Below are 57671 nucleotides of genomic sequence, written 5' to 3' on the forward strand. Positions count from 1 at the left end.
TTCCGCCTGAACGTTCGGGTGGCGGCCCATAGCGCGCAAAGGCGGGACACGTACGGCAGTTTCGAGCAAGGGTGCGGGATTGGCACCGGCACGCGCGAGTTCCTTCAAGACCTTGTCTCTATCGGCTTTCAGCGTATTGACCCGCAGATCGACCGGCGGGCGGTCGCTGAGGGCTGCCGCTTCCTCGACCCATCTGTCGCCGAAGATTGCCTGGAAATGTGGAATGCACCATTCCGGAACATCGGCGCGAATATGATCTGGCGCGGAGCCGAAATCGCGTTCACCCCAGACCGCCATGCGTTCGGCTTCCAGCGGTTCTGGCGCGAATTTATCGCCTTCGAGGGCGGTATTGATATCCTCGATGTCGAGTTCCGCATCGGAAAGCAGAACACCAAAGGCGATATGACGCGCTGCATCGCTATCCATGCGCCAGGCAAGCGACAGTTTCCGCCTGAGGGCGTCATAGACTATATTGCCGATGACCGCGCGATCGCCCGCACCGGCAAAGCGATGCGATAATCCCCAATCCTTCAAGGCGTCGGAAGCCGGCCGCTTGCGATTTTCAATATCGTCCAGAACTTCGATTGCCGCCTGCAGGCGTCCACCAAGTCGCATATGCATTCCTTCACTCAATCAAGAGTGTCGCATACATGGGCCCGGCAAGAAAAGAAAGCCGGAGCGTGAACTCCGGCTTTCTGATTTGCCATGAAGATGGTCGAGCGGCGATTACTCGGCAGCGACGCCTTTTTCTTCCTGCGAAATAGCGCTAGCCTCGTAGCCATGCGCTTCCTTCAATGCCGCGCGCACGCCAGCCTCATAGGCAGGATGAACACGCTGGAAATGCACAAGCTGCCGTTCGATGATCTCGCCCGGCACGCCATCCATCGCCGCAGCGATGTTGGAGAACAGGCGCGAGCGCTGACCGGCGTCGAACAGGTTGAACAGCGCCGTGACCTGGCCGTAGTCGTCATTGCCTAGGCGATGATTGTAGCGGTCCGCATCACCCAAAAGCTTCAGCGGCGGCTCCTTCGCCGATGGCTGTTCTGCAGCACCGGAGAAGCTGTTCGGCTCGTAGTAAGCGTCGACATTGCCGGTCTTCTGGCCGAAGAAATTCATCTGGCCGTCCTTGTGGTAATGATGGACCGGGCATTTCGGCTGGTTGACGGGGAGCGCTTCGTAATGCGTGCCGAGGCGATAGCGATGGGCGTCCGCATAGGAGAAGACGCGGGCCTGCAGCATCTTGTCCGGCGAGTGGCCGATGCCGGGGACGACATTGGAAGGCGAGAACGCGGCCTGCTCGATCTCGGCGAAGTAGTTGTCGGCATTGCGGTTGAGTTCCATGACACCGATTTCGAGTGGCGGGAATTCACCGTGCGGCCAGACCTTGGTCAGGTCGAACGGATTGTATGACGTCTGGTCTGCTTGCGCCTCGGTCATGATCTGGACCTGAACGGTCCATTTCGGGAACTCGCCGCGCTCGATGCCGCCGAACAGCTCTTCCTGATACGTTTCGCGCGACTTGCCAATGAGGGCTTCTGCCTCGGCATTGGTGTAGAACTTATGGCCCTGCTGGGTCTTGAAGTGGAACTTCACCCAGAAACGCTCGCTGGCATCGTTCCAGAACGAATAGGTGTGCGAACCGTAGCCGTTCATGTACATCGGGGCGACAGGCAGGCCGCGGTCCGACATGAGGATCGTGACCTGATGCAGGCTTTCCGGCGACAGCGACCAGAAATCCCACATGGCTGTGGTGGAACGCATATTGGTGCGCGGATGACGCTTCTGCGTGTGGATGAAATCGGGGAACTTCAGCGGATCGCGGACGAAGAAGACCGGCGTGTTGTTACCGACGAGATCCCAGTTGCCTTCGCTGGTGTAGAACTTCAGCGCAAAGCCGCGTACGTCACGCTCGGCATCGGCAGCACCAAGTTCACCAGCCACTGTGGAGAAACGCAGAAGCAGCGGCGTCTCGGTGCCGGGCTGCAAAGCCTTCGCCTTGGTGTATCTGGAAATGTCGCCAGTGATTTTTAGTATGCCGAACGCACCCCAGCCCTTGGCGTGAACGACACGCTCAGGGATGCGCTCGCGATTCTGATGCGCGAGCTTTTCCAGGAGCTGATAATCGTCCATCAGAACAGGACCGCGCTCGCCGGCGGTTCTGGAGTTCTGGTTGTCGGATACCGGTGCACCGGCGGTTGTCGTCAATGTTGGACGGTCAGCCATTGGCTTTCTCCTTGAATCTCGCGTTTTGTCAATGGGAACCGCAGGCGCGTGCTCGCAGCCGCGTTCTCAACCAAACCATAGAACCTTTCTAATCATAGTTTCCAATTGATTTTAGAATGATTATTGATAGGATTTACTTATCATGTTTTCAGTTCGCCAAATGCGCTATTTCGACATTCTCGCCAACACACTGCATTTCCGCAAAGCGGCGGAGATGGCACGCATATCCCAGCCTGCCCTCTCGGCGCAGATCGCAGAAATGGAGTTGCTCCTGGGAGCCACGCTGTTCGAGCGGACGCGGCGGACGGTCGTGCTTACGGAGATGGGCAGGCGTCTGCTGCCGCGCATACGCGGCATTCTCGATGAAATTCGCTCGCTTGAGGAACTTGCGGGACAGAGGCGTGGCACCTTGAGAGGACGGCTGCGGCTTGGCATTATTCCGACGATTGCGCCCTATCTGCTGCCGCTGCTGATCCCGGATCTCCGTGGAGCCTATCCCGAACTTACGATCGAGCTGCGTGAAGCAGTTACCTCGAAGCTGGTCGAGGATCTGCGCCTTGGCGATCTGGACGCTATTATTGCGGCCCTGCCGATCGAAGGCGAAGGGACGGTCGCCAAACCGCTATTTCGCGACCGCTTCCTGATCGCAACATCGAACAATGATATCGACATCCTCACCTCACCCATGACACAGGAAGACGTGGCGCTTGAGCGGTTGCTTCTGCTTGAGGAGGGTCATTGCCTGCGCGATCAGGCGCTTGCCGTGTGCAGCAATGTGAAGCAGCGCCAATTGGTCAACTACGGCGCGACCAGCATGGCGACGCTATTGCAGATGGTCAGTCATGGCATGGGACTGACGCTGATCCCCGAGATTGCCGTACGCACCGAAGCCAGCCGCAATAACGTACGCATCGTTGCTTTTGCCGATCCTGAACCATCACGCGAAATCGGCTTGATCTGGCGCAGGCAGAGCGAGCGGCGCGAGGACTTCGAAGCCTTGGCAGCGGCAATCGTCGATTGCAGCCGCCGGTTGATGATTTCGGCGGATGAACTGAATGATCTCGCCGCCTAGACGACGGGTGGGACGGCGAGGTGCAATGTCAGCATGACCCACAACGCCCCATTGAGGATAAAGCCGAGGACGAAGATCGGCTGGCGAAAGGCAAGCCGGTTGGACGTTATGTGCACATAGGTGTGGACCACACGCATGGCCACAAAACACCAGGCGATGACTACGGCAAGCAACGTGGCGCCGTTGACGGCATAGAGCGCCAGGCAGACGACATAAAACAGCATCGGCAATTCGTAAAGATTGATCAAATTGCGAACCGTCGCAACGCTGGCCTCTGGCTCTTTCAACGGCAGCTTGAAATCCCTTGCACTGGCCTGGCCGCTGAGAACGGCTTGCCGACGGCGAAGCATAAGGACAGCATAGACACAATAAATAAGAAAAGTCAGCGCGATCATCGGCCAGAAAATTGCGGTTTGTGACATGGTCCCTCCTGTTATTCGTTTATACGTTCTTTTCAGGGATGCGATTTATGCGCAAGCCCGGTATTGCCTGCAGACTGGTTGCCAGATGATCGATGAAGGCACGAACCTTGCGCGGCATGAAGCGAGCAGTCGCATAGACCACGTGCACATCCATCGGCGCATAGGCATAGTCCGGAAGAATCCGTACGAGCTTATCCGAGATCAAGCAGTGATTGGGCGAGCGGCACTTGCACCCCGCCAATGCCGAGACCAGCGCACAGTGCTTCATTCAGGACAAAGGCATTGTTGGCGAGGAACGTAGAGCGGATTGGCGCTACGAGAGCGCCACCAGGGCCGATCAGGGGAATCGATTCGCCCTGTGGTGACCATGAGAACCGGATGTAGCGATGCTGGATAAGGTTGTCCGGTGTCTTGGGATTGCCGTGCGCAGCGATATAATCCGGCGAAGCCACGAGAATGCGTTCGAATGTGGCGAGTTTTCTGGCGATCAATTCAGAGGACTTCAGGTCGCCAAGGCGGATCGCGACGTCGACGCCTTCCGCGATCAGATCGGTAAAGCGGTCATCTAGGACGAGTTCAATGGTGAGGTCCGGATGCAGGCGCTGAAATTCTATGATTATGGCTGAAAGATGCATCTGGCCAAACCCGACAGGACCATGAACGCGAAGGTTTCCGCGCAGCGTCGTGGATAGTTCGCCAGCGTTCTCTTCCGCCTCGTCGACCGCTTGCAGGATTTGCCTTGCATGCTGGTAGTAGGTTTCGCCACCGTCGGTAAGCGCCAGCTGGCGCGTTGACCTGTGAAACAGACGCACGTCCAGATGCCGCTCCAAAGCTGCCACCTGCTGGCTGATTGCCGGCTGGGTCAGGCCAAGTTCGCGCGCCGCTGCAGACAAAGTACCAAGCTCCGCTACACGGACAAACGTCTTCATCGCAGCGAATCTATCCATGACCACCTCAAAGAATTGCTTATGAATGTTATCATTTTTTGACTACTACGCACAGCTGTATGAATGAATCATATCTGTTTCAGAATCTGAAACGGAGATTTTGAAATGACTAAAAAAGCAGTTGTTGTTGGTGCCAATGGCATCATCGGTAGCAATCTGATTTCGCATCTTGTCGAACTGGGCGACTGGGAAATTATCGGCCTGTCGCGCCGCGGCGGAGTGGCAAGCGGCAAACTCAGACATATCGCTGTCGATCTTCTCGATGCGACAGACGCCAGCGATAAGCTCGCCCATCTCACCGACGTGACGCATATATTCTATGCGGCCTATCAGGACCGGCCGACTTGGGCCGAGCTTGTGCCGCCAAACCTCGCCATGCTGGTGAATGCCGTGAACGCAATCGAGCCGATCGCGGCCCGTCTCGAACACATCAGTCTGATGCAAGGTTATAAGGTCTATGGCGCACATCTCGGGCCGTTCAAGACACCGGCGCGCGAGACCGATGCCAATCACATGCCGCCGGAATTCAACATCGATCAGCAGGATTTTTTGGAGGCATTGCAGAAGGGCAAGAGCTGGACCTGGTCGGCACTACGGCCGTCCGTCGTCGTAGGCTTTGCGCTCGGCAATCCCATGAACCTTGCTTCGGTGATCGCCGTCTATGCCTCGATGTCGAAAGAACTCGGCATTCCGCTACGCTTTCCCGGTAAACCGGGCGCCTATGACAGTCTACTGGAAATGACGGATGCCGGGCTCTTGGCGCGGGCAACGGTGTTTATCGCAACAAACCCGCACTGCGGCAATCAGGCGTTCAACATCAACAACGGCGATCTTTTCCGCTGGAGCGAGATGTGGCCGAAGATCGCGCGGTTTTTCGATCTGGAGGTCGCGCCGCCACTGCCGATGTCGCTGAACGTCGTCATGGCGGACAAGGAGGATTTATGGAACCGCATGATCGAGAAGCACGGTCTTGCAAAGACACCCTACAGGGATGTGTCATCCTGGGCATTCGGCGATGCGGTCTTCAGTTGGAACTACGACTTCTTTGCCGACGGCTCCCGCCTGCGGCGGGCCGGGTTCCATGAATATGTCGATACAGAGGAGATGTTCATGCGTGTGTTCAGTGATTTGCGCGGACGCAGGATCATTCCTTAATGCCGCGCTGATTACGATGCCTATTCGTAGAGACTGTCGCGGAAAGCCTTGTCAGCAGGCAGACCCGGTTCGGTGTTAGGCTCGCCCTGGCGACGCGGTTTGTCGTAGTTCAGAAAGAACTCGTCGAGTTGCGGCGGCGGAACATTGGTACCTGCCAGCATGGCATGCGCCTGCCCCCGGTGATGGATCTGGTGCACAAAAAGGTGCGATAGCAAGAGGTAGATCGGTTCTTGCGAGGTGTCGCCAGTCCCCCATGTGATCGATACGATCTTGTCGAGTTCTTCGGGCTCCATATCGTCGCAGAAGCCGATGAGGCTGCTATCGAACTCTGTCTGTGCCTGCTTCAGGTCCGAAGCCTTGGGATAGGGTATGTCGCCCACCAGACCAATGTTCTTGCGCCCTTTTCCGATCATGTCTGCCATGTAAAGGTGATCGACGATAAGGTTGTGGTTCAACGTCAACTGAATGGATGGAAAGAAGCTGGTACGCTCTTGAGCAAACTCTTCGTCGGTGAGTTGCCCACACGCGCTGAGCAGCCGGAAATTCGACCAGGCGCTGTTGCGCGCCATGGCCGAGAAATGATTGCGAAGGGCGATATCAGACATCGCCTTTCCCCTTTGGATTAATTGCCGCCCGGGTAATTCGGGCTTTCGCGAGTGATCGTAACATCATGGGTGTGGCTTTCGCGCAGACCTGCATTGGTGATGCGGACGAATGTAGCCTTTTCGCGGAATTCTTCCAGATTTTTTGCACCGACATAGCCCATGGATGCCCTGAGACCGCCGGCAAGCTGATGCAAAACGCCTGAAACCGGACCCTTGTAGGCGACCTGGCCTTCGATACCTTCCGGCACGAGCTTCAGTTCGTCGCGCACTTCCGCCTGGAAGTAGCGATCAGCCGATCCCCGTGCCATAGCACCAACTGAGCCCATGCCGCGATAGGCCTTGAACGAGCGGCCCTGGTAAAGATAGACCTCACCCGGGCTTTCTTCCGTGCCCGCAAGTGCCGAACCTGCCATGGCAGCGGACGCACCTGCGGCCAGTGCCTTGGCGAAATCGCCGGAATATTTGATGCCGCCATCGGCGATGACTGGCACATTCGATTTGTGTGCTGCTTCAACCGCAGACATGATTGCGGAAAGCTGCGGCACACCGACACCGGCGACGATCCGCGTCGTGCAGATCGAGCCCGGTCCAATACCGACTTTGACCGCATCGGCGCCCGCATCGATCAGCGCCTGTGTTCCCGCGGCAGTGGCGACATTTCCGGCAATGATACGTACGGCATTCGACATCTTCTTGGCGCGGGTAACAGCATCGAGAACGCGCTGCGAATGGCCGTGAGCAGTATCGATGACGAGAACGTCCACGCCGGCAGCAATAAGCCGCTCGGCCCGTTCGAAACCATCCTCGCCAACGCTCGATGCGGCGGCGACACGAAGCCGGCCTTGCGCGTCCTTGGCGGCGTTCGGGTTGAGCTGCGACTTTTCCATGTCCTTGACTGTGATCAGCCCAACGCAATAGCCCTTGTCATCCACAACAAGCAGCTTTTCGATGCGGTGCTGATGCAAAAGCCGCTTGGCCTCTTCGTGCTGAACGTTGTTTTCACGCACGGTGATCAGGTTCTCGCGCGTCATCAGTTCGTAGATCTTCTGGGCAGGATCGGAGGCGAACCGTACGTCGCGGTTGGTGAGGATGCCGACGAGACGGCCCGGCTTGCGGCTGCCCTCGCCGGAGTTCTCGACCACAGGAATGCCGGAAATGCCGTGGGCGCGCATCAATGCCTGCGCATCGGCAAGGGTCGCGTCCGGCCCGATGGTAACGGGATTGACGACCATGCCGGATTCGAACTTCTTGACCTGGCGGACTTCCTCGGCCTGCAGTTCAGGCGTGAGATTGCGATGAATGACGCCCATGCCCCCCGCCTGCGCCATGGCGATGGCGAGACGCGATTCGGTGACTGTGTCCATCGCCGCTGATAGCAATGGCAGGTTGAGCTCGATATCGGGAGCGATACGGGTGCGAATATCGGTCTGGCCGGGCATAACCTCGGAATGACCTGGCTGGAGCAGGACATCATCAAATGTCAGTGCGAGCGCGCCTGTCGCGGATTCAACGATTTTTGCCATGACCAATTTCCTTGCAATACGGGTAATACGACTAAAGGGCGCACCACAGTGGTGGAGCGCCGATCAAGTTCTGTTCAAGTGAATTGGCACGGGCTGGTAACATGGATATGTCGGTTTGAAAAGATCAAAACGCAATTACTGCCATTCCAACCATCACCCAGCCCACAATATTGTAGCAATATCCGGCGCAAAAGCGCCGGAACTGCACCCATAGGTCAATTCGATCAAACGTCGAATTGATAGGTAGCCGGCACGAACCGATAGCCCGTTTCCTGCTTTTCGACAAAACCCACGCCAGGGAATGGCATATGGTAGCCAATGAATGGGACCTTGTCGGCCGCAATCATGTCGAACACCTTCTTGCGTGTTGCCGCGCCCATGGCTTTGTCGGTGTCGAATGCGACTTCCCAATCGGGACGCTGCAACGAGGCGACGTAATGATTGGCTGTGTCAGCGGTCAAGACGAGATGCTTGCCAGCCGATTCGATGTGGAAAATCATGTGGCCGGGCGTGTGGCCATAGGCCGCTTCGCTGGTGATGCCAGGGACTACCGCATCGCCCGCCTTGATGAAGGTGAACTTTTCGGCAAGCGGCTTGACCTTGGCATTGACAGCTTTGGCATTGGTTTCGGCCGGAGTGCCTGTACGTGCAGCGTCGGTCCAGAAGTCATATTCGATCTGCCCGCCGACATAGCGCGCATTGGCAAAGCCGGGTGTTTCGCCATTCATCAGGCCGCCGATATGGTCGCCGTGCATGTGGGTGATGACAACAAGCGTCACCTGATCAGGCGTATAGCCCGCGCCTTTCATATTTGCCTCAAGTTGACCAAGACCATTTTCGCGACCGCCTGCGCCAAAGCCTGTGTCGATGAGCACCAGTTCAGATCCGGTATTGATCAGAACCGGTGTGAAACCGTTGACCATTTTTGTTTCTGGCAGGAAATTGGCACGCATCAATTCGGCGATTGCCTCCTGGCTCTGATTGGCACCGAAGGTTGGAAATGGACCATCACCCGGGCGAAGCCCGTCGAGCAAGGTGGTGATTTCGAAATCGCCCAGCTTGAAGCGTTTGAAGCCCGGAGACTTGATGTCCGATGGTGGAACAGCTGCCTCGGCGATTTCAGAAATCATCTGCGACATTGCAAATCCACCGGCCATGGCGCTTGACGCGAGAAAGAGGTTGCGGCGGGAAATCTCGAATGCAGACATAGGACTATCTCCTTCAGGCAACGATATGCGCGGCAACATCGCGCTGCCGCTCCGTTCCTGCTGAATAGACCAAAAATCGTCGCATCTGGATCACTTCTGATTGATCGCCGCTTGAGCCTCGGCAACCCGAGTGCTATCGGAACTCGCAAGGCCCACCGAGTCTCATAAAACGAGATTCACTGCCTGCTTTCTCACCTCATGAGAACTGGAATTCAACTTGAACCGTATTGTTCCGCTTGTCCTGGCCGTCGCCCTTTTCATGGAGAACATGGACTCCACCGTCATCGCGACGTCACTGCCGGCGATCGCTGCTGATATCGGCACCAGTCCGATCGCGCTGAAACTTGCCCTGACGGCCTACCTCGTCTCGCTCGCGGTTTTCATTCCGGTCAGCGGCTGGATGGCCGACAGGTTTGGCGCAAAGAATGTTTTTCGCGCCGCGATCATCGTATTCGTCGTCGGATCCATTGCTTGCGCAGTCTCGGGGTCACTGCTGGAATTCGTCGTATCGCGCTTTCTACAAGGCGTAGGCGGCGCAATGATGACGCCTGTCGGCCGTCTCGTCCTCGTGCGTTCGACGCCGCGCAATGAACTCGTCAGCGCTATGGCATGGCTGACAATGCCGGCGCTCATCGGCCCTCTGATCGGGCCACCCGTTGGCGGTTTCCTGACGACCTATTTCAGCTGGCACTGGATTTTCCTGATCAACGTTCCGATCGGCATCCTTGGAATCATCATCGCCACGCGTTATTTGCCGTCGATCGAAACTCTGGTGCAGCGGCCACTCGATGTTCCCGGTTTCTTTTTAAGCGGTATCGCCGCCTCGGGCATCGTCTTCGGCCTGTCGGTGGTCAGTCTTCCAGCTCTTCCGACATGGGTGGGTATGGCGACGCTCCTGACCGGCATCGTTTCCGCTGTTCTTTATCTTGTCCATGCACGCCGAACGGCGGAGCCGTTGCTTTCTCTCAATCTTCTGGACAATCAGATTTTCAGAGCGGCGATCGTCGGCGGCAGTCTGTTCCGCATCGGCGTCGGGGCAATCCCGTTTCTCCTGCCGTTGATGTTTCAGATCGGCTTCGGCCTGACGCCATTCCAATCCGGAATGATCACCTTCGTATCCGCACTCGGCGCCATGAGCATGAAGCTTGTAACAAAATGGTTCTACCGGAAAACCGGCTTCCGCAATTCGCTGATGTATGGATCATTCGTCGCTGCGATATTCGTCGCAGTCAACGGGTTCTTCACACCGGAAACGCCCTATTGGCTGATGATCCTGCTGCTTCTCGTGGGCGGATTTTTCCGTTCGCTGTTCTTTACCGGGACGAACGCTCTCGCCTATGCAGATATCCCCAACGAGCAGACGAGCCAGGCGACGCCGATCAGTTCGGTTGCCCAGCAAATTTCGATCGCGCTTGGTGTGGCAGTTGCCGGCGGCATTCTCGAGATTACGACCAAGATACACGGTGGCCCGCTGCAGCTCTCCGATTTCCACATCGCCTTCTTTGTCGTGGCGGCAATTTCGGGCTTGGCATGCCTTTCGTTCAGGGGTCTGCAGCCTGACGCGGGTTCGGAGGTTTCAGGTCACCGGCCGCTGATCAAGGTGGCAGCACCAGCGGAATAGTGGGCAGTCGCAATCAGAAAGAGTTAGTCAATCGAATCCCGGTCGTCGGGCAATCCCTTGAAGTCCCTCGCCAGCAAATAAAGCTCGACGGATTCCGCACGTGATGCAGGTGGCTTCACATGGTGGACGGACTTGAAATGCTTCTTCAGCAATGTGAGCACTTCATTTTCGGTCCCGCCCTGAAATGTCTTGGTGAGAAAATGTCCGCCCGGACGCAGAACGGAAACGGCAAAATCCGCGGCGACTTCGCAAAGGTGGGTTGTGCGTATGTGGTCAGTACGGCGGTGGCCGGTCGTCGGCGCAGCCATGTCCGACAGGACGATATCCGGTTGGCCGCCCAGTGCTTCCATGAGCCTGTCCGGCGCGGCATCATCGAGAAAATCCATCTCGAGCAAGGTGACGCCCGGCAATGGATCGATATGCAGGTAGTCAATGCCAACGACAGTTGGGACGTCTTCCGGGGAGCCGACGATCGAAGCCGCGATCTGACTCCAGCCACCCGGAGCAGCGCCAAGATCGATAATGCGCTGACCTTTTTTGAGGATTTTGTAGCGGTCATTGATCTCGATCAGTTTATAGGCGGCGCGCGAACGATAACCGTCTGCCTTGGAGCGCTGCACATACGGATCGTTGATATGACGCTCAAGCCAGCGACGCGACGATTCCTTGATCGTGCCGGCCTTCTTCTTGATCTTGGTGTGCAGACCGCGCGTGCCTGTGCCGCCGCGTCCTCCTGTCGTCGTCTTAGCCATAAGGGCCCCTATTCCTGGATCATGTGGTTGCACGCAACCAGCGATTGCGCCACGCGCCATCACGCGACATGAGTTCAGTCAAAATACCTTCGCGCAGCCCGCGATCGGCCACGCGCAATTTCTGGCTGGGCCAAACGTTGCGGATCGCATCGAGTATGGCACAGCCGGCAAGAACGAGATCCGCGCGATCAGCCCCAATGCACGGATTGGCAACCCGTTCATCGAAGCTCCACGACAGGAGCTTGCTGGTCATTTCCGTGACATCGTCGTTCTGCATCCAGATACCATCGATACGGCGGCGATCATAACGCTCGAGACCGAGATGAATACCGGCGAGCGTCGTGACCGTGCCGGACGTGCCGAGCAGATGAAAGTTCTGGCTTTTGACGAGATCACCGAGCTTGTGACGCTCGGAGAAATCGTTGATCAATTCGGCAACATGATCGACCATGACTGCGAAGTTATCGGTGGTCACATCACGCCCGCCAAAGCGCTCGGCGAGTGTGACCACTCCGACGGGAAGCGATGTCCAGGCAATGATATGTTCGGCAAGCCGCGGCGAGCGACGCTCCGAAACATCGATCAGCGCGATCTCCGAGGAACCGCCGCCAATATCGAACAGCACGACTGCGTCGGTTTCACGCTCGACCAGCGTGCCACAGCCGGATACCGCAAGACGAGCTTCGGTCTGGCGATTGATGATCTCGAGATCGAGGCCGGTTTCGCGTTTTACCCTGGCCAAGAACTCCTCGCCGTTCGACGCCTGACGGCAGGCTTCGGTGGCGATAAGGCGGGCGCGGCGCACATCGTGGCTCTCAAGCTTGTCGCGACAGATCTTCAGCGCCTCGATAGCGCGATCCATAGCGTTGTCGTTCAGGCGCCCCGTCGCGCCGAGGCCTTCACCGAGGCGGACGATACGGGAAAAGGCATCGACGACGCGAAACTGGCCGGGGCGGGTGGGCGACGCCACAAGAAGCCGGCAATTGTTGGTGCCAAGATCGAGTGCGGCATAGAGCGGTCCTCCGAAATGCCTGGATGGGAGCCGCTGCGCGGCTTGAACCGGAGCTGCCGACGGCTTTGCTGTCGCAACAACTGGCGGTGCCGTTTCGACAGGTTTGATCCCGGCGCGGCCCCGACGACGAAAGCGATTGGGCCGCCGCTTCTTGGCGGCTTTGGCCGGAGTATTGGCAGGGGGAGGCGAAACGCTCGAAACAACAGCTGTCTCGGTCGAAGTAGGCGCCTGTTTCGACGTGCCGCGTTTTCTGCGGCGCGCACGTTTCTTGTGGTTCTTGTCGAAGCGTCCTTCCAGGGAATCGGATTGGCTTTCCTGCCTGTGATGTGCAGGATCCCCATGCGGTCCGGGCCCATTCTTGGTGGGACCTTGAGTGCCATTCAGCACCATGCCACCACCAGACGCCCCTCCATTCGGCGCAACTGGTGCGCCTCTCTCGGGGTCTTTCAAAGTCTTATCCTTCGAGCGCCGCGCGAACCCATAAAGGACGCAAGCAGGACGCTTTTCAATTAACGTTGGATACAATGTAACATCATTTGCCGAATATCCAAGAGACCATTTGATATCCCTATCGCGACGAGCTTGGCGCGCTCATGGGCTGCTAGAGCCTTGTGCGCCAGGGCGCCTAAGGGTCAGGATAGTTCCGCAATGTGCCCCGCAGGATTGTCGACAGCCTTCCACCCAGTCGATTGGAGCTTGGCCGAACTCGCAATCAAGTCACCGTTCAGCGTTTTCCAGCGATCGCCCTGGCCCGTTATTTGTGCGGCAATGTTTAATATCCACGGTGGGCATGAAAACAACCCAGGATTGCGACCGCGCCGGCGGCGCATGGCGGCGAGTATCTGCGGTACCGTTACTGGATTTCTGTCGGACACAATGAACGTGCCACGATCGGTTTTCGGCTCGTTCAAACTATGGATGATGGCGCGGCAGAGAGCGGCGCGATCGAGCAAGGATCGTCGGCCGGCCAAGGACTTAAGTGGCAATGGGACGGGCAATACCGCAAGTTTCATGAGCATCGACATATTACCCTTCACACCCGCTCCGTAAACGAGCACAGGACGCAGGATCGTATAGTTTCCACGGATCATTGTTAAGGCGATTTCAGCCTCGGCTGCAAGCTTGGCCCGACCGTAATCATCAGTTGGTCGCGGCAGATCACTTTCCACCGCAACCCCTTCGTGAACGCTGGCACATTGTGCACGTATGGAGGAAACAAAAACAAACTTGCCCGAGATGGTTGTATGTGCGGCCCGGGCAAGCTTTGCCGCCAGCACGCAGTTAACTGCATGATAGGTATCGGTGGCGTTGACCAGCTGCGTGTGCGCGATAGCCGCCAGATGCACGACATGATCGACATTTCCGAGGATGCGCTCGAATGCTTCGACAGGCTCGTCCGGTGCGGGCAGCTGCGCGCTTTCCGTGTTGGAGCCATAGGCGTTTCGCGTAGCACCGATCACGCGATAGCCGGATGCTTCGAGTTGCTTGACCAATTCCACACCGATGAAACCTGAGGCTCCCGTCACGAGGACAACGCCCGTTACCATATGATTGAATCCCTCCAACAGTTGTCACTCATAGCAACAGAGAAGTTTCGACATAAATGCGGCTCAGGGACTAAATCGAAAGGACTAATCGGGAGCAATAGGGCTCGGTGGCATGCCTATGATAAGCGTTGGAACAGGGACCGCAATCATTATCGTGATGGAGTAGCGCCTGTGCGTCAGCCCGATTTCCAACCTCTCGAGACAAAAGACTTCCTCATCCCAGCCGCGATCATGGTGGCCATTCTTTGGGGATGTTGGGCGGCCGGAACGATGTTGGTCAGGTCAAGCAATCCAAGTAGTCAAAATGCTCACTAGTCGAGCACAATCCCGGATCACGTGAACGCTGATCGTGGCCCATCCATGTCCGGATCGTTGGTCGCAGAACCGGTTTCATCCACAAGTTTCGGATCTTTTGATCCTCCACATTTACACATGTTCCCGTTGAAAGTTCTCGTATAAGTTGTATTAAGGCCGCAAGTACAATTTTGAGATGTCCACCATGTCTGAGAACGATCATCAGCCGGTGAAGTTGACCGGCGTCTTACTGCTCGCTGCTATTGCGTTGGTATTTCTTGTCGTCATCTGGTTGATAGGAACCGCATTCGCGCGAACAGGAATTGTCTACGTGGGGAGTGCAACGGAACGAATGACCTATGGCAGCGTTGTATTACGCTGACCCTATTTCCGTCAGCGGAGGCTTGGCGCCGACTTAGCCTATTATGCCCTCCCCGGGGCGGTGCCAAGCCTCACCTGCCGTGACCCATAACACGCGGCTTGATAGCCACGCCGAAGAAAACCAGTCATTCCACAAGCCGGGCCGCACTGCCTTCGCTGAATTGGAAAAAACACCTTCTGGACGAGGATCGCCAGAGACAAGATGCGTGGGGTGGCCCCATCAGCAATTCAGGGGCATGGCTTCGCTGAACGGAATCGTCATGCGCGCGCAACGGGTATCGGAGCGTTCTGCAGGGATGTCTTGGATCAGGCGACATGACAGTGCCGGTGCTCATCAGAAACCGCATCGGCTTGACAGTGCGCAATCAGATGAGCCGATTGTGCTCGACGAGCTGCCGCAAGCGGCGCAGCTTTCCGTCGCTGTCGGGGTTTACCCGGCGGGGTTTCTTGGCGGCCGGTTTTGCGGGCACGACAGTGTCAGGCGATGCGGGAATAGGGGTTTTCAGCCTTTTCAGGAAGGTAATCGTGCGATTCAACATGGTGGATATCCTCCAAAACGCCCATAAAGCCGCAGTGGACCAGGAATCCAGCGGAAAAACTTCGACTTTTGAGGCAACTGAACGAATTTTAGCACCGTTCGAACGGGTGCGCCAGAACTATCAGGAGCCGCAATTAAGCCGCAAATGACGACCTACAATTGCAGAATCGTCTTTTGGCCAAAGCTTGGCTATTCGCGGCGTCAGAGGTTCTCGACCCGCCAATCTCATTCCAAATGACCGATTCTGTACGCACTCGATTTTGGTTGTTGTTATGCAAGCGGCCCGTAATCGAAAAAGCCTCGTCCAGCAGTCCAGTTTGTAACTTTGTAGGAGAGCCGCCATGGCCAAAGGACAACAGAAAAGCAATCGCGAAGTGCGCAAACCCAAGAAAGAGAAGGTTGCGCCGAAGGCCGACGTTCCTTTCAGCTCCATGATCAAAAAAGCCGAAAGCTCAGCGCCGAAGGCAAAGTCAAAGGGCTGACCAAGCCAGCCCCGCGACAGTCGGGGCTTCATCTTAGAGCCCGTCTTGAAAATCTACTGCGGCGGCCATCTGGCGCGATTTTCTGTGCTTCCGGTGCTCACGTACTTAAGTACACTCCGCTCCGGTTCTCGAAAAATCACGTCATACATTTCGCCGCGGCGATTTTCCAAACGGACTCTCACAGGATCTGATAACGCAAGTGGGTGACCAGCGGCGACTGGATAGTTCTTGTGTTTCTCAGCTCGATCGTTTCATCAATCTCGTCGAACAGGCGTGTCCCCCGCCCGAGCAAAACCGGCGCGAGTTGGAGAACGATTTCATCCACCAGCCTCGTTTGCAACAGCTGTTGGGCGACATTTGCTCCCATAACAACGATGTCCTTTTCACCTGCCGCTGCTTTCGCCTGCTGTATAGCGCTTTCGACGCCGTTGTTGACGAAAGTGAATGCCGCGCTCTTCATCTTTAGCGGCTCACGTTTTTCGTGGGTGAGGACAAAGCTCGGGGCGGGAAACGGCGTATCCTCCCAATGCGGCAGTCCAAGATCGAAAGTTCGCTTCCCGAGGATCACCGAACCTATGTTGGCAGGCATCTCCCGTGCCATGTCGCGGTCGACTTCAGAGCTTCCGTCAAACAACCATTCATGCAACCGTTCGCCGCCCTCACCCATGGCGTCTTCGGGGCTGATATTAGGGCCGGCGATGAAGCCATCGAGTGACATTGTAAACGAGACAATTACTTTTCCCATGCCGCCTATCCCTCTCTGATGGTCCGAATTCTAATTTCGCTAAATGTCTTTCACAACCGTTTTCGGGTTGATTGTGTGTCTTCCAAAATGTGAACAAAACAGGAACAAATTCCTTTTCATACATGCGCGGTTGTGGCAATCTTTCTGAAAAGGAGATTCTGATGAACGCCATATCCAAACAACCGGAAGACGAAATCGAAGAGGCCCTTGCGTATCATCAAGGCGATGCACGGGCGACAATCGCTGCCCTTCTGGCGGAGCGGGAATTCCTTTTGCGGGAAATCGAGTATGCTTCTCTCGCCATGTCCTATGGTTTTGCCCGGGGCTGGAAACCCGGAATAGGTTCGACGCGTCAAACGACAGCACGATAGACTTGGAAGGTTTCGCGTGCGATGGTTGTATATCCAATAATGCGAGATGCAATGAAACACAGTCCAAAACAGATGCCTGAAGTTGGCGTCCACCCGAAACGGGTGCTGAGCCCTTCGGAACAGAAAAGTCTGGCAACCACCGCTGCCGCTTCTGCAATCATCAATGATGAAACACATAAGTGGGAAAGCAAGACGGCACGTCTCAAGGCTTTACGGCTTGCAAAGGAAGCTGAAGAGCAGGCGGAAATCGCTGCCCGACCGCCGGCTGCTCCAAAAGCAAAGAAGACCAGCCGGACAGCTGCCAAAGCCAAGTAGTGGCTACTACAGGAGCCCGAGGTGACTCGATTGCGCACGATGACGAATCGATTGCCGCTTCTTTTTTCCATGTCATGCCGGACGACGAAAATATTTCTAAATAGAAAAACCCCGAAAAGACTAGGGTATAGACTTTAGTCGAGCTATTCGAGATTATTTCTCAGGCATAGGCATTGACGAAACAAGCGCTTAGCCCTATGTATCGCCTATCGGTATTTGGTAGTTTGTAATTAGTTTTATTGCGCCATAGGCGCTCTGAAAGATCCTTCTTCAAAAATCGAGCTAAAAACTGCATGGCGCGTCGTGCCCTGTATTAAAATATTTCCATTGAAAGGGTTCATCATGAGCACTGGAACAGTAAAGTGGTTTAATTCCACAAAAGGCTTCGGCTTCATTCAACCAGATGATGGTTCAGCAGACGTATTCGTACACATCTCTGCCGTTGAGCGCGCTGGTATGCGCAGCCTCAATGACGGTCAGAAGATCAACTTCGAATTGGTCCGTGACAACAAGTCGGGCAAGATGACTGCTGATCAGCTTCAGGCTGGCTGATAAATAATTCGTCTTCGCGGTCTTTGACCACGGATGTACTGGCACTGATAGCAGAGATGAATTTGAGAAGGTCGGGTTTTCCCGGCCTTTTATTTTGTCGGAATTTTACGTTTGACGCCAGCAACCAAGACATTTCGGCGCGTTGAGAAGAAATGTCTGGAAAGAATTACTTCGCCAACACACAGTGCGACTCATGCCCTTTCTTCCAGGGATATCGCATTGTCTGAAGGAGTCGCCGATCATGAAAGTTCTCGTCCTTGGCAGTGGCGTCGTCGGCGTCACATCGGCCTGGTATCTGGCGCAGGCGGGCCACGAGGTCACCGTCATCGACCGCCAGCCAGGACCGGCGCGGGAGACGAGCTTCGCCAATGCCGGAGAAATATCGCCGGGCTATTCCTCGCCATGGGCCGGCCCCGGTGTCCCGATCAAGGCAATCAAGTGGATGCTGATGCATTTTGGCCCGCTCGTCGTTCGGCCGAAGTTCGATCCCTATATGGCGCTGTGGTTAGCCAAGATGCTGCGCAACTGCACCTCAATGCGATATGCCCGCAACAAGGCCCGGATGGTCCCGATCGCGGAATACAGCCGCGATTGCCTCAAGGCGCTGCGCGCCGAGGTCGGCATTTCATATGATGAACGGACGCAGGGAACCCTGCAGCTCTTCCGCACGCAAAAGCAGTATGACGGAAGCGCTGGAGATATCGAAGTCCTGAAGCACTTCGGTGTGCCTTACGAGCTACTCGATCCGGACGGCTGTATCAAAGCTGAGCCAGCATTGGCCCATGTCAAAGATAAATTCACAGGAGGTTTGCGGCTTCCAAACGACGAAACCGGCGACTGCCAGATGTTCACCGAAAAGCTCGCAGCTCTTTGTGCCGAGGCCGGCGTCAAGTTCCGGTTCAACACGACGATCACGTCGATCAACACCAGCACGAGCCGCATTGCCAGCGTATCGACCGAGACAGAAGAACTGATCGCAGACGCCTATGTGGTTGCTTTCGGCAGCTATTCACCCTTCCTGCTGCGGCGCATCGGTGTTTACATCCCTGTTTATCCGGTAAAGGGCTACTCGATTACCGTGCCGATCACCAACGAGGATGCCGCTCCGGTTTCGACTGTGATGGACGAGACCTACAAGGTCGCGATCACCCGCCTCGGTGATCGCATCCGCGCCGGCGGCACCGCCGAAATTTCAGGATATGATCTCACCCTGCGCGAGAAGCGTCAGGCAACCCTCATGCACTCGGTCGGCGACTTGTTCCCCAAGGGTGGTGATCTGACCGAAGCAAGCTTCTGGACGGGCCTGCGGCCCATGACCCCGGACGGTCCGCCGATTATAGGCGGCGGCACGAGGTACTCGAATCTCTATCTCAACACCGGCCACGGCACGCTTGGCTGGACAATGTCCTGCGGCTCTGGCCGCGTGCTCGCCGATATAATTTCCGGTAAATCGCCGGATGTGGACCCGCTGCCCCTGAATATCAGCCGTTACGGCTGATATTCATTCGCCGGCTTCAACAATCGCCTATAAGCCATTTAAAACATTACAAATCGTTTAGATTGATATTCGGTTTTCGTTCATCTCGTCAGACCTAAAACCGGGGTGTCCCAAGACAACCCGTGGTTTAAATCAAGCCGCGCTACTGACGAGGAAACGAAATGAAAAAGATCGCTCTGGCAGCACTTGCCATCTCCTTGATCGCGACCCCTGCCGCGTTCGCCCAACAACAGAATTACAAGGGTGGCCATTACGGTCATCAGCAGGACCGCGTGATAACGAAGCGGGTCGCTACGAAAACCGTGGTGGTGAAGAAGACCCGCTGGTCGCGTGGCCACGCACTCCCCTCGACTTACCGCCGCAATGTCGTACGCGATTATCACCGCTATCATTTGAAGACGCCACCGCGCGGTTACCAGTGGGTCAAGGCCGACAATGATTATGCCTTGATCAGCATCACTTCGGGTATCATTTCGGCACTCGTCCAGGCACGCTGATCGGAAACTATTTTGAAACGGCGGCGCCATGGCGCGCCGCCTTGTTATATTCAATCGACAAACACTCGAACGCTAGCCGCGCGACCGACTGAATCGATGACTGTGAGCGTCGAATATCCACCGCCGTCCGGGACCCATTGGTTGACGCGACGGCGCGATGTTTCCGGCAAGGGCTTGCCATTGGCGAGCCAACGGAACGGTGCGCGACCGCCCTGCAGCTTCAGCGCCAGCGGCATGATTTCACCGCCTGTTGTTGCTCCAAGCTCGATGCGTGCGCCTTCAGGCGGATAGACGATCTGCGGTGCCGGCTCGCGTGTCGTCGAAGCAAGCAAACCACTCGAATTTATCGCAAAACGCCGCTGACTGATCGGCAGTTGCGCCTGCGCTATGCGGGTAGCTCCCGCTGGAGCAGGTTGCAGAGGCGTTATGGCGACGCCGGATTTAGCGAAACCTTCGAACAGGATCGGCGCGGCCGAGCCATACCCGGTCAGACCCGGCACTGCGCCATTGTCTGGCCGGCCAACCCATACGCCGAGAACATAATTGCCATCGAAACCGACCGACCATGCATCGCGGTAACCGTAGCTCGTGCCGGTCTTGTAGGCAATGCCGCGCTGCCCGGAACCGAGGGGCGGCATGACACCGGAGAGGATATCGGCAATGTTCCACGCCGCCACAGGTTCGAGCAGCGGCTCGCCCTCGATCGAGCCGGGCTTGTCCTGAATTCCATCGCCGAGTTGCATTGGCCTGCCGCGATTAGCAAGGCTGGCATAGAGTTGCACGAGGTCCTTCAGGGTAACGCCTACACCGCCGAGACCGATGGCGAGGCCCGGCGCTTCATTCGGCGGCAACACCGGTCGGACATCGGAGCGACGGAACCGCATCATCAGCCGTGCCGGTCCGACTGCGTCGAGCAGACGGACTGCAGGAACGTTGAGCGACAATTGCAACGCCTGCCGAATGCTGACGTCGCCTTGATAGCTCATATCGAAATTGCGCGGCCGGTAGCCGAAGAAGTCGGCGGGCCGATCCTCGATTATGGTTTCCTGGCTGACCAGGCCATCCTCGAAGGCCAAGCCATAGATAAAGGGCTTCAGCGTCGAGCCGGGCGAGCGCTTGATCCGGGTCATGTCAATCCAGCCCGAGCGGCTCGCGTCGAAATAATCCGCGGATCCAACCTCGCCGACGATCTCGCCGGTGCGCACGTCCGCCATGACCATGGCGACTGATACCTTGGGACCGACCTTGCCCGCTGCGTCCCTCGCGACTGCTTCCAATCCCTGCTGGACCTGCCGGCGCAGCGTTGTCAGATGCCGTCGGACCGACGGCTCCTTGCGCTGGGCGGCTTCCGCCAGATGCGCTGCATAGGCCGGCAATTGCAAACGCCGCGACGGAATTGGTGCGAGACCGGCCCGCGCGGCTTCGCTTGTCCCCACAACCTTTTCGACGGCCATGCGATGCAGCACGCGGCCACGCGCCGCTTCGGCCAAGGCGAGATTGCGGTCGGGTCTGCGTCTTTCCGGCAATTGCGGCAGAGCGACGAGCAGAGCGGACTGCGCGACAGTCAAGCGACGCGGCTCCTTGCCGAAATAGGCAAGACTTGCGGCGCGCACCCCTTCAAGGTTACCGCCATAGGGGGCAAGAGACAGATAGAGGTCGAGGATTTCGACCTTGCTCAAACGTCGCTCGATTTGCAGCGCGCGCGCCAACTGCTGAAGCTTTGCAGTGAGTGATCTGCCCTCGCGCGGCTCAATCAGCCGGGCAACCTGCATGGTCAAGGTCGAGGCGCCGGAAACGATACGGCCATTGCTGACGACCTGCACCGCTGCGCGTGCAAGCGCGACGAGGTCAATGCCCCGGTGTTGCCAGAAGCGCTGGTCCTCGTAGGCGGTGAGCATGCGGACGAATTGCGGATCGACATCCTTTGCTGTCGTGCCGAGCCGCCAGCGGCCTTCGGAGGTCGCGAAGGCGCGCAGCAACTGTCCATCCGCATCAAGGACCTCAGTCGAAACCTCCGCCGCCTTCTCGAGCGGCGGTGGAAAAGCGCGGTCGGTCAGGTCGAGGCCAAACGCAAGCACCGTGGCCAGCACCAGATTGGCCGAAATGCCGATGCAGAGTTTGCGCGTGGGCCACATTATTGTGCTGCGACGACCTCCATGCGACCGGTTGCCGTACGCGCGGAGAACTGAGGGCGGTACATGTCCTCGACGCTGGCTGCCGGATGGTCATAGGTGCCGGGTGTTACCGCTCGGACTACATAGGCCAGCGTGATTTCGCCATTGTCCCCCGTCGCCCGGTCAAAGGCGGCTACGAAACGATCGCTGCGGAACTCCGTGTGCGCTGCCTCCACTTCGCCGATCCAGTCGAAATTCGACAGGCTGGCGCTGTTGACGAGACCGGGATTATCGATCTCGAAACCGGAAGGCAAAAGATCGGTGATGAGCACACGCGACGGCCAGTTGTTGTTCTCTGTCACTTTCAAAACAACTACATAGCGCTCGTTCTGCTTGGCCTGGCTGACATTGGCCTCCTTGCCATCAAGCGTGTAATAGGTACGTTCGATGTTGAAACCATCGCCCCCGGCAGGCAGCGGCTGCGACGGAGAAGCCACTGTCGTCACCACTGCCGACACAGGTTCGGCGGTTGCATTGGTGATGGTCACCGGTTGTGCGAGCAGTTCATCGCCGGTCAATCGTGCCGAATAGCCACCAGTGTGAGCAGCGCCATTGATGTCGAGCTGCAGATCCCTGTCGCCATCCTGAACAGCGCGCGCCGCAAGCAGCATCCATGTTTGCTCCTGCGTGCTCGTATAGGTCTTGTGCTCCCATTCACTGGCAACGATCTTCGACAGTTGCGGGATGATCGGCGGGACGGGACGGCTCTCGGCAGCAAGCGCCAGAACAGCGGCGTCATCGCGAAGCGACGAGCCGTAGTCCGAACGGACGAGGCTGACATTGGTCACGGTGGTCGCCTGTTGCAGGGCATTGGTGAAAATGCTTTGCGAACGCTGGGCATCGCCATAAAGCGATAGGGCGGCGGCAAGATGCGCACGCGACAATGGCGTCGGGAACTCGCCAAGTTTCGTGTCAGCGTAGTAACGCAGGTCGCTGATCGCCGCTTTGCGGTTACGCGCCAGGACATAGAACGCATAGGCAATTTCATTGCCCTGATCCTTGACATTCACGTCGTAGCTCAGCGAGTTTTGCAAGTTTTCAAGTGCTTGTACGAGAGCTTGTTCCGGCACATTGTATTTCTGTTCGCGAGCACGGGTGAGGAAGTCCGTGACATAGGCATCAAGCCAGAGGTCGCCGGAGCCCGGCGCCCAAAGACCGAAGCTGCCGGCAGAGGATTGATACGACAGGACACGGTAGATCGCTTCCTGCACACGTTTCTGCACTTCGCCGTCGTCGGCAATTCCAGACTGCCTGGCGAGATCGCTCATATAGAGCAGTGGCAGGGCGCGGCTGGTCGTCTGCTCTGCGCAACCATAGGGGTAGCGATCGAGCGTCATCAGCAACGCCGGAATATCGAAGGCGGCCGAGCGCGTTACATTGAGACTGACCGAAGCCCCTTGCAAGACGCTGCCAGCCAGCAACTCGCTATCCACCTTGAGGCTGCTGTTGGGCCCAAGCTTGATCGGCCTGCGCACGGTCATCGGCAAGGTCGCCGGCCGGACCGGGACATTCAAGGTCTGCTCGAGCGAGAGACCTGCGGCATTCGACAATTTGACCGATACTACCCCGTCGCCCGGCTGATTGCCCGTCAATGGCAAGATAAGGTTTGCCTTACCACCTGCAGCCAGATTGACGGTTTGTGACGCGGCCGGTTGATCGACCTTCACCGCAGGATTGCTGGTGACCTGCACCTGATAGTCGCCTGCCGGCGCGTCGGTATTGGCGATATCGAGCCGCAACGCGGCCTTATCGCCAGGGGCAAGGAATTTCGGCAAGCTCGCGGTGACGACCACGGGATCGCGAATGACCACGTCGGAGGTGGCGTGGCCAACACCCGATTTCGACCAGGCGACAGCCATGACACGCGCCGTTCCGTTAAACTGCGGAATATCGAAGCTGACATTGGCCTTACCCTGTGCGTCCAGCTTTACCGGCCCGGAGAAGAAGGCAACCAGCTTTTCAGTGGGTGGGCTGCCTTGCATCGGCATTTGCGCGCCGTCACCGCCGGTGCGCAGCTTGCCGGTTGCGCCCTGCGAACCATCGATCAAGCGGCCATAAAGGTCGCGAATCTCGAGACCGAGCTGGCGTTGGCCGAAGTACCAGCCATCCGGATTCGGTGCTTCATAACGGGTAAGATTAAGAATACCGACATCCACTGCAGCAACGGTGACGAAAGCTCCCTCGTTCGCACCGGCACCAGTGACTTGAAGGGCGATGTTCAACGGCTTGCGAGGTTCGGTCTTCGGTGGCGTATCCAGCTGTACAGCGAGCTTGCGATCGCCCGGATTGACGTTAAGCCATTTCACACCGATGGCACGCATCGGCATATGGGTTTCCTGCGCGTCACCCGGACGGAACAACGTGGCTGTGACGTAAGCCCCCGCACCCCAATCAGCGGTGACAGGAACATCGACTTCACCACCCTCGACCGGAATACTTGCGCGTTTCGTAACCAGCAAGTTCTCGGCACCGACGGTCACCAGCAGTTCGCCGGCGAAACGCGGCGAAACCTTCAATTTCGCCGTTTCACCGGGGGCATAGTTTTCCTTATCGAGAGCGATCTGAAGACCGTCCGGCGTTTCGGTGGAAGTGGTTGCCACATAATAGCCGGCATCGAATTGAACGCTTGAGGCGGGGCCGTCCGCAACAGCGGTTTCCACCTCCAGGCGGAACTGACCCCAGGCAACAGGGACGGAAATATCAGCGCCATCCGCCGTTGTATCGATCACCCCATTCGCAACTTGCTTGGTCGAAAGGATCGGCTCGTATTTCCATGAATTGCCGTCACGGTACCACTGATAGTTGCGCTCGACGCTGATGAGTTTCCATTGAAGCCCCTGCATGGCCTGTTTCTGGCCATTCTCATCCACAGCAATGACATGAAATTTGCCAACGGAGTTTTCGGCGAGAGCACCTGAGAACTCTGGTTTGATACCAATCATCGAGCCTTGCTGCTTGACCGGCAGTGTCAACGTACGCTCTACGGCGCGACCGCCTGCTTCGTGCATCCGCACGACCACATTTGCGTTGAGGAGCTGCGTGGTGGATGGAGTATCTGCCACTGAAACGTCGAATGTCGCCTTGCCGTTCTCGTCCAGTGGCTGCAAGTCTTCGAGCGGCAAGCTCGTATTTTCACTCGCCTCTTCATCGGCGAGCCCAAAGAGATAACCCTTGAAATCAGCGCTTTCATGTGTTGGCTTCAGCGCGATTTCGCCTTCTAGTTCCAGCCCCGCAGCGGGAGCGCCATAGAGAAAGCGGCCGTCCACCTTCACCGGCGTTGGCTTGCCGATCTCAATGAATTTGGCGTCGCTGGTCAGATCGAACTCAACCCGGTCTGGCACGAAATCCTCAACCAGGAATTGCTTTTCTGCGATCGGCGTACCCTTGGGGTCGGTGAATATCTGCATCGTCCAGGTGCCGCGCATGGAGTTCGCTTGCAACTCCAGATCGAGCGTATGCCCTCCAAGATTTGCGCCGTCACTGACCATCCGGCGATCCTCGACGCCGTCGGGCCGTTTGAACACAAATGTCAGCGGCAGTTTTTCGACGGCATTGGCGGCGTTATCCCGGGCGAGCGCGGACGCATGCACTGTTTCGCCGGCGCGATAGATACCGCGTTCGGTCCATGCCAGAATATCGATCGCGCCCGGCGCGGGACGGCCGGTGACACCGCGATCCGAAAGGTCGAAGCCCGCGCGGGTCATGTCGAGGAAAACATAGTCCGCATCGCCATTCTTGGCGGTGATGACTGCAGGAGCGGTGGCTGCAGTGCCGCGCATCAGCCCGGCGGTAAATGTAGCGCGACCTTCGGTATCGGTGACTGCAGTGCCAAGTATCTCGTTGTTTTTGGCAAGAAGTTGAAGCTCGACACCGATGAGCGGCTGGGCCGACGCAAGCGAGCGTGCAAAAACATTGAGCCCGTCATTACCCGCATAGGTGGTGAGGCCGATATCGGAGACGACGAACCATTGCGTAGCCTGGGCATCCCATTCGTTGCTCTTTGCGTCAGGCGACACGGCGGTCAGGACATAGACACCGGGCTTGCGCTGCGGCAGGGCTTCATCGACTGGAAAACTGGTGACGACATCCTTGTTGAGGTCGGACTGAAGATCGATCGTGCCCTGCCAGACAAGTTCACCCGATTCATCCTGCAGACGCTGAGCGCTGTAGCCATCCATCTGCGTCAGGAATTGCGAACTGGTCAGAAGCGGGGCCAGCCCTCGATCACCGATGCGATAGAGCTTGAGATTGGCGCTGGTCGTATTGACCGAAACGATGGGAATGCCGCGACGCGCGGTGCTCGGCAGAACAAAACTATCGCTGGTAAAGCGCACCATGGCGGAGCGATCCTTGATGTAGATATCAAGATCGACCGGCGCCTCGAGAGATCCGCCCACCGCAGATGGCAGCCCGGGACGCAGGGCGAGCTTGTAGCGCTGGCCATGTTCCAAGCCCTCGACACAAATCTCGCTGCCCTTGGCCTCCAGAGCTTTTGGGGCAGTTCCGTTCAATGTCACGAACGGCGTATAGTCCGTGCCCATTTTCACCAGAGGGTCAGAGAACTGGATGCACGCGCGAGGGTTAACGCTATCTGCGTCGATCGTTTGATTGGTGACGCGGAAGCCCTGCCGAGACCTGAGATCCAGATAGGCCGCCTCAACCGGCTTGGCGTTGACGAGCGCGAGACTGGCTTTATACGCGTCAAGCGACGCGCGATAGTTCTCGGAATTTTGCAGCGCATCGCCGAGCGATGCCAGCGCATCTGCGCGGCTTTGCGTTGTTCGCGTCAACTGATAGCCGTTGAGCGCGGCTACCGCCGCCTGTCCGGCGATATAGGTATTTTTGTCGGCACGGTTCGCTGCACGTGCTGTCTCGATCCAAAGCGGGCCATTGTCGGGCGTCACCGCCAACGCGCCTCTAAACGCCTTGAGGGCGTTCTCGATATTGCCCTTGGCAACCTCTGTGCGTCCGGCCGCAACGAGACCATCGACACCTAACGCCTTCTGATCGTCGGCGAGGCTCAGGCTCGACCTGACCTGCCGTGCATCCTGCAGTAACTGGTCCGACACAAACTGCAGCTTTGGCGGTGCACCGATATCGGGTTCATCGGCAGTCTCGACAACCTTGCCGGCAACAGAACCCGGCGCCGTTTTCAGCTGATTGAAATCAGATTTGAGAAAACACCACTTCACCTTAGGGTTGTAGGTGAATGCCTTGCAGGACTGGTCGGCGAGACAGACCAGCTCGCACTGATCCTGGGTGACATCCTGTTCCGTACGCAGGTCGAAACCGAAATAATCGCCGTCCTTCGTCGTAACGACATCGCGATTCGTTTCCGCCGCGCCAACCGGCGCGGAAAGAGTGAAAAGAGTGAGAAGGAAGGCCGAAAAGCCGATGACCGAACGCAGAGACATAAAGTCCTCCCACTGCCACTATTTTGGTGTGGGGGCACTGTTCAAACTTCGGTATAACTTGTCAACAGATCATGCGATCCGGTCGCATTCTCCAGCGCGATTTCGCTAAGAATCCAGCGCTGGAAGTGGAGTGATTGGGGGCTCGGTTTGCGGTTGTTCGGCATGACTAACCAGTAACCGACGGAAGACGGTACGCGGGCAGGGAAAGGCGCAACCAGCCTGCCGTCCGCCAAGGCATCTTCAACAAACAGGTCCCAGGCAAGCATGATGCCCTGCCCGCTGATCGCGGCTTCAAGCCCAAGCCAAGGATCGGAAAAAGTTGTGCCGTCGAAAGGCAGCGGTCCTTCGAGACCAGCCGCGGTCTGCCAATCATCCCAGCTGAACATCGGATTGTCATAGCAGATGATCGGCTGGTTGAAGATGTCGGCAGGTCCCTTCAACCTGAGAGCCACATTCCGCGTGCAAACCGGAAACATCCTTTGCGGCAGAAGCCGTTCCGGAGCGCCATCCCGCCAATCGCCTTTTCCAAGCCGGATGGCGAGATCGATGTCCGAACTTTTCAGATCGACGATACCCGGCGAAGGATCGATGCGGATTTTGAGGTCCGGATGGGAACTGCGCAAACGGCCAAGACGTGGAACGAGCCATTTTGAAGCGAAGGTAGGGGCGACGGAAAGCATGAGCGTCTGATCCGCCCCATCAGCCATTGCCACGGCCTTTGACAGTGACCGAAAGCCCTCTTCCAGCCGAGCAAGGAAACCTTTGCCGAATGGCGTCGCCACCAGCCCGCCGCGGGTTCGCTCAAAAATGGCATGTCCAATCTGGCCCTCGGTGCGGATCAATTGCTGGCTGACCGCGCTGACCGATACGCCGAGTTCCTCCGCGGCCTTCGGCAGTGAACCCAAACGTCCGATCGCCTCTACTGCCTTCAACCCGTTGAGATGGACTTTGTTTAAATTCTTCATGAAGATTTTCTTTACGAATGTTTCGCCAATCTGGATTGCAAATATCACGTATCCTGAACAGAATAGCGCATATTTGAACATAAGGGAGTCAGACGATGAAGATTTTCTTTCTGCTCCGAGCCCTGATAGCACGGTTCTGCGGCGGGCAAATCGAGTCCGGAGATGCTGAGTCCAGCTGGCAAAGGGATCCACTTGCGCATCCGACATTACAGGCCATGGACCTCGATCAGCTGGCCGATCTGCCATTCGAGCCACGCGCCGTATGCAGGCATTAGCGCAGCTACACAGTCAAACGTCGTGCCGCCATTGCCATGCGCCGTTCCCACCAGACGAGAGAAAGGCTTGAGGCCACAATGAGGATTGCGCCGAGGAAGACGTTTATTTGCGGCACCTCATGCCAGATGAGATAGCCGTAAAGAAACGCCCAGATGAGACCGCTATACTCGATGGGCGCAAGAGCCGAGGCCGGGGCATAGCGGAACCCTTCATAGAGGAAATATTGTCCGGCCGAGCCGACCAGGCCCAGGCTGATCATCAAGATCCAGCCGGCAAGGTCCGGTGTTTTCCAAAGCCAGGGAAGCATCGCTCCGCAAACTACGGCGAAAAGAAAACTCGTAGCCATCATCTGGTTAAAGGTGCTTTCGCTACGACTGACGAGGCGCACGAGAATGACGCTCCACGCCCAGCAGAAACCAGCGAACAGAACCATTCCCGCAGGCACGAGATCGGGCGTTTCTGCAGGATTTGCCGCGAGGATCACCCCCACAAATCCCGCGATGGAAGCGATCCAGCGAACCAGTCCCACCTTCTCCTTCAGAACAAAGATCGAGAGGATGACGACCATCACCGGGGCGGAGAAATACATGGTGGTGATTTCGGCAAGCCCAAGGTGGCGCGCCGCGGAATAGTAGGAGAGCCATGCGCCGAGCATTAGTGCCGCGCGAATAGCGAGCGATCGTTTATGCGGGCTCTTCAGGATCGATGGATGGCGTTCATGGCGTACCATCGCAGCCGCAAAGATGACGATGATCACACTGCGCATGAACAATATTTGCGGCACCGAATAGTCTGCCACCAGCCATTTCACCAGCGCATCCTGAATAGCAAAGAGTGAATAGCCGAGCGCAGCCAGGGCAATGCCGGTGAGCGGACTGGGTACTTGCCCGATAAATCGACGAAGCATGGGGACCTTGCGGAGGGTAGGCGGTGCTGCTGTTTCGCCTATCAAGAAGACAAACTGATTACAACTGCATTCGGAAAACATTAACTTTATTGGTAAAACTCTAATGATTTTGAGCAGCCCGGCCCTAAAGCATATTGGACGTAACACCTTGCTTCATAATGAATTTTGACGAGCGCGGAGCTATTGTTGCCCAACACCGCTTGCAGCATAGTTGCTTGGCCGGATTAACATTTTGGCCTGAAGACACGAACGTTGCAGGGGGGGCAAATGCTGAGGGACGACAAAAATACGAAGGCCGACTACGAGCCTTATATTACTCGCTCTGCACCCTATGTCGTATTCCTGCTTTTGTGGCTTCCGTTTGTTCTTGTCGTAGGCAGGCTATTCGGCAATCAATGATCAAGAATGAGAGGCCACTTAGGGGCTCCGATTTCAGATATTGCGGCAATATGAATTAGACTATCGCCTGCTGCAACGTCATCCAGACACCGAAAGTGTCCGAATTCCCAAGATCGTCCAAGTATCAGGCAATTGGTGATCAGGCCGGAACCGGCCCAGGCTTGCGGATGTGTTTTGCTGCTTCGACCACCAGCGGATCAAAGCCGTTATCCTCCTGTTCAAGGATCGCGAAAAACTGCTCGCGCATGCGTGGCTCCCAGAAGTGGTTGATGTGGTCAGCAACACCTGCCACCGCCTCATCCTTCGGCTGTGTATGGAAGAACGCCGCTATCTGGTTGGCCATGTAGACGAGCTTGGTCGCCGTCGATTTGTGGCTTTCACTATCCATATTGCACCAATCTTACAGTGGGACTTTGAACGAGCGTCGATGCGGCGGTGTCGGGATTCGGTTTGGGAAGCACATCCGCCGCTTTTGTATCCAGCTGGGCCAAAGCAGCCGGGACGCGCTCTGGGCGAGTAAATACATCGAATTCATCACCGCGCACAAGCGCGACAAGCGTCATGCCCGCGGCATGCGCTGTGCGGATCGCCAAGGCTGTCGGCGCCGATACGGCAATCAGGATCGGAGCGCCGATGATCGCCGCTTTCTGCACCATTTCAATGGATACGCGGCTCGTAACGACGACTGCGCCGGTCTTGCCCTTGACACCGGAGCGGCAGAGAGCCCCGGCCAGCTTGTCCAGCGCATTATGGCGGCCAACATCTTCGCGCGCTGCAACGACGCCCTTGCCCGGAACGTAGAACCCGGCGGCATGGACTGCGCCGGTTTCACTATGCAGCGGCTGAACCTGCGAGAGCAGCTTCACCGCGTCCGCGATTTCATCCGGCGTCAGCTTGAGTTTGGCTTTGTCGACAGAGGCAACGGGTTTCAGTGCCTGTTCGATTGATTCGATGCCGCAGAGGCCGCAGCCGACAGGTCCGGCCATGCGGCGGCGGCGATCCGTGAGTTCCTGGCCCGCTTCACCCGCTAGCACGATCTGGATATCGACACCCTCGTCGTGTTCCTCGACGGTGATTTCGCTGATTTCGTCGACCTGCGAAACGATGCCCTCCGATAGGCTGAAGCCGACAGCGAAATCCTCCATGTCGGCTGGCGTCGCCATCATGACCGCATGGGTCGTGCCGTTGTAACTGAAGGCGACTGGCGTTTCTTCGGGCACCATCCGGCTGTCTGTCGCGTAAACCTCCCCCGCCCCCTTGCGGCGGCGGGTGATGCGCGGAACGACAAGCAGTGTGGGGCGCTCTTCGGACATGGTTACTCCGCGGCATCCAGCACAGGAGCAATACGTCTGCTCTGGCGCGCCTGCTCGTCATATTCGATCTGCCAGTCGCTCGGACCGTTCGAAGCGCCGACCTGCACCGCCGTGACCTTGTATTCAGGACAATTGGTCGCCCAATCGGAGAAATCGGTGGTGATGACATTGGCCTGTGTCGTCGGGTGGTGGAAGGTCGTATAGACAACACCCGGCGATACGCGATCGGTGATCAGCGCCCGCAGGGTGGTTTCGCCTGCGCGGCTGGTGATCTTCACCCAATCGCCATCACGAATGCCGCGCTGCTCGGCGTCATGGGCGTGGATCTCCAGCCGATCCTCTTCATGCCAGACAACGTTTTGCGTGCGGCGTGTCTGCGCCCCGACATTGTATTGCGACAGGATGCGTCCCGTCGTGAGAAGCAGCGGGAAGCGCGGTCCGGTTCGCTCGTCCGTCGCGACATATTCGGTGCGGATGAACTTGCCCTTGCCGCGCGCAAAGCCGTCGATATGCATGATCGGCGTGCCCAAGGGCGCCTTTTCATTGCATGGCCATTGAACCGATCCTTCCTTGTCCAGAAGGTCGTAGGTTACGCCGGCGAAACTCGGAGTCGTCAGCGCGACTTCGTCCATGATCTCGGAAGGATGGCTGTAGCTCCAGCCAAGTCCCATGGCATTTGCGAGATTTTGCGTAACTTCCCAATCGGCGTAGCCGTTGAGCGGGCTCATAACCTTGCGCACGCGGTTGATCCGGCGCTCGGCATTGGTGAACGTGCCATCCTTTTCAAGGAAGGTAGAGCCGGGCAGGAAAACATGGGCATAATTGGCGGTCTCATTGAGGAAGAGGTCGTGCACGACAACACATTCCATGGCGGCGAGACCGGCAGCCACGTGCTTGGTATCGGGGTCCGACTGAAGGATGTCCTCGCCTTGGATGTAGATGCCCTTGAAGGTGCCATCAACGGCCGCGTCCAGCATATTCGGAATGCGAAGGCCGGGTTCGTCCTGCAACTTCACGCCCCAGAGCTTGTCGAAGATATCGCGCGTCGATTCTGTCGGAGATATGCCGGTAACCCGGAAGTTCGTGCGGAAAGGAACCCATATCACAGGACCCCTGCACATTGTTCTGACCGCGGAGCGGGTTCACGCCAACGCCCTTGCGGCCGATATTACCGGTCGCCATGGCGAGGTTTGCAATAGCCATAACGGTTGTTGAGCCCTGGCTATGTTCGGTGACACCAAGCCCATAGTAGATCGCGCCATTGCCGCCGGTTGCGAAAAGCCGTGCGGCCTCGCGCAACGTCTGAGGATCAACGCCCGACAGCTGTTCGATGGCTTCCGGGCTATGCTCCGGAGAAGAAACGAAGGCTGCCCAATCCTGGAACTCATCCCAATCGCAGCGCTCGCGGATGAACTTCTCGTTGAAGAGCCCTTCGGTGACGATCACATGGGCCATCGAGGTGACAACAGCAACGTTGGTACCGGGACGCAAGGGGAGGTGTTGTGCAGCTTCAACATGGGCTGAACGCACCAGATCGATGCGGCGCGGATCGACGACGATCAGTTTTGCACCCTTGCGCAGCCGCTTCTTCAAGCGGGAAGCAAAGACGGGATGACCATCGGTCGGATTGGCGCCGATAATCATTACGACGTCAGTGTGCTCGACACTGTCGAAATCCTGCGTGCCTGCAGAAGTACCAAATGTAGTTCTGAGGCCATAGCCCGTTGGCGAATGGCAAACGCGGGCGCAAGTATCGACGTTGTTGTTGCCGAAGCCGGCGCGCACCAGCTTCTGGACAAGATATGTCTCTTCATTGGTGCAGCGGGACGATGTGATACCGCCGATGGAATTGCGTCCGTACTGATACTGGATGCGGCGGAATTCGTTTGCTACATGCTTGTAGGCTTCTTCCCACGTGACTTCGCGCCATGGATCCGAGATCTTCTCGCGGATCATCGGGTTGAGAATGCGGTCCTTGTGGGTTGAATAGCCGTAGGCGAAACGGCCCTTGACGCAAGAATGACCGCGATTGGCCTTGCCGTCCTTCCAGGGCACCATGCGAACCAGTTCTTCGCCGCGCATCTCCGCCTTGAACGAACAGCCGACGCCACAATAGGCGCAGGTCGTGACTTTCGAATGTTCCGGCTGACCAATCTCGATAACGGATTTTTCGGTCAACGTTGCTGTCGGACAAGCCTGGACACAGGCGCCACAGGAAACACATTCGCTATCGACGAAATTCTCATGCATGCCCGGCGAAACGCGGCTGGAGAAACCGCGGCCCTCGATGGTCAGTGCAAAGGTTCCCTGCACTTCCTCGCAGGCACGCACGCAGCGCGAGCAGACAATGCACTTTGCAGGGTCGTAGGTGAAGTAGGGATTGGACTCGTCCTTCGGCATCCAGCGATCATTGGCAACGTCATGCGCCTTGGCAAAAACGTGGTTGTCGCCCTCATAGCCATAACGCACATCGCGAAGGCCTACTGCACCTGCCATGTCCTGCAGTTCGCAATCGCCGTTGGCTGCGCAGGTAAGGCAATCAAGCGGGTGATCGGAGATATAAAGCTCCATGACGCCCTTGCGGATATTCTTCAGACGCTGCGTTTGCGTATGGACGACCAGCCCTTCCATTGCCGGCGTCGTGCAGGAGGCTGGCGTGCCATTGCGGCCTTCAATCTCGATCAGGCAGAGGCGGCAAGAGCCGAACGCATCCACCATATCGGTGGCGCAGAGCTTTGGAACCTTGATGCCGGCTTCCATGGAGGCACGCATGATCGAGGTGCCCTCCGGCACAGTGACCTCGTTGCCGTCTATGGTCAGCGTGATCATCTTTTCCGAAAGAGATTTCGGCGTACCGTAGTCGATTTCTTCAATGAGAGACATGAAACAGCTCCTATTCCGCCGCTACGGCGATTGGCGCGGGGCGGAAATCTTCAGGAAAATGGGTGAGAGCGCTCATGACGGGATAGGGCGTGAAACCACCCAACGCACAGAGCGAGCCAAACTTCATCGTATTGCACAAGTCGGTCAAAACCTCGATCTGCTTTTCAGGCTCGATGTTCGCCGAGATGCGATCGACGACTTCGACACCGCGAGTTGAACCGATGCGGCAGGGGGTGCATTTGCCGCAGGATTCGATCGCGCAGAATTCCATGGCGAAACGCGCCTGCTTCAGCATGTCCACGCTGTCATCGAAAACCACCAAACCAGCATGACCGATGAGGCCATCCTTTGCGGCGAAGGCTTCGTAGTCAAAGTGCGTATCGAAAAGTTCGCGCGGGAAGTAGGCGCCGAGCGGGCCACCGACCTGCACAGCCTTGACCGGACGTCCTGTCGCCGTGCCACCGCCAATATCGTCGACGATTTCGCCGAGCGTGAGACCAAAGGCAACTTCGAAGAGACCGCCATATTTGACGTTGCCGGCGATCTGCAACGGGATGGTGCCTCTAGAGCGGCCCATGCCGAAATCCTTGTAAAAAGGAGCGCCCTTGTCGAGGATGACAGGAACGGACGCTAGCGAGATGACATTGTTGATGACGGTTGGCTTACCGAAAAGGCCTTTATGCGCTGGCAGCGGCGGCTTGGCGCGAACAATGCCGCGGCGCCCTTCGAGGCTTTCCAACAACGCGGTTTCCTCGCCGCAGACATAGGCGCCTGCGCCGACGCGGACCTCTATGTCAAACGCATAGGACGACCCAAGCACGGACGGCCCAAGGACGCCGCCCTCACGAGCGATCTCCAGCGCTTCGTTCATGACAGCAATGGCATGCGGATATTCAGAGCGCGTGTAGATGTAACCCTTCGTTGCGCCAACGGCGATGCCAGCGATGGTCATGCCCTCGATCAACACGAAGGGATCGCCTTCCATTATCATGCGATCGGCAAAAGTACCGCTATCCCCCTCATCGGCGTTGCAGACGATATATTTCTGCGAACCCGTGGTTTCGAGAACCGTCTTCCATTTGATACCGGTCGGGAAGCCCGCACCGCCGCGACCGCGCAAGCCGGACTCCGTCACCTTCGCCACGATTTCGGCAGGCGTTAGCTTGAGAGCGTTTTCCAAGCCCTTCAGACCATCATGGGCACGATAATCTTCGAGGGAGACGGGATCTGTGATGCCGCAACGGGCAAAAGTCAGACGTGTCTGCTTGGCAAGGAAGGGGTGATGATCGATGAGGCCGAGCCAGAGAGGATGCACCCCGCCGCCCTCGGCCATGCCACTGTCAAGCAGCGCCGCCACGTCGGAGGCCTTGACCGGGCCATAGGCGATACGGCCACTTGGCGTTTCGACCTCGACCATCGGCTCCAGCCAATACATACCGCGCGAACCATTGCGGACGATTCGCGCATCGAGGTTGCGTGTGTCGATTTCAGTCTGCAGGGATCTGGCGACTTTCTCGGCACCAAGCGCCAAGGCGCCGGAATCGCGCGGAACATAAAAAGTGACTGTCATAGCCGCACCTCCGCCGCGATTTCCTCGATCTGCTCGGCGTCGAGACGTCCAATCACCTCGTCGTCGAGCATCGCGGCAGGCGCGCAGGCACAAAGGCCGAGGCAATAGACCGGCTCAAGCGTCACCGCACCATCGGCGGTCGTGCCATGCCAGTCGATTCCGAGAAGCTGACGCGCCCGGTCGGCAAGCGCATCGCCGCCCATGGACTGACACGCTTCAGCGCGGCAAAGCTTCAGGACATGCCGGCCGGCTGGATGATCGCGGTAGTCATGATAGAAGGTAAAAACGCCATGGACTTCGGCGCGGGAAATGTTGAGGGCCTGCGCAATCAACGGCAGCGTTTCCGGTGGAACATAGCCGAACTCGCCCTGCAACTCGTGCAGAATTGGAAGAAGCGGGCCTTCTTTGCCCTTCAGTTGATCGATGATGCCTATCGCTCTACTGGCGATATCGGTACTTGCGCTTTGCATATCGTGCAACGCCCTCCCTTGTTTCTCCCCACACCCCGAAATAGATCAAAGATGCGTGGCATTATCAATACCGCAGTCTCGTTGAGCGATAGAAAATTTCTATCAAACCATATTCATACTTAGAGCCAATGCGCGTGCCTCGTGCAACAGCGCCGAAACCAATGGTGTATGTGGTTCGCGATCCGCAGCGACCAGTCCAACGAGGTGGCGCGCGTCAGGCTCGACGATGGGGATTGCACGGATCGGTTCCGCAAATCCCAACGTCTCGGCAAGGTTGAGCGGCATAATGCTAGCCCATTTTCCGGTTCTTATGTGCGAGAAAAGCACAATCATGGAATTAGACTCGAGTGTCGGGTGAACCTCGATCCCTGCCTCCTGCAAATGCTTGTTGATGAGGCGGCGATTCTGCATGTCCATGGTGAGGAGGCACAGCGGCAACTGCCCCACCTCCGCCCATGTGACCGACTTCCGATCGGAGTAGGTATTGCCCGACGAAGTAATGAGTTGGTAGCGCTCGGTGTAAAGCGGCACGGACGTCACGCGCCCGAGCGGCTCATTATCCAGGTAGCTGATACCGATATCGATCTCGAAATTGCTGAGCAGCGTCAATACTTCAAGCGATGTTCGCGAGGTTACGGAGAATGTAACATCAGGGTGCTTTTCGCGGAACGGCGTTGTCAGCCGCGAGACCATGGCGAGTGCCGTCGGAATGGCGGCGATCTTCACGTGCCCGGCAAGGCCGAAGCGGGCAGCGCGGATTTCCTCGCGCATCGTGCGGGTATCGCCGACAATGCGGCGGGCCCATTCAAGCACGCGCTGACCTTCCGATGTCAGGCCATTGAAGCGTGAGGCGCGCTGTACGAGTACAACACCGAGCGTATCTTCAAGCTGGCGGATAGCTGCTGAAAGCGTCGGCTGGGTGACGCCGCATTCTTCTGCGGCCCGGCCGAAATGCTTGTGGTGCGCCAAAGCGATGAAAAATTCCAGCTTGTCGATCATGCGGGGTTGCTCCTCTTAAAGCGACCCTAGCGATGATCTTGTACAATCAGCAAGCCAAGTTTTCAAACGGTCAGGAACTTGCGCACTTCCGGTTTATCAAGGCTGGCGGCATCGCCGGAATGGACGATCTCGCCGCGATCCATAATGTAGACGTGATCGGCGAGTTCGCGGCAGAAATCGAGATACTGCTCGACAAGAAGGATTGCGAGGCCCGCCTGATCGCGCAGGAACTGGATTGCGCGGCCAATATCCTTGATGATCGAAGGCTGAATACCTTCGGTCGGTTCATCGAGAACCAACAGTTTCGGTCGTGTCACCAGCGCGCGGCCGATGGCAAGCTGTTGCTGCTGACCACCGGAAAGATCGCCACCGCGCCGCCCGAGCATCGTCTTCAACACCGGAAACAGTTCGAAGACTTCCGGGGGGACATTGCGATTGCCGCGCGTGGCGGCAGCAAAACCGGTTGCGAGGTTTTCGCGGACGGTCAGCAGCGGGAAAATCTCGCGCCCCTGCGGAACAAAAGCGATGCCGGCGCGAGCGCGATCATAGGGTGGTTTCTTTCCCAAAGCCGATCCTTCAAAACTGATCGAACCGGAGGAAAGAGGGTGCTGACCGACGATGGCTCTGAGCATGCTGGTCTTGCCGACGCCATTACGCCCGAGAACACAGGTGATCGATTTCGGTTTCACTTGCAGCGACACACCGCGCAGGGCCTGCGCGGCGCCATAGTGCAGAGACGCATTTTCAATCGTCAGCATGGGAGAATTCCTTGCTCTTTTTGACGCAATTCCGGACGGAAGACCGAACGCCACTTTTTCTGGAATTGCTTTTTATCGGCCAAGATAGACCTCGATCACACGCTGATCATTACTGACGAAATCAAGCGAGCCTTCGGCCAGCACCGAACCTTCGTGCAGGCACGTCACCTTTACATCGAGTTCGCGGACGAAATGCATGTCATGTTCGACGACGAGCACCGACCGCGTCTTGGCGATTTCGCGCAACAGCTTGGCCGTTTCCGCAGTCTCGGCATCGGTCATCCCCGCCACCGGCTCGTCGACCAGCAGCAGCTTCGGATCCTGCGCCAGCAGCATGCCAATCTCGAGCCACTGCTTTTGGCCGTGCGAAAGGTTCGCCGCGAGCCAGTCGCGTTTCTCATTTAGGCGGATCGTATAAAGAATATCCTCGATCCGTTCGGCTTCGTTCGCGCTCTGTTTATGGAAAAGTGCTGCAAACGCCGAACGCGGACCGGAGAGAGCCAGCACCAGATTGTCTTCAACCGTGTGGCTTTCGAAAACCGTCGGCTTCTGGAATTTGCGGCCGATACCGAGCAAAGCGATTTCCGCCTCGTCATGCCTGGTGAGGTCCACTTCGCCATTGAAATAAACGTCGCCAGCATCGGGCTTTGTCTTGCCGGTGATGATATCCATCATGGTCGTCTTGCCGGCACCATTCGGACCGATAATGGCGCGCATTTCTCCGGCCTGCAGCACAAGCGACAGATTATTGATGGCGCGGAATCCATCGAACGAGACCGAAACGCCATCGAGATAGAGAAGGGTATCCTTGCCTTTCATGATCTATTCCGCTGCCTGAGGTTCGGGAAGGTGCGCATTCTCGGTGGCAACTGGCGGAGGGGGCCTGTCCTTCTTGCGCGCGGCGCGGTCAGCCAGTTTGGTTTTCCACGAACCGTAGAGGCCGAGGATGCCCTTCGGCAGGAACAGGGTAACGATAATGAATAGCGCGCCCAGCGCAAACAGCCAGATTTCCGGGAATGCGGCTGTGAAATAGGTCTTGCCAAAATTGACCAGTACAGCGCCGATGATGGGTCCGATGATCGTACCACGGCCGCCCACGGCAACCCAGATAACGGCCTCGATGGAATTGGCCGGCTCGAATTCCGACGGATTGATAATGCCGACCTGCGGCACGTAGAGCGCACCGGCTATGCCCGCCATCATTGCCGAAATGGTCCAGACAAACAGCTTGTAGCGATCGACACGATAGCCCAGAAAACGCATGCGGCTTTCCGCATCGCGGACGCCGACCAGGACCTTGCCGAGCTTGGATCGAATGATGAAACTCGACACGAAGACGGCCAGCGCCAGAAACAGCGCGGTTGCCGCGAACAGCATGGAGCGGGTGGTTCCAGCCTGGATGTTGAAGCCGAGGATATCCTTGAAATCCGTCAGGCCATTATTGCCGCCAAAACCCATGTCGTTGCGGAAAAAAGCCAGCAGCAGCGCATAGGTCAGCGCCTGGGTGATGATCGACAAATAAACGCCCGTGACGCGGGAGCGAAAGGCGAGCCAGCCAAAGCCAAACGCAAGAACTCCCGGCACCAGCACGACCATCAGCACTGCGAACCAGAAGTTATCGAAGCCGTACCAGAACCACGGCAATTCCTTCCAGTTCAGGAAAACCATGAAATCCGGAAGCACCGGATCGGCATAGACACCGCGCGGGCCGATCTGGCGCATCAGATACATGCCCATCGCGTAGCCACCCAACGCAAAAAACGCACCGTGACCGAGCGAAAGGATCCCGCAGAAACCCCAGACCAGATCAAGCGCGACTGCTAGCAGCGCATAAGTCAGGTACTTGCCGATCAGCGATACCAGATAGGTGGGGATGTGCAGAGCCGAAGTTTCCGGCAGCAGGAGGTTTGAAAGCGGCACGAGGAAGGCGATCGCGATGAGCAGCGCAATGACAATCCCGCCGCGCCGGTCAACATGGGTGAGAAACCATTGGGTGATCATGCCTCTATCGCCCTTCCCTTGAGTGCGAAGAGACCGCGCGGGCGCTTCTGGATGAACAGGATGATAAGCACAAGCACGACGATCTTGCCTAGGACAGCGCCGGCGAAAGGCTCGAGGAACTTGTTGGCGATGCCGAGCGACATGGCGCCGACCAATGTGCCCCAGAGATTGCCGACACCGCCAAAGACAACAACCATGAAGCTGTCGATGATATAGCCTTGGCCAAGATTGGGACTGACGTTGTCGATCTGGCTAAGGGCGACACCAGCGATACCGGCGATGCCGGAGCCAAGACCGAATGTAAGTGCATCGACCCATGGCGTCCTGATGCCCATAGACGAGGCCATACGGCGATTTTGGGTGACTGCCCGCATCCGCAAACCGAGCATGGTCTTCTTCAGGACCAGTTGCAGGATGGCAAAGACGGATAAAGCGAAAACGATGATCCACAGGCGCGACCATGTCAGTGTGATCAAGCCAAGGTCGAAAGACCCGGCCATCCAGGATGGATTGCCGACTTGCACATTGGATGCCCCGAACCAGGAGCGAATGGCCTGTTGCAGCACAAGCGAAATGCCCCAGGTCGCCAGCAACGTTTCAAGAGGACGTCCGTAGAGAAAACGGATAATGCCGCGCTCGATGACCACGCCTATCCCACCGGAAACGAGAAATGCGGCGGGGAGAGCTATGAGCAGCGAGTAGTCGAACAGGCCAGGCGCAGACGCCCGGATAATCTGCTGCACGACGAACGTCGTATAGGCGCCGATCATGACCATCTCGCCATGTGCCATGTTGATGACGCCCATGACACCGAAGGTAATGGCAAGGCCGATAGCCGCAAGCAGCAGAACCGAACCCAGTGACAGGCCGTAAACGACATTCTGGACGCCATTCCACAAAGCGAGCTTGGTATTGATGCGGCCGATGGCAGCCTTCGCCGCTTCGCCAACCGGACCCTGAACGCCCTCAAGCGGAGTAAGCAAGCCCAGAGCGTCGCGACTGTTGCCGGCACTCACTTCCGTGATGGCGGCAATTTTCACATCGTCTGCCGCTTCGGAATTCAGAACAGCAGCGGCTTTGGCCTGTTGCATGAGCGCTTTGACGCCCGCGTCCTGTTCCGCGGCGATGGCTTGATCCAATAGCGGGATCGACTCCGGATCGCGGGTCTTCAGGATAGCTTCTGCGGCTGAACGGCGCTCGGCGATATTGTCACTCATCAGTGTCAGGCCACCGATTGCGGCAGCGATATCACGGCGCAAGCGATTGTTGACCTTGATCTTTTCGGCGGATGACCGCGGCACGGGATCGAGTTTTGTCCCGGTCAGCGGATCGGTTGCGGCGTAGTCCGAACCGTCACGTTTGCCAAGAAAGACAGTCTTGTCGGCTTTTGCCACGTAAAGATCACCGGCGCTGAGCGCATCGAGGATTTTGGAGACGCGGGGATCGCCGGTTTTGACCAAGTCCGAGATGGCCTTGGTCGTGTCCTCGAATTTGTCGCCGGCAAGTGCCTGAACAAGCGGCCGTAGCTTCGCGTCATCAACAGTCTGCGCATTGGACTGGGCAATGTGACAACAAGCGCCAAGTATCAGAATGAATACGGACAGCAGGCGGTTCAATCGCATCAATCAATCCTGTGTTGAAATTTTCGGCGGAAACTCCATCCCCACATGCAAGGCGGGGATGGAGTCAGCTTCGGATGTGCCCGGACCCGAAGCCTGGGAGTGGGAGTTCAAACCCCTAGTTGGTAACGCCACCGCACTTGCCGCTGACAACGTTGAAGTTGCCGCACGACATCGGCTTGCGCCAGTCAGAAATCAGATCCTTGGAGCCCGGAAGGTAATCGGACCATTCATCGCCGACGACGAGGCCGGGCGTCTGGTAGACGATGTCGAACTGGCCATCGTCCTGCACTTCACCGATCAGCACAGGCTTGGTGATGTGATGATTGGGCATCATGGTTGCGTAGCCGCCGGAAAGATTTGGAACGGAAGTGCCGACGATCGAATCGATAACCGCGTTGGAATCCGTGGTGCCTGCGGCCTCAACAGCCTTCACCCACATGTTGAAGCCAATATAGGTTGCTTCCATCGGATCGTTGGTCACGCGTTTGTCGTTCTTCGTATAGGCATGCCATTCCTTGATGAACTCGGCGTTTGCGTCCGCATCAACCGACTGGAAATAGTTCCAGGCTGCGAGGTGGCCGACGAGCGGCTTTGTATCGAGACCAGCCAATTCTTCTTCGCCGACCGAGAAGGCAACGACCGGAATGTCTTCAGCCTTGATGCCCTGGTTAGCGAGTTCCTTGTAGAAGGGCACGTTCGCATCGCCATTGATGGTCGAAACCACGGCCGTCTTCTTGCCGGTGGAACCAAACTTCTTGATATCGGACACGATCGTCTGCCAATCGGACTGGCCGAATGGCGTGTAGTTGATCATGATGTCCTCATCCTTGACGCCCTTAGCGTTGAGATAGGCTTTGAGGATCTTGTTGGTGGTCTGCGGATAGACGTAATCGGTGCCAGCGAGAACCCAGCGCTCGACGCCTTCTTCTTTGGCTAGATAATCGACGGCTGGAATAGCCTGCTGGTTCGGCGCTGCGCCCGTATAGAACACATTGCGCGAGCTTTCTTCACCCTCGTACTGGACAGGATAGAACAGCATCGAGTTCAGCTCTTCGAAAACCGGCAGAACCGATTTACGCGAGGAAGATGTCCAGCAGCCGAATACGGCGGCGACTTTATCCTGCTCGATCAGCTGGCGTGCCTTTTCGGCGAAGAGCGGCCAATCGGATGCCGGATCAACCACCACAGCTTCAAGCTTCTTGCCGAGAACACCGCCCTTTTTGTTCTGCTCGTCGATCAAGAACAGCATCGTATCCTTGAGGGTCGTTTCGGAAATCGCCATCGTCCCGGATAGCGAATGCAGAATGCCGACCCTGATCGTGTCGTCCGCGGCGCTCGCGGGTGACATTGCCAGTGACGCACCCATCGCGGCGGCCGCCAAAGTCCCGATAAATCTGGCTGGTAGATTGAACATTAAGGTGAACCCCTCTTTTGGTTGTTGGTACCAAAGGAGTTCTAAGCAACGAGCGTGCCAAGTCGTGTTCGTCGGTTAAAGACATCTGAATTATTCAAAATTATCAGCATATTATGGGTTTTCATAGTCAATGCATTTTTTGCAAGATGTTTGGTTCCGACTCTTTCGCAACCCCCTTTAGCTCATACTTTAGTCACATAGTTATATATGCTGATTTAATAGGCATGGACAGAGTGTAAAGATGCTTTGATATGGCATTGGCCTCCGTTTGATGTATGGTACTTCGACACCAACTCTTCCAAGGACAAAAAATGGACATCCGTCAAATTGACGAAGATTTTGCCGTGACCGGCCAGATTTCACCCGATGATGTGCGCGATATTGTTGCCGCGGGCTATCAGGCGCTGATTTGCAACCGTCCGGACGGCGAATCGCCGGACCAGCCAGATTTCGCAGAAATTTCTCAGGTTGCCGAAAAAGCAGGCATTCCGATTTATTATGTTCCGGTTATCTCCGGTCAACTGACCCAGGACGACGTCGACGCCATGGCTGCCGCTTTGGATGAAGCCAGTGGCCCGGTTCTTGCTTACTGCCGCTCTGGCGCACGCTCAACCAATATTTATGGCATCGTCCAACAGCGGAAAGGCTAGCCTCAGAAGAACGCCTGGATACCCGTCTGGGCGCGGCCTAAAATGAGGGCGTGCACGTCATGCGTGCCCTCATAGGTATTGACCGTCTCAAGGTTCTGCGCGTGGCGCATGACATGATAGCCGATCTGGATGCCATTGCCGCCATGCATGTCGCGGGCGACACGGGCAATATCCAGCGCCTTGCCGCAATTGTTTCGCTTGATCAGACTGATCATCTCTGGCGCGACTTTGTCTTCGTCCATCAGACGGCCAACGCGCAACGCGGCTTGTAGTCCAAGCGCGATTTCAGTCTGCATGTCCGCGAATTTCTTCTGAAATAGCTGCGTAGCGGCCAGCGGCCGCCCGAACTGCCTGCGATCAAGTCCATACTGCACAGTGCGCTGCCAGCAATCCTCAGCAGCGCCCATCACACCCCAGGAGATGCCGTAACGGGCGCGATTGAGGCAACCGAAAGGGCCCTTCAGGCCGGAAACATTCGGCAGCAGATGCTCTTCACCAACGACGACGCCATCCATGACGACTTCGCCCGTTATCGATGCGCGCAGCGAAAGCTTCCCGCCGATCTTGGGCGCAGAAAGACCCTGCATGCCCTTTTCCAGGACGAATCCCCTGATCTGGCCATCATGCGCGTCAGATTTAGCCCAGATGACAAAAACATCGGCTATGGGTGAATTGGAAATCCACATCTTCGAGCCGGACAACCGATAGCCATCCGCGACTTTTGTCGCGCGGGTCTTCATCCCCGCCGGATCAGAGCCGGCATCAGGCTCGGTCAGGCCGAAACAACCAATCCACTCACCCGAGCCAAGCTTTGGCAGGTATTTCCTGCGCTGCTCCTCGGAGCCGTAGGCATAGATCGGATACATGACCAGCGACGACTGAACGCTCATCATGGAGCGATAACCGCTGTCGACACGCTCCACCTCTCGCGCCACAAGACCATACGCGACATAAGATGCTCCGGCGGTACCGTATTCTTCAGGCAAGGTCACACCAAGAAGGCCGGAATCGCCCATCAGCCTGAAAAGTTCGGGATCGGTCTTCTCTTCCAGATAGGCCTCTTCGATACGCGGCAGCAGCTCGCTTTGCGCGAAGGCGCGGGCGCTGTCGCGGATCATCCGCTCGTCTTCGGTCAATTGATCTTCCAAGAGAAAGGGATCAGTCCAGACAAAGGACGGCTTCGAATTGGCCATTTGAGTTTCCTCCTTGATGTGGAAAAGCCCTATCATCAAACTTGTGTCCAAAGCCAGATGGATGTCCAAATGTTTCCTGAGGACAGCCAACCCGCCGGATTTCCGTCGAAGGACGAATCCAGTATAGGTTTTCGATGGCTATCAAGCAGCTGACCGAAACAATCATAAACCAGATCGCCGCGGGCGAAGTCATCGAACGCCCGGCGAGCGTAGTGAAAGAACTCGTCGAGAATGCTATCGACGCCGGCGCAACCCGCATCGACATCGTTACCGCCGGCGGCGGCAAGAATTTGATCCGCGTCAGCGACAATGGATCCGGTATTCCTTCGGACGAGTTGCCTCTGGCCGTTGCGCGTCACTGTACTTCAAAGCTTACCGACAATGTTCATGACATACGCGCGCTCGGCTTTCGCGGTGAAGCACTGCCATCAATCGGCTCGGTATCACGGCTTTCGATGAAATCGCGAATAGCCGAGGCGGATTCCGGATTTGAAGTCAACGTTCACGGTGGACGCCTGGAGGGGCCTCGCCCGACGCCGATGAATGGCGGAACGATCGCAGAAGTGCGTGATCTGTTTTTTGCGACGCCTGCACGACTGAAGTTCATGAAAACGGATCGCGCCGAAGCTACCGCCATAAGCGATGTGGTCAAACGCGTCGCGATCGCTTTTCCGCATATCCGCTTTTCCATTGCCGGAAGCGACCGCACACCTTTGGATCTTGCCGCAACCGGTGCGGGATCGGCAGGTATGCTGGAGCGCATTTCGCAGGTGCTCGGCAAGGAGTTTCCCGAAAACGCCATTGCTATCGATGCAATGCGCGATGGTGTGCGCCTATCTGGCTTTGCTGGCATTCCTGCATTCAATCGCGCCAACAGCCTGCAGCAATTCGCCTATGTGAACGGACGACCCGTCCGCGACAAGCAAATCTGGGGCGCGATACGCGGCGCCTATGCCGATGTGATTTCGCGCGACCGGCATCCGGTAGTCGTGCTTTTCTTCAATCTTGATCCGGCTCTTGTTGACGTCAATGTGCATCCGGCCAAAGCCGATGTGCGCTTCCGTGATCCTGGGCTCGTGCGGGGGTTGATCGTCGGGGCAATTCGCGAAGCACTCGGCCAATCCGGCATCCGCGCCGCGACCAGCGGTGCCGAGGCGATGCTGAATTCATTCCGACTTGGCGGCATGGGACCAATCCGACCAGCAGCAGCACAGCGCTGGCAGGGCGCAGCTGCGGTCAATCAGAACTACAATGTCCAGCAATCGCCCTATCGCCCGTTCGCTACGGAGCCAGCCGCACTGCATGGTGGAGAGGGTTTTGCGGAAACGGTTCAAACCTTCCTTTACGATGGTGCAACGGCGCTTACCACGGACACACGGGCTGGGATGGCTGAGGCTCCACACGAGCTGTTGTCGACAACACTCGGGGCCGCAAGAGCGCAGATCCATGCCAATTATATCGTCTCACAGACAGAAGACAGTCTGGTCATTGTCGACCAACATGCGGCACACGAGCGGCTGGTCTATGAGGCACTGAAAAATGCGCTTCATTCGCAGCCCCTGCCCGCGCAGATGCTGCTTATCCCCGAAATCGTTGATTTGCCGGAAGAAGATGTCGGGCGGCTTGTAGCCCACGCGGAGACATTGGCGCGCTTCGGCCTCGGCATTGAATCTTTCGGGCCAGGTGCGATTGTCGTGCGTGAAACGCCCTCCATGCTGGGAGAAATCGATACGCAGAAACTGATCCGCGATCTTGCGGATGAAATTGCCGAACACGATACATCCGACGGTCTTAAAGCCATTCTCGATCACGTTGCCGCGACCATGGCGTGCCATGGCTCTGTTCGCGCCGGACGACGCTTGAAACCTGACGAAATGAATGCCCTGCTGCGCCAGATGGAGGAAACGCCAGGCTCCGGTACCTGTAATCACGGCCGCCCCACCTATATTGAATTGAAGTTGACAGACATTGAGCGCTTGTTTGGCCGCAGGTGAGTCTTGACCGGCACGACCCCGGGCGCCTAAATGAAATGAATTGATAAAACCGGAACGCATTTATGAACAGATTTGAAGGCCCTGGCTCGCGCGAAGCCAAAATCCGCTATCTCGACGGCGATTTCCAGGTCCTGTCGCCGGGCTCCTATGTCTTGTGTTCCGTTACCTCCGAAAAGATCCCGCTTGACGAACTGAAGTACTGGAGCGTCGCGCGGCAGGAAGCCTACGCCGACGCACGGATTTCATTGGAGTGCGAGATCGAGATGAACCCCGCTCTGCGTCAACGCAGCAAGGCCTGAGATGCGCTCGAGGCGCGCGGTACTACTTTCGCTTCTTGCTGCCGCTACGCTGGCGAGTGGCTGCACCACAGATAGCGCGAGCCGCGAGCCGACCTATAGCGGACCAACGAAAACCATACGCGGCTATCTGCGAGGTTCTCCCTATACGTGGCTTACGGCAAGTTCCGTCGTATACATCAATGCCTATGACGCCACAGGAGGGAATTCCTCCCACATGCCCAAGATCGGGGGGACGAGTTTCACACTCAACCGCAACGGCTATTTCCCCGTGGCATATGAAATCGAGATTCCAGCGAGTGGATCGGTGCCGCGCGTTGCGCTTTCCGTCGAAATTCGGCGCGGAGGCAATATTCTCTTCTCGAATGACCGCAACTTCAGCCAGACGACCGGACGCAATCTCGACATACCCATGCGCGAAGCACCGCCGAGAATTCGGAATTTCCGCGGGCGGTTATGAGCGTTTGAGAGAACGCATCCGGGCGCGATCTCGCGTTTCCCGAATGATGCGTAACGCAGTCTGAGGATGACTGAAAACGAGCTCCACCTCCAGAACCAGGACCCGCGACGCGAACTCTTTCGCGGCCGGGCTACCGTCCAGCAACCGCACTTGGTCCTTTGCCGTTGTAATCAAAGTAAGACCGTCCTTGCCGGCGTCCCTTACAAGATCGGCAACGTCCTCGTCCTTATAGGGGTGATGGTCGGGGAACGATCTTGTTTGCTCGACCTTTGCACCCGCCTCTTCAAGCGTCCTGAAAAATTTGGATGGATCGCCAATGCCTGCAAAAGCGAGCAAGCGTCTATCGGTTATCCCCTCCAGTGCTTTGGGTTTGAGGACGGCCTCGTAAACGGGCTTGGCCGCACGCGCAGCGTTTCGGACCAGTTTGTCAGCTCTGTTGGCCGTGCCGATCTTCAGCAACGCGTCGGTACGAACCAACTGGTCGGTCAAGGGCGCGCGCAAGGGCCCACCCGGAAAGACGTGGCCATTGCCGATGCCGCGTCCGGCATCTACGACAAGCAGAGCATAGTCGAAGTGAAGACGGGCGCTTTGAAAGCCATCATCCATGATGATGAAGTCGCACCCCGCATCCTGTAACGACTCTGCACCGGCAAGACGGTCTGTGCACACGACCACCGGTGCATGCCGTGCGAGCAGCATCGGCTCGTCACCAACATGGCGGGCACTGTCGTGGTCCCGATCAACGCGGTGCAGACCGGAGAATGCGCCGCCATAGCCACGCGAAACAATGCCTGGCTTGAGGCCTGCTGCGGTCGCCGCCTGTGCAAACGCTATGGATGTCGGCGTTTTGCCTGCTCCGCCCAAGGTGAAGTTACCGATACACAGTACAGGCAAAGGTATGGCTGGCGGCTTGGCCCGGCGCATACGCCGTCCGGCAACTATTCCATATATTTTTGAAAGAGGGCTCAGAGCCCGAGCGCGCCAGTCCGGTTTCTCCCACCAGAACGGAGGCGCTTCGCTCGTCATTTCCAGCCTTCGCGATTGCTCAGACGTGCCTGCAAGACCAGAGGCTGGATAAAGGGTTCAAGCGCGGTCATGGTGCGGGTCAACGAGCCGCGCATGTCTTCGACGGTCTTTAACCCGGCATCGATCATGATTTGGCGTTCTACAGGGTTGTTGAAAAGGTAATTCACCGCGCCAGCCAACATGTCCTTGTCGCGTACAAGCTTGGCGCCGCCATTCTTGATCAGACGCTGGTAGGAGTCGCGGAAATTCTGGACATTTCGCCCGGAAAGAATAGCGGACTTCAGCATGGCGGGTTCCAGGGGGTTCTGCCCGCCTTGGGCCGTCAACGAGCGGCCGACAAAGGCGATTTCCGTCAGCCGCAGATAAAGTCCCATGTCGCCTATCGTATCGCCAAGATAAATGTCGGTATCGGGCTCAATCTGATCTCCCCGACTCCGTAGCGCGACCTTCATGCCCAACTTCTCAATCTCGGCTGCAATCTGCGCTGCACGATCCGGATGGCGGGGAACGATGATGGTCAGCAAGTCGCGATGCCGCGCCTTCAGCATATGGTGGACCTGCGCAACGACCGCCTCTTCGCCCTGGTGGGTCGAAATGGCCGCCCAAATCTTGCGCGATCCGATCATACGCTGGAGCGAAGCAAGCTCTGCATTGTTTACCGGCGGCACGGCGGTGTCGACCTTCAGATTGCCCGAAACCGTCACCGGCCTTGCACCAAGGGCGCGGAACCGTTCGCCATCGACTTCGGATTGGGCGACAACATGCGCAAGGTTTTCAAACAAAGCTTCGGCGATTGACGCGCGCCTGTGCCACGATGCGAAAGAGCGATCCGACAAACGGCCGTTGACGAGAACTTGCGGGACCCGCCGCGTCCCGAGTTCGAGGATCGTCATCGGCCAGATTTCGGATTCGCAGATGACTGCGAGGTCGGGCTGCCAGTGGGTTAGAAAACGATCGACTGCAGGCTTCAGGTCGAGCGGGACATACTGATGAATGACCCGGTCCCCGAGGCGTTCCTGCACCATCTTCGCAGATGTGACGGTGCCCGTCGTCAGGACCACATGGATGCCTGTGTCGATAATTGCTTCCACAAGCGGCGTGACAGCCGATGTCTCGCCCACACTGGCCGCATGAACCCAAATGAGTGGCCCCGAAGGGCGGGCAACGCTCGCATTGCCGTAGCGCTCGCCATGACGACCGCGCTCTTCCTTGCCTTTGCTCGCGCGGAAAGCCACATAGGCGCCAACAATCGGGAAGGCTGCTGCACCGACCCATCGATAGGTGCTCAGGACAAATCTAGCCCAACGTTCGCTCATGCTCTACCATCCACCAACTCATGCACCCGAACGGTGTTCGCATTCAAACTATTGGTCAATTCGACACGTTTGGCTTCAAGCATTGCATCGTCGGCATCCTCCGGCACGAAAATAGGGTCGCCAATAATCAGCCCCGACCTGCCAAAGGGCAAGGGAATGGCGGTCTTGTCCCAGCTCTTCTCCAAGACTTTTCGTTTAGACGTCAGGTAGCAAATCGGGAGAATTGGGCGGCCAGACAGCTTGGCAAGAAGGATGACGCCAATTCCGGATTCACGCGGCGTCCCGTGCGGGATATCAGCAATCATGGCAGCGGTCTTACCTTCCTTGAGTGCTTTTTTCAAGGCGAGCAAGGCGCGCGCACCACCCTTTACCGTCCCCCTTACCCGGTCCCTTCCACCTGAACCGCGCACGATCTCGACGCCAAAGCGTTCAGCGACACGTGCATTGAGTTCAGCGTCCTTGCTTTTCGAGAACATGGCAACAAAGCGAACACCACGCGGCATCAGGAATGGCGCCATCAGGTGCTGGCCGTGCCAGGCAACAGCTATGAAAGGCTCGCCGCCACGCTTCATTTCCTCTAGATCGGAGGAACCGGGAAGCCTCGGGTTGGTAGCATTGACCAGCCGGAAAAACTGCGTGATCAGAAAAGCGATCATCGAGCGGACCATCGGCGAGTTTGCCAAGGGGCCACGTACCCTTCGCCAAAAACGTTTCAGCATCCCGCTCTTTCGCCGGGGAGACTTGGTTGCCGCTGGGATGTGTTCACTCATGTCGATAGGTCGTGACCGCACCAGCGATCAATCCGCCTTGCCTGTGACTGGATCCAGCAACTTATGCATGTGCACGATGAAATAGCGCATGTGCGCATTATCGACCGTCTGCTGTGCTTTGGATTTCCACGCACGCTGTGCAGTTTCGAAATTTGGATAGATGCCGACAATATCGAGCTTGTCGAGATCGCGAAATTCAACGCCGCCCAATTTCTTCAACTCGCCGCCAAAGACGAGATGAAGCAGTTGCTTTTGATCTGATGCGTTTTCGCTCATGGTTGCCCATCCAAATGATCGAATTGAAGTTACTGCCTGTTTATCCGAAGGCGGTTTCGGCGACAACGGCCAACATGTTATCCATTAGTAGACCGCTGGCCGCAACGAGTCCCTCATGCCGGTAATCGCCGGTACTGGTATTGCGTAAGCCATAGGCGAGTGGCTTGCCATCAGCTGTCAAGACATTGCCACCCGCCTCCGAAAGGATGAGGTCCGCCGCAGCCAAATCCCAGTCATGCGAGTTGGGGCGTACAAAAGTGCCAGCAATATCGCCACGCGCCACCATGGCGATCCGATAAGCTAGCGAAGCCACATAAGGAGCATGTTCGATGGAAGCAAGGAAACGCTCGGGCAGTCTTTTCAAAAATGCACCAGGGCCCGCTATCTTGAATGGCTGGTTCTCGGCCTGAACGTGTATAGCACTGCCATTTTGCTCCGCGCCGAAACCCGGCAATGCCGTGAATATTTCCTCGCGCGCAGGACAGTCGAGTACACCTGCGACCGGCCGCCCGTTTTCTACGACGGCAACGCTGACACACCAGACATCCTGCCCTTCGATAAAGGCGCGAGTTCCATCGATCGGATCGACCACAAAGAAGCGTTGTCTGGATGAGGCTACCCGTTCATCAAGCGTCTCTTCCGATATCCAGCCATAGTCTGGCCGTGCGGTCAGCAACATGTCCTTCAGATACTTGTCTGCGGCAAGGTCTGCTTCTGTAACGGGCGAATTGCCTGTCTTCATCCAGATTTGCGGCGCTTGCTTAAAATACGAGAGCGCTATTCGTCCCGCACCTTCTGCAGCCTCACGTATCAGTTCGAGATCTTCGCGATTTTGTCTATTTGCCGGCAAGAGTCATGCCTTCGATCAGGAGAGTCGGGCTGGCAACACCGAAATTGCGATCAATATCGTTGGCGGCAACGAGATTGAGAAACATCTCTTTAAGATTGGACGCGATGGTGACTTCGCTCACCGGGTAAGCAAGTTCGCCGTTCTCGATCCAGAATCCCGAAGCACCTCGACTGTACTCACCGGTGACCATATCCACGCCATGGCCGAAGAGTTCGGTAACGTAGAAGCCCGTCCCGACAGAACGGATGATTTCTTCGGGTGTCTTGTCTCCCGGCTCTATAGCGAAGTTCGTCGAAGATGGGACGACCGTCGAGCCAGAACGAACACCCCGGCCATTTGTGGTCAAGCCCAATTCCTTGGCTGTCGAGGTCGACAGAAACCAATGCCTGAGCACACCATTCTCAATCATGTTGAGCGGCACGCCCTCCATCCCTTCGCCATCGAAGGGACGTGAGGAAGGGCCGCGAACCCGCAACGGATCGTCGGTGACATTGATCGCGTCCGAGAGAATTTTCATCCCCATACGATCCTTGAGAAAACTGGTCTTGCGCGCAACCGATGCCCCATTGATCGCACTGGCGATGTGACTGGCAATGCCGCGGGCAACGCGCGGATCGAACACGACGTTAACGCGGCCGGTCTTTGCCTGACGTGCACCAAGGCGCTTGACAGCCCGCTCGCCGGCGGAGCGACCAATGGCTTCAGCATCGTCCAAAGCGTCGAAATAGATACGCGACGAAAAATCATAATCGCGTTCCATGGCAGTGCCGCTTCCGGCAATGGCACTGACCGAGCGCGAAAAGCGCGACCCCATGTACTGCCCGGCAAAGCCGCCAGACGTAACCAGCACAAGGCCTCCCATACCCGCCGACGCCGATCCGCCACCGGAATTGGTAACGCCTTCGACAGCAAGAGCGGCTTCTTCTGCGGTCAGGGCTGCCTCGGTCAATTGCGCTGCGTCAACTACCGTCGAATCATAAAGATCGAGGTCACGGATGTTGCGCACGAGATTTTCGGGGGTGGCAAGTCCTTCAAATGCGTCGTCCGGTGAAACCTTGGCCATGGCGACGGCGCGCTCCGCCAAAACGTTCGGATCAACGCCGGCATTGGCCGAAACGCTCGCAACCTTGCGTCCGACGAATACGCGCAATGAAAACTCGTCGCTTTCCGAGGACTCCGTCGATTCGACTTTTCCGAGCCGAACAGTCACGCCCGTCGAGCGCGAACGTACGACAACCGCATCGGCGGCATCGGCCCCGGCACGCTTCGCAGCTTTCACAAGTGCCGCCGCATTGTCTACGAATTCGCGGGAATTTACCGGCTCGGTCATTTTCGTCTCTAACGTTGATTGCATGATAGGATGCAAGGACTTATCTGACGCAAGTCAGATGCATTCCTTCCTATATGGTGCAAATTGGGGTCTATCAAGGCAAGCTAACGCAACAATCTCACAGCCGAGGTCACAAATATATGCTCTCGCAAAGCGGCAACCTCTATTTTCAGGCACTGGCACTTCTCGCGGGGGCAATAATTGCGGCGCCGCTGTTCAAACGTCTTGGGCTCGGCACGGTTCTCGGATATCTCGCTGCTGGCTTACTGATCGGACCTCTGGCCAATCTCATTACCGATGGTGAACAGGTCCTGCATTTCTCCGAACTCGGCGTCGTGTTCCTGCTTTTCGTCATCGGCCTCGAATTGAAGCCCTCGCGTCTCTGGACATTGCGTCATGCAATTTTCGGCCTTGGCGCCGCCCAGGTCATCGTCACCGGTGCTGTGCTCACCGGGCTGATCCTCGCCTTCGACTTGATGACGTGGCAGGCTGCGGTTGTGACCGGGTTTGGTCTGGCACTCTCTTCGACAGCATTTGCCATGCAGATATTGGAGGAGCGTGGCGAAACAGCCACGCAGCACGGTCAGACTTCGTTCGCCATCCTGCTATTTCAGGATCTGGCCATCGTTCCGTTGCTGGCGATGATCCCTGTCCTTGCGCCCGGCTCTGCGCAGCACGAGGCGGATCCGCTCGGCCAGTTTCTCATTGCAGTCATCTGCATTGGTGCAATCGTCGCAGTCGGACGCTATCTCCTCAACCCCCTGTTTCGCTTCATTGCCAATACGGGCGCACGCGAAGTCATGATTGCCGCGGCGCTGTTCGTGGTGCTTGGCGCGGCCGTTCTGATGCAGTTCGCCGGGTTATCGATGGCCATGGGCGCCTTCATTGCCGGCGTTCTTTTGGCGGAGTCTTCCTACCGGCATGAGCTCGAAGCCGATATCGAACCATTTCGCGGTGTGTTTCTCGGCCTGTTCTTCATGGCAGTCGGGCTCTCGCTGGATCTCGATGTCATTCTCACCGACTGGCTGGCAATCCTGCTTGCAGTACCGGTCTTCATGGCGATCAAGGCGCTCGTCGTCTATCTGCTGGCACGGCTCTTTCGCTCCAGTCACAACGATGCGATCCGGATTGCTTTCTTTCTACCGCAAGGCGGCGAGTTCGGCTTCGTATTGTTTTCCGCGGCCGCTGCATCTGGCTTGATGAGTGTGTCCGCAGCTTCAGAACTGGTGGCAGTCGTAACGCTTTCGATGGCCGTCATGCCGTTATCCGTCGCGCTTGGAAACAAGTTTCTAGCCAATCCAAACGCCGAAGACGAGATCGACGAGGACTTCGATGGAGCGGGTGCAGATGTGATGATGATCGGTTTTTCGCGTTACGGTCAGATCGCGGCGCAAATTCTGCTTGCTGGTGGAAGCGACGTGACTGTCATCGACGCATCCGCAGATCGGATACGCGCGGCAGGACGATTCTGGATTCCGCATTTATTTCGGTGATGGCACGCGCAAGGAAGTTCTGGAAGCTGCGGGAATACGGCAAGCCAAGATCGTTGCCGTCTGCACACATATAAGAGAAACGACGGATCAAATCGTTGAAATGATCCAGGCGAACTATCCGGATATCAAGCTGTTCGTCCGTTCGTATGACCGCGTTCACACGTTGAAGCTACGAGCGCGTGGGGTTCACTACGAGCTACGCGAGACGCTGGAGTCCGGCTTGGTGTTCGGCCGCCGCACTCTCGAAGAACTCGGTGTCAGCGAAGAGCTCGCCCATGAAATCATGGAGGATATTCGGCGGCGCGATGAGGACCGGCTGCATATCCAGGCGTCGGAAGGCCTGACAGCCGGCAATGATTTGTTGTTGACGCGACCGGTAACACCAGAACCGCTGATCAAGCCGACACGCGAAGCCAAGCGTATCGATACGGTTCCCGACGAGGAAATGGACGCAGCCATAGAGCCGGACCCCACTCCGGCTGAGTAGGCATAGGGTCAGACTCATTTCGACCAGATTAGTAGGTCCTGACCCTAGTCACTCCAGTTCGCGATGTTCCACGTAGGTGATGGCGGCATCGACCGCGCGTTTCAACTCCTCCTTGATGCCGGCTGAGTCGCGCAATACCTGCTCGACGCGGAGAAAGTCGAGAACGCCGAACCGTGCGACGTTTGGGCGGAGGAAAATTGCCGGGGGATCGGTACGCAGGCGTGTCGCGATGATCGACTGCATCATCAACTGACTGGCGCCGAACATCGCATCAATGGACGATGGAAACTTGCCGATATCGCCTTCCGGTCCTCCAACGACGTCGATAGCGATCACGAACGCCGCCTTATTTTTCAGGTGATCGAACGGGACAGGGTTATAGATGCCGCCATCGATGAGGATGCAATCGTCCCGACGCACGGGCCGAAACACTGCCGGTATGGCTGCTGACGCGGCGATGGCGCTATAAAGATCGCCTTCGGCGATCGGCACCTCTCTTTGGCCGTAAAAGTCGGTAGCCGTTACGCTCAGTGGAATAGTCAATTCTTCGAACGTGTCTGGAATGCGATCGGGAAGAAAACTCTTGAGCACCTTTTCAATATTGAACTGGCTGAAGCGGATACCGCCGCCCAGCATTTCACCAAAACTGGCAGGACGCATACGCCACAGCCGTGCCGCAATTTCAGCGCGCCGCGAAAGAGTGGCGATCGCATATTCGCGGATGTCACGGCCGGACATGCCTGCCGCCATGCCTGCGCCCATGATTGCACCGATGGAGGAACCGGATATTGCCGTCGGCCGTATGCCGAGTTCGTCCAGTGCCTCGATGACGTTGATATGAGCCAGCCCCCTCGCCCCACCGCCGCCGAATGCAATGGCGAAAGTCGGCGTGTCGGCGGGACTACCCGCGCCGCTCCGCTCATCCATCTCTTGCAGATCGCGAGCGATCATGACGCTCCATCCTTCTCAGGATTGTGGCGAACCGACGATGAGAATAGCCGGATCCGTTTCAAGCAATTTTTTGGCCGCTTCCTTTACCTGGTCAAGTGTAACGGCATTGATCAGCTCGGCGCGCTTGTCGATATAGTCCCGGCCGAGACGTTCGTCCTGCAAGCCGATAAGCGTACTGGCGACAGCCGATGACGAGTCGAGATTGTTCACGGCATAGGACCCGACGAGGTATTTCTTGGCCTCGACGAGTTCGTCTTCCGTCGGGCCGTCCTTGGCCATTTTGGCGATCTCGGTCTTCAATATCTGCAAGGTTTCGTTGGCGCGATCAGCCCGGGTGGCAGTGTTCACCATCAGCGCCGCCATATGATCGCGGGTAACGAGGTTCGAGCCCGCCGAATAAGCAAGACCGCGCTTTTCGCGCACCTCGTTGTAAATCCGGGAAGAGAATGTGCCGCCGCCAAGAATATGGTTCATGATATAGGCGGGAAAGAAATCGGGATCCTGACGACGAACACCGGGATAAACCATGGAAATCGATGTCTGCGGCAGAGGGTAGTCGACACGCGTGATCTGACCAAACGCAAGCTTGGCCTCGCTGATAGTCTCCAGTTCAGCTTTCTCCGGAAGGTCGCCAAAAACTTTGTCAAGCAGCGGACTTAACTCTTCTGGGCTGATCGAACCGACCACTGCGACGATCAGATTATCACGGGCGAAATTGCGTTTATGAAAGGTTGCCAGATCATCGTGGGTGATCGAGTTCAGGCTCGCTTCAGTGCCCTCCGAACGACGCCCATATGGATGATCGCCATAAAGCACTTCTGCGAATTTACGTCCGGCTATCGTGTTGGGATCGCGTTCAGATGACTTGATCCCTGCAATAATCTGCTGACGAATCCGGTCGATCGGGGCTTGATTGAAACGCGGCTTGTTGACCGCCAGTGTCAAAAGATCAACGGCTTGATCCCGCTTCTCTGCGAGCATACGAATGGATCCCGTAACGTCGTCATCGTCGGCGTTGAAGCCCATCTCGGCGCCGACGTCGTCAAGCTTCTCCTGAAACGTTTCCGAATCGAGATCACCAGCGCCTTCATCGAAGAGGCCGGTCATCAAATTGGCAAGCCCTTCCTTGCCGTTAGGATCCTGTGTCGATCCGCCCTTGAACGAAAAGCGCATGGAAATCAGCGGGACGAAATCGTCCTGCACCAGCCAGGCCTTTATGCCTTTCGGCGAGACAACTTCCTTTATTTCGACTGCATAGCTTGGGGCAACCGAAAAGAAGATCAAGAAAAACAGGGCGGCAAATCGCTTCATGATTGGCGCGGTCATTGGACGGCCCCTTCTGCAGGCGCTTCTGGTTGTTGTGCTTCTGCGGGCTCGTTGTCCGATTTCTGATCAGGTTTTCCGTCCTCCGGCATGAGATAGCTCGTGACAGAGCGGCTATCGACAAGATAGCGCTGCGCCACACTCTGGATATCCTGAACCTTTACCGCACGGATGCGATCTGACCATTCCTGGATGTCCTGAATGGTTTGTCCGGTCGAGAGTGTCGAGCCGTAGATGCGCGCCATGCCCGCCTGACTGTCACGAGCGAAAATCACGCTTTTCAGGAAACGATTGCGCGCCTTCTCGAGTTCATCTTCCGTTACGCCATCCT

The 57671-nt window shown here is 57.1% G+C and carries 51 protein-coding genes and 2 pseudogenes (2 of these 53 running past the window's edge); 16 read left to right on the plus strand and 37 right to left on the minus strand.

The genetic code is table 11. From position 1 onward, the window contains the following. Both N8E88_RS12975 and katA read right to left on the minus strand, forming a co-directional pair. On the minus strand, window positions 1-615 hold the beginning of the coding sequence (locus N8E88_RS12975) for an RsmB/NOP family class I SAM-dependent RNA methyltransferase (RefSeq protein WP_262295714.1). It extends 675 nt beyond the left edge of the window; the window shows 615 of its 1290 coding nt (coding positions 1-615); the start codon lies at window positions 613-615; the stop codon falls past the left edge of the window. Window positions 616-726: 111 nt separating this feature from the next. Continuing rightward, on the minus strand, window positions 727-2223 hold the full coding sequence (gene katA / locus N8E88_RS12980; protein ID WP_262294030.1) for a catalase KatA: 1497 nt from the start codon (window positions 2221-2223) through the stop codon (window positions 727-729). A 142-nt stretch (window positions 2224-2365) separates the two neighbouring features. Between katA and N8E88_RS12985 the strand changes: the two genes are divergently transcribed. Further along, entirely contained in the window at window positions 2366-3295 is a 930-nt protein-coding gene (locus N8E88_RS12985) for a hydrogen peroxide-inducible genes activator (protein ID WP_262294031.1), read from the plus strand. Here the strand turns inward: N8E88_RS12985 and N8E88_RS12990 are convergent. Genes N8E88_RS12990 through N8E88_RS13000 form a run of 3 tightly spaced genes read right to left on the minus strand, consistent with a single transcriptional unit; the run spans window position 3292 to window position 4664 of the window. Then, the gene (locus N8E88_RS12990; protein ID WP_262294032.1) at window positions 3292-3717 is read right to left on the minus strand and encodes an MAPEG family protein; all 426 of its coding nucleotides are present in this window, start codon (window positions 3715-3717) and stop codon (window positions 3292-3294) included. The genes N8E88_RS12985 and N8E88_RS12990 overlap by 4 nt on opposite strands. 19 nt (window positions 3718-3736) lie before the next feature. Further along, window positions 3737-3922 carry a hypothetical protein gene (locus N8E88_RS12995; protein ID WP_262294033.1) on the minus strand — a complete coding sequence of 62 codons (186 nt, stop codon included), beginning with the start codon at window positions 3920-3922 and terminating at the stop codon, window positions 3737-3739. Further along, window positions 3909-4664 (minus strand): LysR family transcriptional regulator, encoded by a 756-nt coding sequence (locus N8E88_RS13000; RefSeq protein WP_262294034.1) that lies wholly within the window; start codon window positions 4662-4664, stop codon window positions 3909-3911. Before N8E88_RS13000 ends, N8E88_RS12995 begins: the two co-directional genes overlap by 14 nt. A gap of 105 nt (window positions 4665-4769) precedes the next feature. Here N8E88_RS13000 and N8E88_RS13005 point away from each other — a divergent pair, with 105 nt between their 5' ends. Further along, complete coding sequence (locus N8E88_RS13005) at window positions 4770-5819, plus strand: SDR family oxidoreductase (RefSeq protein ID WP_262294035.1); 1050 nt, start codon at window positions 4770-4772, stop codon at window positions 5817-5819. 20 nt (window positions 5820-5839) lie between these two features. On the opposite strand, the gene N8E88_RS13010 is transcribed toward N8E88_RS13005, so the two are convergent. The 3 genes from N8E88_RS13010 to N8E88_RS13020 form a co-directional block, all read right to left on the minus strand. After that, window positions 5840-6424: a DinB family protein gene (locus N8E88_RS13010; protein ID WP_262294036.1), complete on the minus strand. Its 585-nt coding sequence runs from the start codon at window positions 6422-6424 to the stop codon at window positions 5840-5842. Between the two features lie 17 nt (window positions 6425-6441). Further along, the gene (gene guaB / locus N8E88_RS13015) at window positions 6442-7947 is read right to left on the minus strand and encodes an IMP dehydrogenase (RefSeq protein ID WP_262294037.1); all 1506 of its coding nucleotides are present in this window, start codon (window positions 7945-7947) and stop codon (window positions 6442-6444) included. Between the two features lie 224 nt (window positions 7948-8171). Beyond that, complete coding sequence (locus N8E88_RS13020) at window positions 8172-9155, minus strand: MBL fold metallo-hydrolase (RefSeq protein ID WP_315975284.1); 984 nt, start codon at window positions 9153-9155, stop codon at window positions 8172-8174. 217 nt (window positions 9156-9372) lie between these two features. On the opposite strand from N8E88_RS13020, the gene N8E88_RS13025 reads away from it, so the two are divergent. Next, entirely contained in the window at window positions 9373-10776 is a 1404-nt protein-coding gene (locus N8E88_RS13025) for a DHA2 family efflux MFS transporter permease subunit (RefSeq protein WP_262294038.1), read from the plus strand. A 23-nt stretch (window positions 10777-10799) separates the two neighbouring features. On the opposite strand, the gene N8E88_RS13030 is transcribed toward N8E88_RS13025, so the two are convergent. From N8E88_RS13030 to N8E88_RS13040, 3 genes are all read right to left on the minus strand, one after another. Beyond that, window positions 10800-11528: an RlmE family RNA methyltransferase gene (locus N8E88_RS13030; protein ID WP_262294039.1), complete on the minus strand. Its 729-nt coding sequence runs from the start codon at window positions 11526-11528 to the stop codon at window positions 10800-10802. 19 nt (window positions 11529-11547) lie between these two features. After that, window positions 11548-12990, minus strand: a complete 1443-nt coding sequence (locus N8E88_RS13035) for a Ppx/GppA phosphatase family protein (RefSeq protein WP_262294040.1) — start codon at window positions 12988-12990, stop codon at window positions 11548-11550. A gap of 182 nt (window positions 12991-13172) precedes the next feature. Continuing rightward, a complete protein-coding gene (locus N8E88_RS13040; RefSeq protein WP_262294041.1) occupies window positions 13173-14087 on the minus strand; it encodes an NAD-dependent epimerase/dehydratase family protein in 915 nt (304 codons plus the stop codon). Between the two features lie 499 nt (window positions 14088-14586). On the opposite strand from N8E88_RS13040, the gene N8E88_RS13045 reads away from it, so the two are divergent. From N8E88_RS13045 to N8E88_RS13055, 3 genes are all read left to right on the plus strand, one after another. Further along, window positions 14587-14763 carry a hypothetical protein gene (locus N8E88_RS13045; protein WP_262294042.1) on the plus strand — a complete coding sequence of 59 codons (177 nt, stop codon included), beginning with the start codon at window positions 14587-14589 and terminating at the stop codon, window positions 14761-14763. A 320-nt stretch (window positions 14764-15083) separates the two neighbouring features. Continuing rightward, window positions 15084-15449 (plus strand): hypothetical protein, encoded by a 366-nt coding sequence (locus tag N8E88_RS13050; protein ID WP_262294043.1) that lies wholly within the window; start codon window positions 15084-15086, stop codon window positions 15447-15449. 192 nt (window positions 15450-15641) lie between these two features. Further along, a complete protein-coding gene (locus N8E88_RS13055; RefSeq protein ID WP_224512398.1) occupies window positions 15642-15782 on the plus strand; it encodes a hypothetical protein in 141 nt (46 codons plus the stop codon). Window positions 15783-15960: 178 nt separating this feature from the next. Here the strand turns inward: N8E88_RS13055 and N8E88_RS13060 are convergent, their stop codons facing one another. Beyond that, window positions 15961-16527 (minus strand): dihydrofolate reductase family protein, encoded by a 567-nt coding sequence (locus N8E88_RS13060; protein WP_262294044.1) that lies wholly within the window; start codon window positions 16525-16527, stop codon window positions 15961-15963. 161 nt (window positions 16528-16688) lie between these two features. Between N8E88_RS13060 and N8E88_RS13065 the strand changes: the two genes are divergently transcribed. The 5 genes from N8E88_RS13065 (at window position 16689) to N8E88_RS13085 (ending at window position 19760) form a co-directional block, all read left to right on the plus strand. Next, window positions 16689-16898, plus strand: a complete 210-nt coding sequence (locus tag N8E88_RS13065) for a hypothetical protein (RefSeq protein WP_262294045.1) — start codon at window positions 16689-16691, stop codon at window positions 16896-16898. A 51-nt stretch (window positions 16899-16949) separates the two neighbouring features. Further along, entirely contained in the window at window positions 16950-17213 is a 264-nt protein-coding gene (locus N8E88_RS13070) for a hypothetical protein (RefSeq protein WP_224512404.1), read from the plus strand. A 342-nt stretch (window positions 17214-17555) separates the two neighbouring features. Further along, entirely contained in the window at window positions 17556-17765 is a 210-nt protein-coding gene (locus N8E88_RS13075; protein WP_182547723.1) for a cold-shock protein, read from the plus strand. A gap of 241 nt (window positions 17766-18006) precedes the next feature. After that, entirely contained in the window at window positions 18007-19263 is a 1257-nt protein-coding gene (locus tag N8E88_RS13080; RefSeq protein WP_262294046.1) for a D-amino acid dehydrogenase, read from the plus strand. Between the two features lie 161 nt (window positions 19264-19424). Further along, a complete protein-coding gene (locus N8E88_RS13085; protein WP_262294047.1) occupies window positions 19425-19760 on the plus strand; it encodes an RcnB family protein in 336 nt (111 codons plus the stop codon). A 50-nt stretch (window positions 19761-19810) separates the two neighbouring features. Here N8E88_RS13085 and pbpC read toward each other — a convergent pair whose 3' ends face one another. The 15 genes and pseudogenes from pbpC to urtA form a co-directional block, all read right to left on the minus strand. Next, complete coding sequence (pbpC, locus tag N8E88_RS13090; protein ID WP_262294048.1) at window positions 19811-21895, minus strand: penicillin-binding protein 1C; 2085 nt, start codon at window positions 21893-21895, stop codon at window positions 19811-19813. After that, entirely contained in the window at window positions 21895-27348 is a 5454-nt protein-coding gene (locus tag N8E88_RS13095) for an MG2 domain-containing protein (protein ID WP_410010642.1), read from the minus strand. The genes pbpC and N8E88_RS13095 overlap by 1 nt, the downstream gene beginning before the upstream one ends. A 41-nt stretch (window positions 27349-27389) precedes the next feature. Further along, window positions 27390-28313 carry a LysR substrate-binding domain-containing protein gene (locus N8E88_RS13100; protein ID WP_262294049.1) on the minus strand — a complete coding sequence of 308 codons (924 nt, stop codon included), beginning with the start codon at window positions 28311-28313 and terminating at the stop codon, window positions 27390-27392. Between the two features lie 280 nt (window positions 28314-28593). Then, window positions 28594-29496 (minus strand): DMT family transporter, encoded by a 903-nt coding sequence (locus N8E88_RS13105; protein WP_262294050.1) that lies wholly within the window; start codon window positions 29494-29496, stop codon window positions 28594-28596. Between the two features lie 538 nt (window positions 29497-30034). Further along, window positions 30035-30283 carry a formate dehydrogenase subunit delta gene (locus N8E88_RS13110; protein WP_112525917.1) on the minus strand — a complete coding sequence of 83 codons (249 nt, stop codon included), beginning with the start codon at window positions 30281-30283 and terminating at the stop codon, window positions 30035-30037. Further along, window positions 30276-31208: a formate dehydrogenase accessory sulfurtransferase FdhD gene (gene fdhD / locus N8E88_RS13115; protein WP_262294051.1), complete on the minus strand. Its 933-nt coding sequence runs from the start codon at window positions 31206-31208 to the stop codon at window positions 30276-30278. Before fdhD ends, N8E88_RS13110 begins: the two co-directional genes overlap by 8 nt. 2 nt (window positions 31209-31210) lie before the next feature. After that, a pseudogene (fdhF, locus tag N8E88_RS13120) lies at window positions 31211-34091 on the minus strand (formate dehydrogenase subunit alpha). Between the two features lie 10 nt (window positions 34092-34101). Next, the gene (locus tag N8E88_RS13125; RefSeq protein WP_262294052.1) at window positions 34102-35661 is read right to left on the minus strand and encodes a formate dehydrogenase beta subunit; all 1560 of its coding nucleotides are present in this window, start codon (window positions 35659-35661) and stop codon (window positions 34102-34104) included. Then, window positions 35658-36131, minus strand: a complete 474-nt coding sequence (locus N8E88_RS13130) for a formate dehydrogenase subunit gamma (RefSeq protein ID WP_262294053.1) — start codon at window positions 36129-36131, stop codon at window positions 35658-35660. The genes N8E88_RS13125 and N8E88_RS13130 overlap by 4 nt, the downstream gene beginning before the upstream one ends. A gap of 102 nt (window positions 36132-36233) precedes the next feature. Continuing rightward, window positions 36234-37130, minus strand: a complete 897-nt coding sequence (locus tag N8E88_RS13135; RefSeq protein WP_262294054.1) for a LysR family transcriptional regulator — start codon at window positions 37128-37130, stop codon at window positions 36234-36236. Between the two features lie 62 nt (window positions 37131-37192). Further along, window positions 37193-37888, minus strand: coding sequence for an urea ABC transporter ATP-binding subunit UrtE (urtE, locus tag N8E88_RS13140; RefSeq protein ID WP_262294055.1), 696 nt, complete (start codon window positions 37886-37888; stop codon window positions 37193-37195). A 72-nt stretch (window positions 37889-37960) separates the two neighbouring features. Then, window positions 37961-38707: an urea ABC transporter ATP-binding protein UrtD gene (gene urtD, locus N8E88_RS13145; RefSeq protein WP_262294056.1), complete on the minus strand. Its 747-nt coding sequence runs from the start codon at window positions 38705-38707 to the stop codon at window positions 37961-37963. Between the two features lie 3 nt (window positions 38708-38710). Beyond that, window positions 38711-39889: an urea ABC transporter permease subunit UrtC gene (urtC, locus tag N8E88_RS13150; protein WP_262294057.1), complete on the minus strand. Its 1179-nt coding sequence runs from the start codon at window positions 39887-39889 to the stop codon at window positions 38711-38713. After that, on the minus strand, window positions 39886-41511 hold the full coding sequence (gene urtB / locus N8E88_RS13155; RefSeq protein WP_262294058.1) for an urea ABC transporter permease subunit UrtB: 1626 nt from the start codon (window positions 41509-41511) through the stop codon (window positions 39886-39888). The genes urtC and urtB overlap by 4 nt, the downstream gene beginning before the upstream one ends. Window positions 41512-41626: 115 nt before the next feature. Next, window positions 41627-42877 carry an urea ABC transporter substrate-binding protein gene (urtA, locus tag N8E88_RS13160; RefSeq protein WP_410010715.1) on the minus strand — a complete coding sequence of 417 codons (1251 nt, stop codon included), beginning with the start codon at window positions 42875-42877 and terminating at the stop codon, window positions 41627-41629. Between the two features lie 359 nt (window positions 42878-43236). Here urtA and N8E88_RS13165 point away from each other — a divergent pair, with 359 nt between their 5' ends. After that, a complete protein-coding gene (locus tag N8E88_RS13165; protein WP_262294060.1) occupies window positions 43237-43575 on the plus strand; it encodes a protein tyrosine phosphatase family protein in 339 nt (112 codons plus the stop codon). Window positions 43576-43577: 2 nt separating this feature from the next. Here the strand turns inward: N8E88_RS13165 and N8E88_RS13170 are convergent, their stop codons facing one another. Next, a complete protein-coding gene (locus tag N8E88_RS13170) occupies window positions 43578-44768 on the minus strand; it encodes an acyl-CoA dehydrogenase (RefSeq protein WP_262294061.1) in 1191 nt (396 codons plus the stop codon). 134 nt (window positions 44769-44902) lie between these two features. On the opposite strand from N8E88_RS13170, the gene mutL reads away from it, so the two are divergent. The 3 genes from mutL to N8E88_RS13185 all read left to right on the plus strand — a co-directional run bounded on the left by mutL (window position 44903) and on the right by N8E88_RS13185 (window position 47518). After that, the gene (gene mutL / locus N8E88_RS13175; protein ID WP_262294062.1) at window positions 44903-46762 is read left to right on the plus strand and encodes a DNA mismatch repair endonuclease MutL; all 1860 of its coding nucleotides are present in this window, start codon (window positions 44903-44905) and stop codon (window positions 46760-46762) included. Window positions 46763-46824: 62 nt separating this feature from the next. Next, window positions 46825-47061 (plus strand): DUF2093 domain-containing protein, encoded by a 237-nt coding sequence (locus tag N8E88_RS13180; RefSeq protein ID WP_262294063.1) that lies wholly within the window; start codon window positions 46825-46827, stop codon window positions 47059-47061. Window position 47062: 1 nt separating this feature from the next. Beyond that, window positions 47063-47518 (plus strand): hypothetical protein, encoded by a 456-nt coding sequence (locus tag N8E88_RS13185; RefSeq protein WP_262294064.1) that lies wholly within the window; start codon window positions 47063-47065, stop codon window positions 47516-47518. Here the strand turns inward: N8E88_RS13185 and lpxK are convergent. From lpxK to N8E88_RS13215, 6 genes are read right to left on the minus strand one after another with little or no spacing between them, the layout of a single operon-like run. After that, window positions 47513-48544 carry a tetraacyldisaccharide 4'-kinase gene (gene lpxK / locus N8E88_RS13190; RefSeq protein WP_262294065.1) on the minus strand — a complete coding sequence of 344 codons (1032 nt, stop codon included), beginning with the start codon at window positions 48542-48544 and terminating at the stop codon, window positions 47513-47515. The genes N8E88_RS13185 and lpxK overlap by 6 nt on opposite strands. Beyond that, entirely contained in the window at window positions 48541-49860 is a 1320-nt protein-coding gene (gene waaA / locus N8E88_RS13195; RefSeq protein ID WP_262294066.1) for a lipid IV(A) 3-deoxy-D-manno-octulosonic acid transferase, read from the minus strand. The genes lpxK and waaA overlap by 4 nt, the downstream gene beginning before the upstream one ends. After that, window positions 49857-50630, minus strand: a complete 774-nt coding sequence (locus N8E88_RS13200; RefSeq protein WP_262294067.1) for a lysophospholipid acyltransferase family protein — start codon at window positions 50628-50630, stop codon at window positions 49857-49859. Before N8E88_RS13200 ends, waaA begins: the two co-directional genes overlap by 4 nt. A 27-nt stretch (window positions 50631-50657) precedes the next feature. Continuing rightward, on the minus strand, window positions 50658-50906 hold the full coding sequence (locus N8E88_RS13205) for a DUF4170 domain-containing protein (RefSeq protein WP_224512456.1): 249 nt from the start codon (window positions 50904-50906) through the stop codon (window positions 50658-50660). Window positions 50907-50946: 40 nt separating this feature from the next. Continuing rightward, a complete protein-coding gene (locus N8E88_RS13210) occupies window positions 50947-51756 on the minus strand; it encodes a 3'(2'),5'-bisphosphate nucleotidase CysQ (protein ID WP_262294068.1) in 810 nt (269 codons plus the stop codon). Next, the gene (locus N8E88_RS13215; protein WP_262294069.1) at window positions 51743-53086 is read right to left on the minus strand and encodes a TldD/PmbA family protein; all 1344 of its coding nucleotides are present in this window, start codon (window positions 53084-53086) and stop codon (window positions 51743-51745) included. The genes N8E88_RS13210 and N8E88_RS13215 overlap by 14 nt, the downstream gene beginning before the upstream one ends. 140 nt (window positions 53087-53226) lie before the next feature. On the opposite strand from N8E88_RS13215, the pseudogene N8E88_RS13220 reads away from it, so the two are divergent. Further along, window positions 53227-55066, plus strand: a pseudogene (locus tag N8E88_RS13220) (monovalent cation:proton antiporter-2 (CPA2) family protein). 48 nt (window positions 55067-55114) lie between these two features. On the opposite strand, the gene N8E88_RS13225 reads toward N8E88_RS13220, so the two are convergent. The 3 genes in view from N8E88_RS13225 to N8E88_RS13235 are tightly spaced (at most 15 nt apart) and all read right to left on the minus strand, a layout consistent with a single transcriptional unit that may run on beyond the window. Further along, entirely contained in the window at window positions 55115-56017 is a 903-nt protein-coding gene (locus N8E88_RS13225) for a patatin-like phospholipase family protein (protein WP_262294070.1), read from the minus strand. 15 nt (window positions 56018-56032) lie between these two features. Next, the gene (locus tag N8E88_RS13230) at window positions 56033-57343 is read right to left on the minus strand and encodes a M16 family metallopeptidase (protein WP_410010643.1); all 1311 of its coding nucleotides are present in this window, start codon (window positions 57341-57343) and stop codon (window positions 56033-56035) included. After that, window positions 57340-57671 carry the 3' portion of a M16 family metallopeptidase gene (locus N8E88_RS13235; protein WP_262294071.1) on the minus strand. The gene runs 1141 nt beyond the window's last position, so 332 of the gene's 1473 nt are visible here — the last part of the coding sequence; its start codon lies off the right edge, out of view — the gene reads right to left on this strand; it ends in the stop codon at window positions 57340-57342. Before N8E88_RS13235 ends, N8E88_RS13230 begins: the two co-directional genes overlap by 4 nt.

The sequence above is a fragment of the Phyllobacterium zundukense genome (assembly GCF_025452195.1).
GTDB classification, from domain to species: Bacteria; Pseudomonadota; Alphaproteobacteria; order Rhizobiales; family Rhizobiaceae; genus Phyllobacterium; species Phyllobacterium zundukense_A.

What these genes read in the sequence shown, in the direction of transcription:
- katA (WP_262294030.1), bottom strand. Translation starts at nt 2,223, where the DNA reads ATGGCTGACCGTCCAACATTGACGACAACCGCCGGTGCACCGGTATCC.
- N8E88_RS12985 (WP_262294031.1), top strand. Translation starts at nt 2,366, where the DNA reads ATGTTTTCAGTTCGCCAAATGCGCTATTTCGACATTCTCGCCAACACA.
- N8E88_RS12990 (WP_262294032.1), bottom strand. Translation starts at nt 3,717, where the DNA reads ATGTCACAAACCGCAATTTTCTGGCCGATGATCGCGCTGACTTTTCTT.
- N8E88_RS13000 (WP_262294034.1), bottom strand. Translation starts at nt 4,664, where the DNA reads ATGGATAGATTCGCTGCGATGAAGACGTTTGTCCGTGTAGCGGAGCTT.
- N8E88_RS13005 (WP_262294035.1), top strand. Translation starts at nt 4,770, where the DNA reads ATGACTAAAAAAGCAGTTGTTGTTGGTGCCAATGGCATCATCGGTAGC.
- N8E88_RS13010 (WP_262294036.1), bottom strand. Translation starts at nt 6,424, where the DNA reads ATGTCTGATATCGCCCTTCGCAATCATTTCTCGGCCATGGCGCGCAAC.
- guaB (WP_262294037.1), bottom strand. Translation starts at nt 7,947, where the DNA reads ATGGCAAAAATCGTTGAATCCGCGACAGGCGCGCTCGCACTGACATTT.
- N8E88_RS13020 (WP_315975284.1), bottom strand. Translation starts at nt 9,155, where the DNA reads ATGTCTGCATTCGAGATTTCCCGCCGCAACCTCTTTCTCGCGTCAAGC.
- N8E88_RS13030 (WP_262294039.1), bottom strand. Translation starts at nt 11,528, where the DNA reads ATGGCTAAGACGACGACAGGAGGACGCGGCGGCACAGGCACGCGCGGT.
- N8E88_RS13040 (WP_262294041.1), bottom strand. Translation starts at nt 14,087, where the DNA reads ATGGTAACGGGCGTTGTCCTCGTGACGGGAGCCTCAGGTTTCATCGGT.
- N8E88_RS13045 (WP_262294042.1), top strand. Translation starts at nt 14,587, where the DNA reads ATGTCTGAGAACGATCATCAGCCGGTGAAGTTGACCGGCGTCTTACTG.
- N8E88_RS13055 (WP_224512398.1), top strand. Translation starts at nt 15,642, where the DNA reads ATGGCCAAAGGACAACAGAAAAGCAATCGCGAAGTGCGCAAACCCAAG.
- N8E88_RS13060 (WP_262294044.1), bottom strand. Translation starts at nt 16,527, where the DNA reads ATGGGAAAAGTAATTGTCTCGTTTACAATGTCACTCGATGGCTTCATC.
- N8E88_RS13065 (WP_262294045.1), top strand. Translation starts at nt 16,689, where the DNA reads ATGAACGCCATATCCAAACAACCGGAAGACGAAATCGAAGAGGCCCTT.
- N8E88_RS13070 (WP_224512404.1), top strand. Translation starts at nt 16,950, where the DNA reads ATGAAACACAGTCCAAAACAGATGCCTGAAGTTGGCGTCCACCCGAAA.
- N8E88_RS13075 (WP_182547723.1), top strand. Translation starts at nt 17,556, where the DNA reads ATGAGCACTGGAACAGTAAAGTGGTTTAATTCCACAAAAGGCTTCGGC.
- N8E88_RS13080 (WP_262294046.1), top strand. Translation starts at nt 18,007, where the DNA reads ATGAAAGTTCTCGTCCTTGGCAGTGGCGTCGTCGGCGTCACATCGGCC.
- N8E88_RS13085 (WP_262294047.1), top strand. Translation starts at nt 19,425, where the DNA reads ATGAAAAAGATCGCTCTGGCAGCACTTGCCATCTCCTTGATCGCGACC.
- pbpC (WP_262294048.1), bottom strand. Translation starts at nt 21,895, where the DNA reads ATGTGGCCCACGCGCAAACTCTGCATCGGCATTTCGGCCAATCTGGTG.
- N8E88_RS13095 (WP_410010642.1), bottom strand. Translation starts at nt 27,348, where the DNA reads ATGTCTCTGCGTTCGGTCATCGGCTTTTCGGCCTTCCTTCTCACTCTT.
- N8E88_RS13100 (WP_262294049.1), bottom strand. Translation starts at nt 28,313, where the DNA reads ATGAAGAATTTAAACAAAGTCCATCTCAACGGGTTGAAGGCAGTAGAG.
- N8E88_RS13105 (WP_262294050.1), bottom strand. Translation starts at nt 29,496, where the DNA reads ATGCTTCGTCGATTTATCGGGCAAGTACCCAGTCCGCTCACCGGCATT.
- N8E88_RS13110 (WP_112525917.1), bottom strand. Translation starts at nt 30,283, where the DNA reads ATGGATAGTGAAAGCCACAAATCGACGGCGACCAAGCTCGTCTACATG.
- fdhD (WP_262294051.1), bottom strand. Translation starts at nt 31,208, where the DNA reads ATGTCCGAAGAGCGCCCCACACTGCTTGTCGTTCCGCGCATCACCCGC.
- N8E88_RS13125 (WP_262294052.1), bottom strand. Translation starts at nt 35,661, where the DNA reads ATGACAGTCACTTTTTATGTTCCGCGCGATTCCGGCGCCTTGGCGCTT.
- N8E88_RS13130 (WP_262294053.1), bottom strand. Translation starts at nt 36,131, where the DNA reads ATGCAAAGCGCAAGTACCGATATCGCCAGTAGAGCGATAGGCATCATC.
- N8E88_RS13135 (WP_262294054.1), bottom strand. Translation starts at nt 37,130, where the DNA reads ATGATCGACAAGCTGGAATTTTTCATCGCTTTGGCGCACCACAAGCAT.
- urtE (WP_262294055.1), bottom strand. Translation starts at nt 37,888, where the DNA reads ATGCTGACGATTGAAAATGCGTCTCTGCACTATGGCGCCGCGCAGGCC.
- urtD (WP_262294056.1), bottom strand. Translation starts at nt 38,707, where the DNA reads ATGAAAGGCAAGGATACCCTTCTCTATCTCGATGGCGTTTCGGTCTCG.
- urtC (WP_262294057.1), bottom strand. Translation starts at nt 39,889, where the DNA reads ATGATCACCCAATGGTTTCTCACCCATGTTGACCGGCGCGGCGGGATT.
- urtB (WP_262294058.1), bottom strand. Translation starts at nt 41,511, where the DNA reads ATGCGATTGAACCGCCTGCTGTCCGTATTCATTCTGATACTTGGCGCT.
- urtA (WP_410010715.1), bottom strand. Translation starts at nt 42,877, where the DNA reads ATGGGTGCGTCACTGGCAATGTCACCCGCGAGCGCCGCGGACGACACG.
- N8E88_RS13165 (WP_262294060.1), top strand. Translation starts at nt 43,237, where the DNA reads ATGGACATCCGTCAAATTGACGAAGATTTTGCCGTGACCGGCCAGATT.
- N8E88_RS13170 (WP_262294061.1), bottom strand. Translation starts at nt 44,768, where the DNA reads ATGGCCAATTCGAAGCCGTCCTTTGTCTGGACTGATCCCTTTCTCTTG.
- mutL (WP_262294062.1), top strand. Translation starts at nt 44,903, where the DNA reads ATGGCTATCAAGCAGCTGACCGAAACAATCATAAACCAGATCGCCGCG.
- N8E88_RS13180 (WP_262294063.1), top strand. Translation starts at nt 46,825, where the DNA reads ATGAACAGATTTGAAGGCCCTGGCTCGCGCGAAGCCAAAATCCGCTAT.
- N8E88_RS13185 (WP_262294064.1), top strand. Translation starts at nt 47,063, where the DNA reads ATGCGCTCGAGGCGCGCGGTACTACTTTCGCTTCTTGCTGCCGCTACG.
- lpxK (WP_262294065.1), bottom strand. Translation starts at nt 48,544, where the DNA reads ATGACGAGCGAAGCGCCTCCGTTCTGGTGGGAGAAACCGGACTGGCGC.
- waaA (WP_262294066.1), bottom strand. Translation starts at nt 49,860, where the DNA reads ATGAGCGAACGTTGGGCTAGATTTGTCCTGAGCACCTATCGATGGGTC.
- N8E88_RS13200 (WP_262294067.1), bottom strand. Translation starts at nt 50,630, where the DNA reads ATGAGTGAACACATCCCAGCGGCAACCAAGTCTCCCCGGCGAAAGAGC.
- N8E88_RS13205 (WP_224512456.1), bottom strand. Translation starts at nt 50,906, where the DNA reads ATGAGCGAAAACGCATCAGATCAAAAGCAACTGCTTCATCTCGTCTTT.
- N8E88_RS13215 (WP_262294069.1), bottom strand. Translation starts at nt 53,086, where the DNA reads ATGACCGAGCCGGTAAATTCCCGCGAATTCGTAGACAATGCGGCGGCA.
- N8E88_RS13225 (WP_262294070.1), bottom strand. Translation starts at nt 56,017, where the DNA reads ATGATCGCTCGCGATCTGCAAGAGATGGATGAGCGGAGCGGCGCGGGT.
- N8E88_RS13230 (WP_410010643.1), bottom strand. Translation starts at nt 57,343, where the DNA reads ATGACCGCGCCAATCATGAAGCGATTTGCCGCCCTGTTTTTCTTGATC.